This is a genomic window from Algibacter lectus, assembly GCF_900112395.1.
Lineage (GTDB): Bacteria > Bacteroidota > Bacteroidia > Flavobacteriales > Flavobacteriaceae > Algibacter > Algibacter lectus.
In genome coordinates this window covers 346,029-403,699 of record NZ_FOLN01000003.1, presented here as the reverse complement: position 1 = coordinate 403,699, position 57,671 = coordinate 346,029, and the positions used below count along the sequence as shown (strand labels likewise).

Sequence of the window (57,671 nt, the reverse complement as noted above, 5' to 3'; positions counted from 1 at the left end):
TAAAACAACTTTAAGGCTTCTAGACTGTCTTTTACCTTTTGGTAAATTTCATCGTATTCCTCAATATTAAACGTGTAGTATTCGTTGCTTTCTGCAAACTGTAAACTATCTACATTATGTTTTTTAAACACATAGGTTTCTAAATCGACACCATGGCTTTCCATAATACGCTTATTAGCCATATTGGCGGAACCTACTATTTTTGCATCAATTAAAATATCGACCATTTTTTCCTTAGAAATTAAATTCTTAGGCTTTTTAGGCGCTTTAAATTGATAACAAGCTGTTACCAATAGCATGATGCTTAAATATGTTGAAAATCGGTTTAAAATCATCTATCGAAAGTTAATCTTTTTGCTGCTTTTACCTCGTTAAACTTACCATTTTGGTACACTAAAGCTCCATTTAAAAAAGTATGGGTTATTCTAGATTTAAAGGTAGCGCCTTCAAAAGGAGACCATCCACATTTATATAAAATATTATCTTTTTTAACCGTCCATGGGTTATTTAAATCTACTAAAACTAAATCGGCAAAATAACCTTCCTTTACATAACCACGTTTTTCGACTTGAAATAAAATAGCCGGATTATGACACATTTTTTCGACAACCTTTTCAATAGAAATTTTTCCTTTATGGTACATTTCTAACATAGCAGGTATAGCGTGTTGCACTAATGGTCCGCCCGATGGTGCTTTTGTATAAACGTTATTTTTCTCTTCTATAGTATGTGGCGCATGGTCTGTTGCTATAACATCGATACGATCGTCTAGTAAAGCTTCCCAAAGTTGATCGCGATCTTCTTTAGTTTTTACCGCAGGATTCCATTTTATCAATGTTCCTTTTTTATCGTAATCTTCATCACTAAACCAAAGGTGATGTATACAAACTTCGGCTGTAATCTTTTTATCTTTTAAAGGAATTTTATTACTGAATAAGTTTGTTTCTTTACCTGTAGATAAGTGAAAAACATGCAGTCTAGCACCTGTTTTTTTAGCCAATTCTATAGCTCTAGAAGATGAAATATAACAAGCTTCTTCACTACGGATAATTGGATGATATTTTAATGGAATATCATCGCCAAATTTATCGATATGTTCTTGTAAATTCTTTTTTATGGTAGCCTCGTCTTCACAATGCACAGAAATTACCATATCGGTACTTTTAAAAATATTTTCTAAAACCGCTGGATCATCTACCAACATATTACCGGTAGAAGAACCTAAAAACAACTTTAAACCGGCAACCGATTTTGGATCAACTTTTAAAATTTCTTCTAAATTATCGTTAGTTCCACCAAACATAAACGAGTAATTAGCATAAGATGTTTTAGCTGCTATATCGAACTTTTCCTCTAACTTTTCTACAGTTGTAGTTTGCGGATTGGTATTTGGCATTTCGATAAACGATGTAATACCACCTGCAATAGCCGCTCTAGATTCGGTTTCAATATTTGCCTTTTGCGTTAAACCTGGTTCTCTAAAATGAACCTGATCGTCGATAGCTCCCGGTAAAACATATTTTCCTTCGGCATCTAATACATGCACATCGGCAGATTTTGCACTTATAGAATCGTTAATTTCTTTAATGTAATTACCCTCTATTAATATATCGCCTTTTATTGTTTTTCCATCGGTAACAATATGAGCGTTTTTAATAAGTGTCGTTCTTAATTTCATAATCTTTCCTATTTTTTAAATAGACTTTTTAGTTTCATTGTAATAACTCCAAAAATAGCTTCGGAAATAATGCCGCCGCTTAATTTAGAAACTCCTTTTGTTCTATCTGTAAAAATCACAGGGACTTCAATAATTTTAAATTGCTTTAAATAAGCTTTAAACTTCATTTCAATTTGAAAGGCATAACCAATAAACTTAATGGTGTTTAAATCTATAGCTTCTAGCACCTCGCGCTTGTAACACACAAAACCAGCAGTGGTATCATGAATTTGCATTCCGGTGATAATACGCACGTATTTAGATGCCCCGTAAGACATTAGCACACGATTCATGGGCCAATTTACGACATTTACACCTGTTTTATAGCGTGAACCTATAGATACTCCTGCTCCTTCTTCCGCGCAAGCGTTGTATAATTTTATTAAATCGGTTGGATTATGTGAAAAATCGGCATCCATTTCAAAAATATAGTCATATTTTTTATCGATAGCCCATCTAAAACCATGAATATAAGCGGTACCAAGGCCCGATTTCTCTTTTCTAACTTCCAAAAACAATCGATTAGCAAATACACCTTGCAGTTCCTTAACCTTTAAAGGTGTTAAATCTGGCGAATTATCATCAACAACGAGTACGTGAATGTCATCAGACTGAGCAAACACTGCTGTGATAATAGCTTCTATATTTTCTATTTCGTTATATGTTGGTATAATTACAACACTACCCTTCATCATTTTCCTTTTGAAAGCCTACAAATTTTTAGCAAATGTACATTTTTTAAAATACGGGTTCTTTAAAAATTCCTTAATATTTTAGCTGTTTTACTAATAATTATAATAATTTTATACCGTGATTAGAGCTATTCCATCAAACGAACTATTTACCATACTTTTAATAATAGGTATGGCGGTTATTGCTATAGCAAAACTTACTGCGCCTAAACGTTTTACGGACTTCACTTTTGTGGTAATAAACTCGAAGTATCTTAATATTTATGCTCGAGATCAGAAGTTTTTCGACAAGTTTGACGCTCTACTATTTGGAAACTTAATTCTATCGGCATCTGTGTTTAGTTACATTGTTTATAAACACACCTATAACATTACCGATGTCTCTATTAATTTAATGTTTAAAATAGCCGTTGGCATATCGGTTTTTATATTAATAAAAGTACTTTTAGAACGCCTTTTAGGTAGTATTTTTTCTATAGATGGACTTGTAGACCAGTATGTATTTCAAAAAATTAGTTACAAAAACTTTTTAGGTGTTATTTTACTCCCCATAAATGGCCTTTTACTTTTCACATTATCCCCAACAACACAAGTAATATACGGCTTTATTGGGCTACTTGTTTTAGTTAATTTAATCGGGCTAATAACCTCATTTAAAAGACATCAAAATTTAATAAAAAACAACTTGTTTTATTTTATTTTGTATCTTTGCGCACTTGAAATCGCACCTTATCTATTTTTATATAAGGTTTTGGCTTCAAAATAACAGAATAAAAACTGATTGCGCTTATGAAAGTGAAAACCATTTTAGTATCTCAACCAGAACCTAAAATAGAAAACTCACCTTACTTCGATTTAGAAGAAAAACAAAAGGTGAAAATAGATTTCCGTCCTTTTATTCATGTTGAAGGGGTTTCTGCCAAGGAGATTAGACATCAAAAAATAGATTTAGGCCAGTACACAGCCATTATATTAACAAGTAGAAATGCTGTAGATCACTTTTTTAGAGTGGCCGACGAAATGCGTTTTAAAGTTCCTGATAGTCTTAAATATTTCTGCCAATCGGAAGCTGTTGCTTATTATTTACAAAAATATGTGGTTTATAGAAAACGTAAAATTTATGTTGGAAAACGTACGTTTGCAGAACTTTCTCCACTTATTAAAAAATATAAAGACGAAAAATTCTTGTTACCAACTACAGATAAAGTTAAACCGGAAGTACCAGATACTTTAGATGCTTTAGGTGTGCAATGGAAACAAGCTACGTTTTACAAAACTGTGGTTAGTGATTTAACAGATTTAGCTGATGTACTTTACGATATACTTGTATTTTTCAGTCCATCGGGAATAGAGTCTTTATTTCAAAACTTTCCAGATTTTAAACAAAATGATACTCGTATCGCTGTATTTGGAAACACTACAATTAAAGCAGTAGAAGAAAAAGGTTTACGTGTAGATATTGCTGCGCCAACACCAGAAACACCTTCTATGACTATGGCTTTACAGAAATACATTGATAAAGTAAATAAAGGAAAATAAAAACACCTTTTTTTTTAGATGATAACAAAAACGCCCGATTTAATTAAATCGGGCGTTTTTAGTTTTATATAGTAATCTAAATAGTAGTTATTCCTTAACAGCTAAACCTTCATCACTCAGTTTAATCACCTCTTCTATCATGGTATCACTCTTGTTAAAGATTTCATCAAATGCGCCATCTCCAAATAATTGATCACCTAGAGTTGCTTTAATAAACTGTTTTATTTCTTTTTGATAAGCCACAAAGGTAATCGCGGTATCTGTTCTTAAGTTTAAATAATCTTGAAAGGCAAAAACCATATCGTCTCCTACTTCAAAAGACTCTATAAAATCACTACGCGAAATCTCATCATATTTATGACGGTCTTTCTCAAGCTCTTCAAACACAAAATACCCCATAAAACCACGACGCTGTAAAAACGTTAATGTTTCATTCTGCATACTTGTATCTATAGGCACAAAAACATCAGGAATAATACCACCACCACCGTAAACTACTTTTCCGCCAGGTGTTGTAAACTTTAAGGAGTCGGCTACTTGTATTTTTTCAGAATCTAAAAGCTCACCACTTTCAAGACGCTCAAAATAATCATCGTAATAATCTTTATTGCCATTTTTATAAGGTCTTTGTATAGAACGTCCCGTTGGTGTATAATAACGAGATACCGTTAAACGTACGGCACTACCATCACCCAATTCCATTTCACGTTGCACTAAACCTTTACCGTAAGAACGTCGCCCTACAATAGTTCCTTTATCGTTATCTTGAATAGCACCCGCAACAATTTCACTAGCCGAAGCAGAGTTCTCATCAATTAACACATAAATTTTACCATCTTCAAAATCACCTTCATCTGTGGCAAAGCTTTTATTTATTTGGCCACGTCTATTTTTAGTGAATAAAATAAGTTTATCTTCTTCCAAAAATTCATCTACAATTTTATTTGCAGTATCTAGAAAACCACCAGGGTTATCGCGTAAATCCAAAGCAATTTCAGTGGCTCCGGCTTCAATTAATTTATCTAAACCTGTTTTAAACTCATCATAAGTGGTTTCCGCGAAGCGATTCACCTTAATATAACCTAGTTTTTTAGTTAACATATAAGCCGCATCCACACTTTTTATTGGAATAAGATCACGCTTTACAGTAATATCCAAAAGTTCCGGCTCACCTTTTCTAAAAATCTTAAGTTTTACATCGGTATCAATACGGCCTTTTAATTTTTTAACCATATCGTTTTCACGAAGTTTACTTCCGTAAAGTGTATCGCCATCGGCCATCACAATTCTGTCTCCACCTCTGATACCGGCTTTTTCACTTGGCCCGCCTTCAATAGAACGAATAACGGCAATGGAATCTTTATACGGATAAAAACTAACGCCAATACCCACAAAATCACCTTTCATGTTCTCGGCAACACCCTCCATTTCTTCCTTAGGAATATACACCGAGTGCGGATCTAAATTTTCTAAAATTCCATTTACGGTAACATCAACAATACTATCGGTATTTATATCATCTACGTAATCGTAATCGATATAATCAATAAGTCTATTAAGTTTTTCCTTTTTACTGTTTTTCGTAAAAACCCGGTCCGACGACCCCGAAAAACTCAACTTCCCTCCAATAAAAATACCCGCAGCAATAGCTACGCCTAAAATCAATGGCAAATATTTTTTTTGATAGGTCATTCTGCTGTTAAATCAACTATTTGTTCGAGTTCAATTCCTGCTTTTTCAAGAAACCTTAAACCCGAATCATCTTTATAAGAATCGTGATAAACCACCTTTACAACACCCGCTTGGTGTATTAATTTACTACACTCCTTACACGGCGACATTGTGATATAAAGTGTTGCACCTTTGCAAGATTGCGTAGAAGCTGCAACCTTTAAAATAGCATTGGCCTCGGCATGCAAAACATACCATTTTGTGTATCCTTCATCATCTTCACAAAAATTCTCAAAACCAGACGGTGTTCCATTGTAACCATCCGAAATAATCATACGGTCCTTTACAATTATCGCCCCAACTTGTCGGCGTTTACAATACGATAATTTACCCCATTCTTTCGCAATGCGCAAATAGGCCTTATCATATTTTTGTTGTTTATTTTTTGGCATCAATTCGTTTTAATTATGGCGTTACCCTCATTTTAAATCTCAGGCATTAACCTAAATACAATAGGCTTATTCGGGTCGGGCTTTCCGCTATATCTTTTTCTATTAATACTACTGCTTTGGCAGTCGAATTCATAAAAAAAGGATGCCGCATCAATCCCTAACGCAAAACTGTCTGTTCGATTAAACGAATATAGTTCGATTGTATTTTAATTACAACCTCTGTAAGTTAAAGTTTTATCAAAAATTAAGATAAAAAGTCGCTATTTAGTATCATCGGAATCACTAAACCAACCACAATAGACGAAATAACCATAACCCAGTCACGCTTAGAAAATCTAAAAATAGTTTGCACTAAATAACCCAAGAACAACACAATAAATACAATAATTATTTGTGCTAATTCTATACCTAAGGCAAATTCTAAAAGCAATAAAATTTTATTATCGTTGCTCCCTAAAAGCATTTTAAATTCTCGTGCAAAACCTAAACCATGTATTAAACCAAAGAAAAGTGTGGTTAAAAACAAAATGCCAACTTTTTCCTTTTGCGCTCCTTTACCCGCTGTAAACACATTAAAAAGTGCCGCAACCATAATGGTAACAGGTATTAAAAACTCAACAATAGCACCATTTACAGTAATCACGCCATAAGCTGCCATTACTAAAGATAAGGTATGCCCTAAAGTAAACATTGTAACTAATAAAAGTACACGTTTCCAGTCCCTAAACAGGTACGGAACCGTTAGAACAATTAAAAATAAAACATGATCATAGGCATTTATATCAAGTACGTGATTAACACCATACTCCACGTTAAACCAAAAATTTTCTAACATATTAATTACAATTTAGGGATTTCACCAAGTTTAAGAAACGCTTTATTCTTTAAACACATTTGGCATTGCATCAAAGATACAATTAATTACAATTATTTTAAAAACACTTTATTTTTTTACAAATCAAGTGTTTATCGCTATTACCAAACTTAAATACAACAAAATATAGCACCATTTCGTTCTACTTACTACCAAACACATTGCGGATTAGTATATATTTGTAACCTATCTTTTTAATTGAATTATAATGACGTTTAAAATTTTAATTACTCTAAGTATTTTGCTTTCATTTTCGGCGTGTAAAAAAACACAAGACACTGAGGTTGAAACCGAAATTGAAGAAACCACCTCTCAAAACCTTTCAGAAAAAAGTATAGCGCAACTTAAATATGTGGAATACGCCTTAGATGTTAAAACAGAAAAAGCTATTGAAGATTGGGCAGAATATTTTCAATTAGAAACCCACATCAACAATGTAAAAAAAGGAGATTTAGGTTTTTTCTATGATAACGATAAAAATATAAAAACACTGTTACGCGATTTAAAAAAGGATATCCCAGAAGCCGTGAATAGCGATGCTACACTAGCTAGAATTTCGGCCTTAGAAACACATCTTTACAAACTAAAAAGCTTAGCTAACTTAGAATCTACAAGCAAAGACGAACTTCTTTTAACTATAAAAGATTTCTTAATATCGTTCTCTAACTTCAACTTTCAAATGAATCAAAAAATTGAAGCCGACGGTATTAACATAGCTAAACCATAAAACCTTCTTTTTAACCTCATTTTCATTTTTAAACAAATCTGCTTCTATAAAGTAGAATTTATATGTATTTTAGCGCATAAGATTACATCTTAACACTATAACTCACTATAAACCTAAAAATTGAAAATGAAACCTAATTACCTATCCCTATTAAGTGGGCTTGCTTTTCTTTCTGTTGTCGCTTGTAAAACCGACGAAAAAAAAGAAACTATAGCTCAAGTTGAAACTGTACCAGGAATTAACCTAGAATTCATGGATACTACAACCAAACCCAACGACGATTTCTTTAGATACGTTAACGGAAAATGGTTAGACAACAACGAAATTCCATCAGACAGAACACGCTGGGGAAGTTTTGACGAGCTTAGACAAAAAACAGACGACGATGCGCTTACTATTTTAAAAGCAGCATTATCGACAGATAAAGATTTAAAGAAAACGGAAATTGTTGCTGGTTCGGATCAAGATAAAGCGGTAAAATTATACCAAACCATAATGGATACTATTGCTAGAGATAAGCAAGGTATAGAACCATTAAAACCTTACTTAGCAAAAATTGATGCTATAGAAAACATCCAAGACTTACAAGATTACATTATAGAAATGGAATCTAAAAGTGGCTCTGGTTTTGTTGGTTTTTATGTGGGCGCTCACCCTAAAGACAGTAACAAAAATGTTGGTTATATAGGTGGCGGCAGCTTAGGTTTACCAGATCGTGATTACTACATTAACGACGATGAAAACTCGAAAGAAATTAGAGCTAAATATTTAGCACACATTTCTAAAATGTTACAACATTTAGGAGAAACGGAAGAAGAAGCAAGCTCTGAAGCTTTACAAATTTTAGATTTCGAAACACGTTTAGCACAATCAAAAATGGACAAAGTAGAGCGTCGTGATGCACGTAAACGCTTTAACCCAAGATCTATTGCCGATTTACAAAACATGGTGCCAGCTATAAACTGGGATGCTTATTTTAAAGGTATTGGTGTGAAATCTATCGATACTGTAATTGTTGGCGAAGTAAAGTATTTTGATGCCTTACAAGGTATTTTAAAAGAAAACAACGTAGCAGATTGGAAAGCTTATTTACGCTGGAACAGCTTTAATGATGCTGCTGGATTATTAAGCACAGATTTAGCTAAAGCAAACTGGGAATTCTATAGTAAAGAACTTCGTGGAGCTAAGGCTCAAAAACCTTTAAACGAACGTGCTTTAGGCACTGTAAACAACACTGTTGGTGAAGCGCTAGGTAAATTATATGTAGAGAACTACTTTCCGCCAGAAGCTAAAGCAAAGGCAGAACGCATGATTAAAAACGTAATTCTTGCTTTCCAAAATAGAATTTCGAATGTATCATGGATGACGGAAGAAACTAAGGAAAAAGCCATTGAAAAACTTCTAGCTCTAAAAGTAAAAATTGCTTACCCTGATCAATGGACAGATTACGCAGAATTGCAAATTGAAGGTCCAGAAGAAAACGGATCGTACTTACAAAACATACTTAACGTTAGAGCTTGGAATCATAAAAAAACCATTGAAGAGCTATCTAAACCTGTAGATAAAAGCGAATGGGGTATGGCTCCACAAGTAGTTAACGCTTACTTTAACCCACCTTACAACGAAATTGTTTTTCCTGCTGCTATTTTACAACCACCATTTTACAATTTCACTGCAGATGATGCTGTAAATTATGGAGGTATTGGTGCTGTAATTGGTCATGAAATTTCACACTGTTTTGATGATTCTGGATCTCGCTATGATAAAAACGGAAACTTAAACAACTGGTGGACCGATGAAGATTTAAAACAATTTGAAGCTTTAGGAAAAAATTTAGCCGATCAATATAGCGCTATTGAAGTTTTACCCGATGTACATATTAACGGTGCTTTTACACTTGGTGAAAACATTGGAGATTTAGGTGGTGTTAATGCTGCTTATGATGCTTTACAAATGGATTTAGAAGCTAACGGAAGACCAGAGCCTATTGATGGTTTTACACCAGAACAACGCTTTTTTATGAGTTGGGCAACCGTTTGGAGAAGCAAGATGAGAGACGATGCTTTAAAGACAAGAATAAAAACAGATCCGCATTCTCCTGGAATGAACAGAGCTGTACAACCTTTACTTAACATCGATGCATTTTATAGCGCTTTCGATATTAAAGCTGGAGACAACATGTATATTGAACCAGAAAATCGTGTAAAAATCTGGTAATAACATATAATTAATAAAAACAAAAAAGGCGTTTTCTATATTTAGAAAACGCCTTTTTTAATACTATACTATTCTTATTTTTTATCCTGAGCAGCCTGAGCTTGCATCACTTGCTTTTGCCTTAACAACTCTGTTTTAGTAAGCTGTACTAAATTAAAGTTAGGCGCTTCTTTTAAAATACTATCTAAAATATCTACAGCTGCATCTATATTTGCTTTTTTATCTTTATTGTAAGTTGCTAAAGCATTTAAATACATAAAAGCCGATTTTAATGGCACTTCATAAGGCGATTGTGTTTCGTAAAAAGCCTTTTTCATATCTGCTTCCGAATTGGCGATACCATAATCAATATGCTTTTGGGCCTCTGCTTGCATATTAGTTTGCATATTTAATTCTGCCAACTCATAAGCTACTAACGGGTTTTGTTCTCTTTTAAACATTTCGTTAAAATGCTCTATAGCTAACTTAGGGCGTTTTACTGCTTTTAAAGACACTGCTTTTACCTCAACTGCAATATCAGAATCGGTAGACATTTTTACAACACCTATTGTGTTTAAAGCCTGCACATATTTACCTTCACTCATATAAATGTAGGCCAATGTATCTTGGCGTGCTTCCGATGGAGACAAAACATTTAAATGCGTCATGGCATTTATAATACCTTGCACATCACCTTGTAGCCTCATTTGCTTATAATATCCTTCGTAATGTTTTAATAAATCTGAATTTGTTTGCGCTTGCATTTGAAAACCACATGCTACAACAACAAGTAATAAAATCTTTCTCATCTATCTATATTAATTTAAAAAGCTAAAACTATAAAAATTTAACATTTAAACTGTTAAAAGATTACCAATATTTTACTATTCGATAGTAATTGATTTTTTAAGAATAACAGCATCATTCAAAACAAAAGGTTTCGGAATCATATCATCAGCTCTTTTAGGAACATCAAAACCTTCATCTTCTAACAAATTAAAAGAGGTTTCGTAAATAACAAAAGTTGTTTTTTGTTCCTTCGGAAGTACTAATTGTATATCCAAAGGATCTTCATCTGAAATATAATAACTAAACAGTCTATTAGTTTTACGCTTATTAAACACCAAGCCTATTTTTTCGTTATCGCGAATAGCAACACCATTTAATTTGGCCGCATTAAAAACATTTGTCGAATCGGAAAACACCTCAATTCTGTTTGCTTTGCGTTGCGGCGTAATACAAAGTTCTACGTGCCTAAATTCGCCAATAATAGTATCATGCCCAATAACCATTTGCGGCGCTTTTAGTGATTTTACCGGTGCTTCTGTAGCATACGTAAAACTAGTGCCGTACTTACTTGCAATGGTATAATCTTTTATGGTTGTGGCCGCCATAGGATGCTCTCCTAAAAAAGGAATAGTCCAAGTATCCAAAACGTTATCATAAGTCGCCCAAACTGCTTTATTTTCATCGGCATCTAAAATATAGCACAAACTGTTAGGCTTTGGGTTTTCTGGAGAAAAGCCTGAATTAACATGAGCAGAAATTAAAAAGCAAACAGTTGCTAAAAGAAAACCATAAGACCATCTTTTTTTATGTTTGAAAGTAGAGAAAACAGGAATTAAAAGTCCGAATATTAAAACAACCAAAACCATGGAAGACACCATCATTTTAAGTCCTAAGCCCACAGGAAACATTTGCACAAAATTAGCCAGTAATAAAAGTACCGGCAAAGCTAAAATAGCATGACTAATAATACTTGGCTTCCTTTTTCGAATTAATATAAATAAACTCAACAAACCAAAAAACAAAGGCACGGTTAAAAAACTAGCACCCTCTAAAACAAAGGCAACGGCTACCGAAATACCCAACCAAAAAAATAATGGCGCAATAAGTAAACTTGCTGCATTTCCTGGCTTGTGGGTTTTACTGTAAACAAAGAAACAGATTGCTAAAGACAAACAGGTGAAAGCCGCAATATAAGTATGCCCATTACAACTAAACCCTTGAAGAATTTCCCCATATTGTGGATATATAAATTTTAAAGCCGGCCAAGCATACAAACCAACTACAGCCGAAACGATAAGCGATACAACAAATGCAAAAAAACCTTTACCAACATCGGCTCTTTTAAAAACACGTGCTCTACCTCCATAAATTAAAAGCCCAATAAACACGATAAATGCCAGAATAACCATAGGTATTATCCATGAAAATGGGTATTTAACCATTTTTAAAACAGGTACATTAAAATATACAAAGTCTTCATTACTTTTTAAAGCACTTAAATTAGCTTCACTAAAATATTTAAGCATTGGCATTAAATAAGAACCTTGATGTTCTAAGGTCTTTATATCTAACCGCTCGTAAGTATCCATAGCAGTATGATAATCGAAATGATCGTCTACAAAAGCAAAGTTAAAACCATCGATATCGGCATCTTCACGAAACCGCGTTAAATCGGTATCATTAGGTAGCATTTTATAAATACTATAAAACAACGAGTTACCAACAGGATATTGCGGATTAGCTTTTACAAAGCCTTCTATTAAACCCGCATTACCTTGGTTAGTTTCAACAAGCATAATACTTGGACCACCACTTCCGCGAGCTTCAAAATTTAAAACTAAACCTACATTTTTTGCCCATTCGTGATGATTAACAAAAATATCGGCACCATTTAAACCTAATTCTTCCGCATCGGAAATAAGAATGATAATATCATTTTTAGGCATTTCATTTTTACTTAAAAAAGCGCGAACACCTTCTAAAATAGTTACAACACCCGACCCCGCATCACTTGCACCAATTGAGGAATGTGGATTACTATCGTAATGTGTTAACAACAAAAGCGCCTTACCATTTTCACGTCCTTTAATTCGAGCAACTATATTTTTGGGTTTTGCTAAATTACCCCAATCACGAATGGAATAGGCTTCTTGAATTTGAGTTTCTAAACCTAATTTTTGTAATTGGGTTTCAATATAATTACGCACGTCTAGATGTACATCACTTCCTAAAAAATGAGGTTTTTTTGAAATTTCTTTAAGATGAACTAAAGCACGTTGTGTAGAGAAATTTTGGTTTACCTCATCTAAACTAGATATATTTTGAGGCAGTAGCGCCAAAAAACTCCAGTAAATTCCGCCAATAATAATGAGCAAAGCGACAGCCTTTTTTATCATAACAACACCTTATAAATTTATATATCTAAATATACAATTTTTATAAATGCCATTATTAGAGTTGATGTTCTTTTAGGAAAATCGGAATAAATTCCCTACATTTAGAATTACTTTAATTAAAACTAAACAACTATGGGGATAAAAAGTTTTCAAGGCGCGCGAAAGCAACAAGCTAACGTAGTCGATAGCACACCGCTAAAGGTAAGTGACTATATGACAACAGATTTAATAACATTTACGCCAAACCAAACCATAGAAAGCGTCATGCAAAAGTTAATTACGCACCGCATTTCTGGAGGACCTGTTGTTAATGAAAACAACGAATTGATTGGAGTAATTTCTGAAGGAGATTGTATTAAACAAATTAGCGAAAGTCGCTATTACAATATGCCTATGCAAGATAAAACTATTGAAAACCATATTACCATGAATGTGGATACTATTGATGGCAACATGAATATTTTTGATGCTGCCAACAAATTCTTATCTGCTAAACGCCGTAGATTCCCTATTGTTGAAAACGGCAAATTAGTGGGGCAAATTAGTCAAAAAGATGTTCTAAAAGCCGCAATGACTTTAAAGGGACAAAACTGGAAATAAACGTATTACAATACATTTACACGCAACAAAGCTTTTGGTTCATCTGTAACTAAAAGCTTTTGTTTTTTTGTACCTGTTAGTGTTAGTATTTTAGAGTATGAATACCCTTTTATAGGTTCCCTCAAACTTTCCCATTCCGCCATGCCTTTTACAGCAATATTCTCATCGATTTCAATAACTCCTTCTCTATAACGCATTTGTTTATTAACACCGAACAGCCCTGTACTTTTTTCTCTATGCTTTTTTAAATAAGCTTCTAAATTCGCTGGGGCATCTTTTCTAAATCCTGAGTTTTTGCTAAAATCTTTCACTAAATGAATGTATTTAGAATCTACTCTTAAGTTAGAAGTTTTTACAATGGCCATTTCACTTGCTGCGGAAATAAAAAAATCTTGACTTTCAACATCGTCAATAATTTTACGCCAACTCTTATTCCCCTTAACCTCAACCACAACATGATAATACACGCATTTTCTGCCGCTTAAAGGCGCAACTAAAGGCTCGCCAACATGCTTGGCCTTACCTATAATTTTTGCGTACTCGTTTCTTTTTATACTGTTTATACTTTTTTTACGGGTCTTTTTAAACTCCCGAAGCATTCTGTTTTTTTTACTGAAATAATACGACAACAAACCTATTAGGATGATAGTCGAAAACATAAAAACAGGAATTAAAAAGTGCTTATTCTCTTGAAAAAGCGATAAAACATTATCCATAATTTAATTAACTTTCTCGTTTTACTAATGCGTAATAATCACCTTCGAGTTCTAAATATCCTTGATCGTAAACAAAATAATATACCGTTTGTGCTTTAGTGGTATAAATACTAGTAAAGTAATTAAAATCGAAACCATGCTCGATTAATTTAGCACGTGAGGTTCTCGTTTTTTTATCCGGATTTAAGGTTTCTAAAATGCGATAATTTTTCCGAAGTCTATTGTTGGTGTTTCTAATTAAGTTTTTACTATCCTTATTTACCCGATTGTTATAGCCATTTCTACAACCATCGGAACAGAATTTTTTATCAATTCTGCCAACAATTTTATCGCCACACTCTGGACATTCCTTTTGCATAGTGGTTTGTGTTTATTCTTACTCCATACAGCCTTTTAGGTATCTAAATACTAAAACTGAGCTTATATTATTTTATTTTTTCGAATTCAAATTGAATTTTCATCTCACCTCCAGATACCATGGCATGCATATTATCTCCGTGTTTCCAATATTTTATTTTGTTAGGAAAATCGATTTTATTGTTTTCACATGTAAACTGATCTGCAGCATGAGCCACACCTTTAAACGTAACCGATTGTGTTTCTTCAGGAACTTTCACTACTAAATCCCATTGCTTACCAACTTTAACTAATCCTATATTTTCTTGCTTAATGGTATCTGCGTTTTGCATGGTAAAACCAATACCAGAGTATTCGGTTTTACTAATTTTTTCCCAGTGTTCAAAAGTTGCTTTCCCTTCCTCTTCGTTTAAGCGTTTCCATTTTCCTAATAACCAATCGAAATTCTCAGATGCTTCAATAGCAGTTGCTGGTTTTAAATTTACTTTTGAGCTTTCCTTTTTAGTTTCTTTACAAGACAGAAACAAAATTGAAACACATAAAACATATATTTTTCTTATCATCCTTGATTTCTTAAGGGTTATACTTCCTGAAAATTTATATTATTTTTTTAAAACACCTACTATCTTCAACTCCAGAATATTGTCCGTAATTAGGTATTGAATGATAGCCGTTTTTCGCATACAATGCAATAGCTTCTGGTTGTTTTATTCCTGTTTCTAGAACACATTGCTTAAACCCGAGTTCTTTGGCCCATTGCTCTAACTCTGCAAGCATCATTGAAGCAATACCTTTCCCTCTACTTTCCTCAGAGGTATACATGCGTTTAATTTCCATAGTGTCTTGGCTAAATTCTTTTATAGCACCGCAGCCAAGTGGTTTTTGATTTTCTAAGGCAAGAACCACATATTTAATACTATCTACCTTATTAAATTGAGCGTAAAAGGCGTGGTCTTCACCGTCTCTTATCGCTAAATCTTTATCTAGCAGTTTTACCAACTCAATAAAACCTGGGTTTTTAGAGTTTGTTCTTAGTATTTTCATTTTAAATTGAATTGCCTAGAGCACATGCGAAGCTTGTTTACTTGCCTAATTTAACAAATAAAATTTAAATTTCGATTCTCTACTAATAATCTTACTTTGAAGATGTTCTGTAAAACAATTATTTAGGCGCAATTCATGAAACCTCTATTTTTCCAATTGTAGTTCAGTTCTTTTAACTTCGTCGGACAACTTCTTTTGGCTCCAATATGGTTCTTGAATACTTTTTTTCAATCGTGCTTCCGTTACTAGCCCGTCTCCATTATCTTCAGTCCATGATAGTATTTTATACGGAAAGTTTTTCTCTACTTCAATAGAAACCTTTCTATCGTAACTTAGATAGGCAATGTTATAACGTATAGTACTGTCTTGTTCTGTTTTAGTAATTTCAGCCTTTGTCGCTTCTAAATCTTTATAAGCAAAACGACTGTATATCGTTGAAAAAATGATATCAACTTCCCCTAAAGGCAACTTACCTTTATTTAAACGAATACGCGTAATAAGCTCTTCTTCCAGCATTGCCGCAGGAATAGTTTTCTCTGTATCTCCATCGGCTTCAAAATAAGAAAACTGTTTAAAAGCGTAATTATTCCCATCTAAGTTAAGCTGCGTAAATGTATGTCCGCACCATTCCTGAATGCTTGTATTCAGCTTTAATGTATTTGGATGTTTTTGAAAATCTACAGGTGTAAAAGAAGAGGTTACAATAGAATAATCATAAATACCTGTAGTGAATTTTCGAACATGATTTAATTTCATAACCGGAACTAAATCTTCTCCAGCTTCTTTCGGGTTATCCAACTTCACTTGTTTACTTAGCGAAAAAGGCTCGGTTACAAAAACCAAAACAACTTCACCTTCACGAATTTCTCCATATCGCGACTGTTTTAATGTGTAACTATTTAACTCTGCCGTGCCACTATACCAATACTCATTAAACTCACTGCTTCGCTGCATGGTTTTCTGTTCCTTTACAAGGATAGTTTCAGTGGTCGACTTTTTATCGGATTGACAAGCCAAGCAAGAAGAAATTGTAAGGCAACAGATTACTTTTAATAGTGAGTTCATATTTTTTTTGAATTATAATAGTCCCTGTGTATGACGCTTTTTAATGAAATAAATTACAAGGAAAAGCTTTTAATTTACTGAACATCATCATTTACTTCAACCCAATATCCATTTGGGTCTTGAAAGTAAACCTGCCTGATTCCATCTTTTCGTATATAATCTTTATTTGGCGTATCGAGCCAATCGGAATACTCTATTTTCAACTCATCTAGATGCAATACAAATGCGTTAAAATTAGATGTTGCTAAAGCAAAATGAACAGCCTTATTTGTTTTTATTTCAGCATCTGGACGCGGAATAAGATGAAGCTGTTTCCCTTCGCCCATTGATAACCACCTTGTCTTAGAACCGGAGGCTGTATTCTCAATTTCTTTCAACTGAAACAACTTTTGATAAAACGCCGTAGATTGATCTACATCTTTTACAGAAAGCGCTATATGATTGAATAAAAAAGTACTCATTTATTTAATTTTATGACACTCAAATATCGGAATTATTATCATAACAATAAAAAAACAATCTAAATTTCAATTTAGACTAGACTCACTTTAAGGGCTTTAATAACTACTTCTGCTTTATTTGTAACAACATTGTTTTTGCATTTTCATTTTTCGGATTCAATTCAATGGATTTCTCATACGCCTCAATTGCTTCTACTTTTTTATCTGATTGCAATAAAGCCTCGCCATAACTATCATAAGCATTCCAACTATTTGGAAACAGCATGATATTCAATTTAAAAATCTGTAACGCCTTGTCTAACGCTCCACCTCTCAATAGCGAATATGCCCATTCATTTAAATCACCTTCCGAATGTTTATTCTCAGTTTCAACTTTTTTAGTTTGAATAGACAAATCGATAGCATTATCGAAAGCCTTTTTCAAAAACTCATTTTGTTTCTTCCCGTCTAAGGTTTCGGAGTATGCCTTTATAATTGTATTAATTATTACCCCTGGATTATCTTGAAAAACAGCATGACCACTTCCTTCGGCTAAAACATTTTCTACATTATCATTTTGGTCACCAAGTTCTTTGTGAAGTTTTAGCCATCGACCTGAAAGTATTTCAGGGTAACCTGGAAAAGAATTTTCAGGGAAAACATTTATAATTGATATGTTTTTTGGGAATTCCATATTTCGCACATAGCGCATTGTTTCATTGAAATTCACATTTAAATAATAATCACCCGAAGGCTTTTTTATAGTACTAATATCAACATTGCGATCTCTCATTGTTAACAATTCCTCATTCCAGAAATTACTAAGCGTAACATCGATTAAAACAATAGACCTCACTTTTTGAGGGTGTTTATTTGCGTACAATAAATTATAAAGCCCGCCATAAGAATGAGAAACTAGAATAATTTCTTGGTTATAACCCAACCTCGAAAGTCCTGCTTCTAGTTCTTTTACACCGTTTTCTATTCCAAAATCAGATTCGTTTTTTAAATTCGAATTTAACTCACTTGTTCCAAACCCAGACCTGTCATAAGTTATTAGTGTTGTACCTGTAACTTCATGAATATTTTCTAATATATCACTCCAAACAGAGGCATCATTCCCTCCACCTGCTTCAAAAAGAATTGGAGTTCCTTCTCCTTTCATTATTTTGAAATGCATTTTATAACCTCCAATATCCACAAGAGTATCTAAGGTTTGAGAATACATTGAGATTGATAACAATAAAAATATTACGAATTTAAAATAGAAACATTTCATGCAGTTTGTAGTTTACAATGTTTGGTTAGCGCTATGGTTTGCTCACTTGTATTTTCCGAAGAAAACCAAATGCAACACAAGAGATTTCTTGCTTTAATTACCTTGCCTTTTGCACCTCAAATTTCGTACCATTCCACTTTAACGATATATTGTAGTCCACACTTTTATCTTCAGTAAAATATTCGTGCTCTATCATCCATGTATCAAAGCGTGCTTTAATTGTTAATGTTTCCATATCTAAGTAATAATATACACGACTATTGTATTCTGATATTCCTTTAAATTGATTTTCCTTTAAGAAAAAATCTTTTGCTTGTATAGATGGCAATACATTAATTTTCTTTAGAATATTACTACCACTCTTTTCCCAAGTATCGATAGTAGATGTTTTTTCATTTTCTGTATGAAAAACAAGTATTAAAGTGCCATCAGTTTTGGTTAGAAAAAACAATGTTACTTGAGAAAACGGATGCTTACATGAAATTGTTAATCTTTCTTTATTTTGAAATGAAACTTTCCAATTTGTAGATTCTCCTTTTTTAACCAAATTATTTATTTCTCCAGATGAAATTCCTTCGGTAGTGTTATCAAAAAGAGAAATGGGAGCAACTGAAAGAAAATTAGTCAATGAGTTTTGCCCATAAGACAACAAGGTCATTAGAGTAATTAGGATAAAAGAAGTATTCTTAGTCATTATTTTTCTATGCATAACAGAAGTATTTATCAAATAGAAAATTCACAAGAGTTTTGGCGAGACCGACATACAACATCATCATCTATAATTATTGGTTGTTTTTCTTCATTCTCTCGAACAGTTCAATTTCAGAAGCATTCAATTTTGATTTCGGAATTGCTATTGCAAATGGTCTTGCTTGATTTAAAGTTAGCCATATACTTTCTTTGTTCAATTCAATATTCTTAATCCAATTCCAATCTTTCAATTCGGTTAAGTCTTTATTGTTATGATTAATTTTGATTTCAGTTTCATTAAATTCTACCGTGGCGTCAAAGTTTATTTTTTTTGCAAAATTTTTAGCACTTATGTATTGCAAAGGCCACAATATTAAATTGATTCCTGCAAAAAATATCAGCGCTGTTACTATTGAGCTTAATCCGTTTATTGGTTTCAAAAAACCAAGAATTAAAGACAATATCAAGTATTTCCAGATGGATTTCTTCATAAAAAAATGAACCTTCGCTTTAAGAATGTTCTCGAAGTTTGACACCAATCTTTGTTTTATCATTTTGTGCTTTTTAAATATTCTATCATACAACTATACTACCTAGCTATTTTCATCATTATTTCAATTCTTACATTGTTTTTTTTAAATAATTTTAATGTATAATAATTTTCCTGGAGTTCTTGCAACTCTTCATCACTTAAATTATAAACATTAGAATAAAACACATAAGTCTCATCTCCTGAATAACCTTCAAACGCCCTGATATCTCCATTAAGATCAATATTATCTATTGATGTGCTATTTGGAAAAAACGATGCTGTTTTTCCAATAGGGATTCCTTTTTCCTCCATATAATTTATAGCTTCTTTACGAATAGGCCAATATGATAAATGAGCCAAAGAGGCATCCCATCCTTGTGCAAATGTATCGGGATACACAATTAAGTTACCTAACAACAAACTAACCAACATACCTGAAAAAATAATTTTTTTCGCTCTATACTCCATAATAAGCATAAATGCTAATAGAGCCAACGCTACATATGAAATCACGAAATACCTATGCCCCATTGTATTTCTAATTATTAAACTAGTTGAATATATAACACTAGTTGAAAAAACGCTTATAATCAATAAATAATTATATTTTTTCCAATCTATTGTTTTTCTTTTAATGCAAAATGTACCAACTATAAATAATAATAAAACAATTCTTCCAAAATCAGTAAATTGATACCCCAATACGAGAATATTTCTTCCGAAATTTCTTAAAAAATCAAGAATCGAAGAAAACTCTAGTGCATTGCCCCACGTTTGTAGTGGATGGGAAATCAACCAACCCTTGGTAGCATATCTCCAAGCCACATACAGACAAGCTGGAGTGGCGGCAACTAAATATGTTAGAAGAACTTCCTTTGAAAAAAAATATTGAATTTTTTGTTTCTTAATTACTGTAAAAATTAATGCATCAATAAGAAAAACCCCAAAACAAAGCATCATCCCTCTAAACGTTACAATCCCCAATAAAGAAAGACCTAATATTTTGAAAAAAATATTATTCCGTAAAATTGAATTTAAAGCCAAAAAGAAGAAGAATAAATGAAATATTTCGGGACTTATTAGTACTAATTGAGATAACAATGTTGGATCGGCAAGCACTAAAATAAAAGCTGCTATTTTTAAATATTTTCCTTCTACAAAAAAACATACAAAATAATATAGTTGGTATAACAATCCGAAAATAAAAGGGAGCATCATCCAATGTGATATTGATAATGATTTACCAAACAACACCCAACCACTAGCTAATAGGGTTGCTAAAAAAGGAGGGTGTCCATTATCAATCGACACAGGAATAGAATCCCATCTAAATAGAGAATTTTGAATTAAGTGATTTCCTATTTTAGAGCCGTAAAGTACATTATCCCAAAACATCCCTACATCAAGACTAAGCAAAACGATTATAACACTTAAAACAAAGAAGCACCCTAATTCTCTATATTTCATTTTTCACCTAATAACACATAACAATCGTACAAACCATACAGTCCAACTCCTATAACGCTAACATACTCAAAAAAACTAAAACAGAAGCCATATTAAAATTCATTTTAGTTCTACATCAGTTAATTAGACACCTATTTCATACTTTATTTATTAAAAGGCTTATCCATTTACAAACGACTACAAACATTTACAAACGATTTTAAGCAATTAATTACCGAATAAAATTTGCAAGCTGTTAGATATTTGCAGTGTTGAAACCATTGAGGTTCAATAGTATTAACTGTTTAACGAGCTTACTATAGATGGTAAGCATTAAAAAATTTAAATTATGAATGCACTTAGAAACAAAGTACAGTTGATTGGTAGATTAGGGCAAGACCCAGAAATTGTAAATTTTACCGATGGTAATAAAATGGCGAAATTTTCGCTAGCTACCGACGATAGTTACAAAGACAAAAATGGCAACAAAGTAGAGCGTGCTTACTGGCACAATATTGTGGTTAGAGGCGGCCTTGTAAAGGTTGTTGAAAACTATGTTACAAAAGGAAAAGAAATTGCCATAGAAGGTAAATTAACAAACCGTAGTTACGATGATAAAGATGGCACTAAACGTTACGTAACCGAAATTGTTTGTAACGAACTCCTTATGCTAAGTAAATAATACTTAACCTAAATACGTTTTTTAAAAGCAGCATCTAATTGAGGGATTAGGTGCTGCTTTTTTCACATCATTACATTAAACCTATCAAACACGAAATTTATTTCAAAAAATATCGTATTGAAAGAATTTATACTCAAAAAATATATCGTTGAAATACATTTTTAAACGTTAAAACGCAATATTAATGTTAATAAAATTCAATTATAGACTTTTATTACTTATGTTTGACCTGTTTAATGCCTACCCCCTACATGAAACAGTTTTTAGCTTTAATCTACTTATTCAGTCTATGCCTGTACGCTCAAGATGACATCTATTTTCCAGAAAAGAGCAAAGGAGAGTTATATGAATATGCCCAATTTACCAACGCAGGCAGCTTAAACATAAGCCTTAATGATGTTACCCAAAGTCCACTACTCCATTTTGAAAACTTAGAATCGAACAACCAAAGTGTTGGTTTTACATCTGATAGTTATTGGATTCGTTTTAAACTCGAAAACAGTGGCACAGAATCTAAAACCTACTATTTAGAAACCGGACGCCCTGTAACCGATTATGCAGAACTTTATCAAATTTCGAAAGCCGAAACTAAAGTGTTTAAAAGTGGCGATCAAATAGATTTTAAAGACAAACAGGTAAACCACAGGTCTACAATTTTTAAAATCAATTTACCTCCAAATGAAACACAACAAATTTATATTCATCTAAAAAGTGATGGAGAAACCATAAACCTACCCTTAAATTTATACAGTGAAGCCTCTTTTTGGAAAACAAATTACTTCCAACAATTATTTTTAGGTCTTTTTTATGGACTACTCCTTTTAGCCGGTATTATTTACTTATTTTTTTATAGCACCATAAAAGAAAAAGCCTTTTTGTATTATGGTATCTATGTATTTTCAATTTGCTTTATGCAAGCAGCATTAGATGGTTTTATACACGAGTATATTTTTACAGATGCAAGCTTTCTTAATAGCCGAATAGTATTAATAACCGCCCTATTCTCTAACTTCTACCTGCTTAAATATTGCGAATACTTTTTACAAGTAGATACGCATTTAAAATCTTTTAAAACGGCATACTACGTGGCTTATGGCATTATAGCGTTCTTGTTTACATTGCTATTTGTAAACTCGAAATCTTTAGAAATTGCCTACCCAATAAGTAACTTAAATGGCTTATACAGCTTAATTTTAATTTTATCTAGTGTATTTACATTACGTTATAAACGCATTAAAATAGATCCTTATTTCTCTTTTGGTATTTTGTTTTTAGTAATTGGCTTATTAGGTTTTGTTATGAACAACCTAAGCCTGCTACCAAACAACTTTTTCACACTGAATAGCTCTAAATTCGGCTCTGGTTTAGAGGTGATTTTCCTATCGCTTTCCATGACGAACCTGATAAAATACATGCGCATTCAAAAAGAAAAATTACAAAAGGAGGCGTTAATAAAATCGGAAGAAATAGGTGAACTTAAAACCTATTTTATGTCTAACATGAGCCACGAACTTAGAACACCTATTAACGCCATTATGGGTATTGCTGAAATTGAATTAGGCCGACAAAAGAACAAAAAAACAAACGAATCTTTCGAAATTATAAAAAACGCATCGTTAAGCTTACTAAGTAACGTGAATGATATTATTGATTTTGAAAAAATTGAAAATGATAAATTACACCTCAGTCCTACCGTTTTCAATCCTGCCATTCAACTACAAGAGATTAGCGACAATTGGAAAATTGAAGCAGAGAAAAAAGGACTCGACTACAAGTTTGATTTAGATAACAGAATTCCTAAAAAAATACTAGCCGACTCCACACGCTTTGTACAAGTAATAAATAATGTGTTGGCTAACGCTTTGAAATTTACTGATAAAGGCAACATTTATTTTAAGCTGATTTGTAATGAAATAAATACCGACACCTGCCAGTTTTCTATTCAAATTTCGGACACAGGTATTGGCATAGACCAGAATTCCATAAACAATGTATTTGAAAGTTTCAGTCAAATGCGACTAAACCATAAACGTGAATTTGGTGGTATTGGCCTGGGCTTAACCATAGTTTACCATATTGTTAAACTATTTGATGGCGAAATAAAAATTAGTAGCAAAATAAACCAAGGTACAAATGTATTTATTAATTTAAACTTCCGTTACATCTCAGAAGAACAACCCGCAGTAAAAAGCATTATTAACTCCCACAAAGACAAACCTTTGAAGATTTTAATAGCAGAAGACAACAAGATAAACCAAATGGTTTTATCTAGAATTTTAAAAACCAAAAAAAACATTTCATTCACAGTTACCAACAACGGAAAAGAAGCCATAGAAATGCTTAAAACCGAAACTTTTGATATTATTTTGATGGATTTACAAATGCCAATTATGGATGGTTACGAAGCCACATCTATTATCAAAAGCGGTAGTTTAGGCTCTGTTATAGCGGGTATCCCAATTATAGCGATAACAGCAGATGCTATAGACGAAACTAGAGCACACGTTCTAAAACTAGGTATGTGTGATTACATTACCAAACCTTTAAATCAAGATTTATTATTCGAAAGAATATATACGCATTGTTTCCCAGATGATAATATTTTAAAAATTGCTTAGTTTAAAACTTCGTGTTAAACATTATCAATATTAAAATACCCACCTTTATTTTCCTTGCGCTCTATAGATTGGTTTACAATTAAATGAGCAACATTTAGCATGTTACGCAATTCACACAACGAGGTCGTTATTTTCGATTTTTTATAAAAAGCCTCTACCTCATCATAAATTAAATCTAAACGCTTAATAGCACTCTTAAGCCTATCATCACTACGCACAATACCAACATAATCACGCATTATAGCTTGTAGTTGTTTTAAATTATGCTGAATAATAACGTGCTCTTTAGCAATAGTTGTACCCTTATCATCCCAGTCAGGAATATCTAAATCAAAAGTTTCTAAAGTATTTTTACTATGAAATTTAAAAATATTATGTGCATAAACCATAGCCTCTAGCAAAGAGTTTGATGCCAACCTATTTGCGCCATGAAGTCCTGTTTTAGTACATTCTCCGCAAGAAAATAGATTTTTAATAGATGTTTTTCCATCCATATCTACATCAATACCACCGCACAAATAATGTGAAGCTGGCACCACAGGAATCCAATCTGTTTTTATATCAATATGGTTATCTAAACATTTTTGGTAAATATTAGGGAAATGTGCTTTAAAAGCATCAATATCTAAATGAGAACAATCTAAAAACACATGTGTTTCCCCCGATTTTTTAAGCTCACTATCAATACTTTGAGACACAATATCGCGCGACGCTAATTCGGCACGATCATCATAATCAGGCATAAAACGATGTCCATTTTTGTCGCGTAAATACGCTCCAAAACCACGTACAGCCTCAGATATTAAAAAAGAAGATTGATCGCCACGCACATCATACAAAGCTGTAGGATGAAACTGAACAAACTCCATATCGGAAATTTTAGTTTTGGCACGGTACGCCATAGCAATACCATCTCCTGTAGCAATAACCGGATTGGTAGTATGCCCGTAAACACGACCAATGCCGCCAGAAGCTAATAATGTACTCTTAGCTTTTATAGTAAAAATTTCACCCGATTTTTGATTTAAAACATAAGCACCATAACAGCCCTTTTCCAAAGGCTTAAGCTTTTTAATATGATGGTTTGTAATTAAATCGATAGCAAAATGATGCGGTAATAAAGTAATATTTGGTAATTGATGTACACGCTTTAATAAAGCCATTTCAATCTCAAAACCAGTAATATCTTTATGATGTACAATACGAAATTCTGAGTGACCACCTTCTTTACCTAAATCTAGGTTTCCACTAGCATCTTCATCAAAATTAGCGCCCCACTCTAGTAATTCTTTTAATCGATCTGGCCCTTCGTTTACAACCATTTCAACAACCTCCTTGCTACAAAGTCCGTCGCCCGCAATTAACGTATCGTCTACATGCTTTTTAAACGAATCTTTTTCGTGGTTTAAAACAATAGCCACACCACCTTGAGCATATTTAGTATTAGATTCTTCCTCGGAAGCTTTTGTTACAATAACAACATTTCTCTCGGGGAATTTCTCTGCAATTTTAACCGAAAATGTTAATCCTGCAATACCTGAACCAATTACTAAATAGTCTGCCTTTATCATATTATTTTGAAAGTTCTAACATACGCTCAATTGGCAATAATGCACGTTCACGAATTTTCTCGTCAACATCAATCTGTGGCGATTCGTTAAGCAAACAATCATATAATTTCTGCATGGTATTCATTTTCATGAAATGACATTCACTACAAGCACAAGTATTATCTTCCTTGGCTGGCGCCGGAATTAATTCTGTATCTGGCATTTCTTCTTGCATTTTGTGCAAAATTCCTGCTTCGGTAGCTACAATAAATTTCTCGTTAGCATGCTCTCTAACAAAGTTTATCATCCCAGAGGTAGAACCAATATAAGTAGCCGTATCTAAAATATGAGTTTCAGATTCTGGATGTGCTATAATTTTATGCTCTGGATATTTTTTATGTAATTCAATTAATTTATCGATTGAAAATGCTTCGTGCACAATACAACTACCATCCCAAAGTAGCATATCACGACCCGTTTCGTTTATTATATATTGTCCTAAATTTCTATCTGGAGCAAATATAATAGGTGTTTCTTTTGGTATAGATTGCACTATTTTTAATGCATTGGAAGATGTACAAACAATATCACTTAGCGCCTTAATTTCAGCCGAACAGTTTACATAAGTAATCACCACATGGTCTGGGTGTTTTTTAGTAAACGCAGCAAAATCTTCTGGAGGACAAGAATCGGCTAAAGAACAACCTGCATTCAAATCTGGTAAAACAACTGTTTTAGATGGGTTTAAAATCTTTGCAGTTTCCGCCATAAAATGCACACCTGCAAACACAATAATATCAGCATCGGTTTCAGCAGCTTTTTGAGACAAACCTAAACTATCACCAACATAATCGGCAATATCTTGTATTTCTGGCACTTGATAATAGTGCGCCAAAATAACGGCATTCTTCTCTTTTTTTAAGCGTTGTATTTCTTTCACCAAATCCATAGTAATCCTCATTTAACTGCAAATATCTTAATTAAAATGCGTATTAAATTCAGAATACCATAAAAAAAACATGAGAATAAAAAACCAGCATTCTTTTTATAAAATCATTAAATTATTGTTAAGTAAACTCTTAAATAAATGTCAAAATACAAAAAGCGTTTTGCGAAAAACCACAAAACGCTTTAAGTTTAAGCTTTAATAGTTAAGCTTTCTATTTCTAATTGAATCTCGTTTAACGTTAATTCTCCTTTAAAAAGCTCAGACAAAACAGATGCCTTAATATCTACAAATTCATTTTTTACATCATTAAAAAGCGATTGATAATACGCCACACCGGCTTTCATGTTCTTTGTAAAATTCAATAAGTATTTTTCTTCTTTTTTATTCATCGACACTCGAGCCTCAGCTAGTTTGTTTTTTAAGAAATCGATATAAATATCAAGCTCTTTAACAAACAAATTAGGTCTGTCTGTTCTAGAAACCATATTATCTCGCCCGTAAATATGATCGGTCATGTTTTTTAAACTCATTACCTTAGAATAATATGCCATATTAGGCCCCGGACAAACAGAAACACCTTCGCCTTCCGTTTTTGTATCTAACCCGTAAGCCAAAAGCGCAGAAGTACCCAAACCAACGCAAGTACAAGATTTTTCAATAATTTTATTGTATTGGTTTTGATAATCTTCCGGGGATAATTCTTGGTCTTTTAAAGCTTTTATTTTAAAATGTTGATATTCTCTAGATGCCGTACAAACACCTGTTTCCTTAAACTCTTTGTTCATGGCTACAAATTTCTTAGGGCACGAACTTCCTGGTCTACCTTTATCAATCCTAACCTGCTTTTCCGCATCTTTTGTATTATCTTTTAAATTATTAAAAGGCACACCTAACGGAGAAACACCACTTAAATACAAGTCGCCTTCTTCAGCTTTAGCTAATTTACTCAGCGTATCTTTATCTACAGTTGTAGCTTCTGGAACTAACAAAAACGGGCTACCCCAACCTACAGAATCTAAGTTGTAATGCTTCATTAAAAACTCATGCTCTTCAAAAGTTCCAACACCTCCTTGTGCTGTAATTTCAAAGTTTAATTCTTGTTTTGGTATGGCTTTATTTTGATTTAAAAGCTCCTGACTTAAAACACTATAAATTGTTTTTTGAAGTTCATCTCTATGCGCTTTAAACTCTGCCAAAACAGGCCCTAAAAGATACCCTTCTGTAGCAAAAGCATGACCGCCACAATTTAAACCAGACTCTATTCTATATTCCGAAACCCATAAGCCTTTTTTAGCTAAAAATTTTCCTTGAATTAAGGCCGATCTATAATCACTAACCTTTAAAATAATACGCTTTTTAAACGCACCGTTTTCATCTGGAAAGAAATCATTAAACTGAGACATATACGCATATAATCTCGGGTTCATACCAGCAGAAAGCACTACAGACGAGTTTAATTTACTGTTAGCAAAACCACGTAACGCCGCATGTGCATCGTTAAATTCTACAGGTAATTTTTCATCTTTTATATAGTTATCTTTATCAACTTTAGTCATGATATTAACGTCAATCGCGCCCATAGATAAATTGTTACTCACCCAGTTTTTAACCTTAGAGAAATCTAATTCTTTAGACGTTAGTTTTTCAAATTCAGCCTTCATTTTAGAACCATCGGGCAACATGCTGACATAATTAAAAAGTTCTTCGCTTTTTTCTGCGGAAACATTTTTTAATTCTTCAAATTTCTTGCCCGCTAAATCGCTAATTAAATTTAAATAAGAAGTAATTCTTTTTGCCCTAAAATCTTCTATTTTATCTGAAATTTCATGGTAAGGCACCTCAAACTTTTCGCTATACATTTTTCGTAATTTTTCAAGTAGAATATCATCTACCAAAGAAATCACAGAATCCATACCGTATTGAGCAACTTTTAAAGGAGTATCTATTGTAAATCCTATTCCCATAACAGGAATATGAAATGAATGTGTGTTTTTCATATTAATTGAATTAATCAACAAATGTAGACTAGGAATAGATTGATAAAAATGACATATATCATACTTTAATAACGTACAATGTTTTTATTTCTGAATCTTCTTGTAAAGAAAAGCTTAAAATTCTGCTATTTGCTATTATAAAGAATATGGCATTATCAACTTTTTTTTTAATTATTCATAATAAGGAATCTACAAACAACAAAAATTGACAAAACTTCAAACACCCTTCGTTCTTTAAGATTTCCTTTAGTACTTTTATGTTTTAATTTTAGAATAGAAAGAAAAAAATGTCTGTAGAGCCAAAATTAACACGATTTAATCAAAGTGTGTTGTCTAAATACCAAATTTACAATAGTATTTTTATGACACTTCCTTTTGATACTATTACAAAAACCGGTGTATTATTACCGTTGTTTCACGAAACTTGCGAAAAAGGATTCGCCCAAGGCGACAATCCAACAACCATTGTAGATACATTTTTCCAAAAATATCAAGGTCGTAGATCTGAAGAAAGCCAAATAAACCTATTATTCCGTTTTATCCAATACATAGAGCGCCAAGTAGTATTGTTTGATGCTATTGAAGATGCTGCTTTCCCTATTGTAAATAATATGGATGGTATTGGTACACTTAGACACCTTAAAGAAAAAGCAACTTCAGAAAACCAATTAGAAGCGCTTCAACAATACCTAGAAGAGTTTAAAGTACGTATTGTATTAACAGCTCACCCTACACAATTTTACCCAGGTTCAGTTTTAGGTATCATTACCGATTTATCGAAAGCGGTTAAAGAAAACAACCTAAATGGCATTAACGATTTGTTTGCACAATTAGGAAAAACACCTTTCTTTAAACGTGAAAAGCCAACACCTTATGATGAGGCAAAAAGCTTAATTTGGTATTTAGAAAACGTATTTTATAAATCGTTTGGAGATATTTACAACTATATCCAAACTAACATTTACGACGATACTCAAAAGCACAACGAAATAATTAACATTGGCTTCTGGCCAGGTGGTGATAGAGACGGAAACCCGTTTGTAAAACCAAACACAACAATAAAAGTTGCTAAAAAATTAAAACAAGCTATACTTAAAAAGTACTACGCCGATTTAAAAAACCTAAGACGTAAACTTACGTTTAGAGGTGTAGAAGAGCGCGTTATTAAGTTAGAAACAATTTTATACAACTTTAGTATAAACTTAAACACGGAAAAAACAATTACAGCCGATGAGCTGCTTAACGAATTATTAAGCATTAGAGACGTTATCGAAGCTGATCACCAATCGCTTTACATTAACGAAATTAACAGCTTAATTAATAAAATTAATCTTTTCGGTTTCAACTTTGCAACCTTAGACATTAGGCAAGATAGCCGTATTCACCACACCGTGTTTACTACAGTTATCGATAAATTAATAGAAAACAATCACCCATCGTTCCCTAAAAATTATCACGACTTATCCGATGATGAGCAAGTTAAAATTTTATCAGAAGTAAGTGGAGATAAAATTGATATCGATGTTTTTGAAGACGAAATGGTAAGCAACACGCTTAAAACCATTAAGGCTATCAAGAAAATACAGAAAACCAATGGTGAGCGCGGTGCAAACCGTTACATTATTAGCAACAACCAAACCGCATTAAACGTTATGCAACTTTTTGCAATGCTAAAATTAGTAGCATTCCAAGATGATTTAACGGTAGATGTTGGTCCACTTTTTGAAACCATTCCAGATTTAGAAAACGCGCCAGACGTTATGGAGCAACTTTACAGCAATCCTGCTTACCGTGCGCATTTAGAAAAAAGAGGAAACAAACAAACTATTATGCTAGGTTTCTCTGACGGAACAAAAGATGGTGGATATCTTATGGCAAACTGGGGTATTTACAAAGCCAAAGAGCGCCTAACAGCTATTTCTAGAAAATACGATATTACAGCTATTTTCTTTGATGGTCGTGGAGGACCTCCTGCGCGTGGTGGTGGAAAAACACACCAATTTTACTCTTCTTTAGGCCCAACAATCGAGGACAAAGAAGTACAATTAACCATACAAGGACAAACTATAAGTTCTAATTTCGGAACTCTAGACTCATCTCAATACAATCTAGAACAATTAATAAGTTCTGGTATTTCTAACCGCATTGGCAAAAACAACGAAGCCATGAGCGAAGAAGACAAAATTGTAATGAACGATCTAGCCGAAACAAGCTACACTGCTTATAAAGACTTTAAAGGTCACGCCATGTTTATACCATATTTGGAGCGCATGAGTACTTTAAAATACTATGCAAAAACAAATATTGGTTCTCGTCCATCAAAACGAGGCACATCAGATAAGTTAGTCTTTTCAGATTTAAGAGCCATTCCTTTTGTAGGCTCTTGGAGTCAGTTAAAACAAAACGTACCTGGATTCTTTGGCGTTGGCAAAGCATTAAAAGCCTACGAAGATCGTGGAGAATTCCATAAAGTTGAGCAACTATACAAAAACTCAAAATTCTTTAAGACCCTGTTAGAAAACAGTATGATGTCTTTAACTAAATCGTTTTTCGATTTAACAAAATACATGTCTAAAGACGAAGAGTTTGGCGCATTTTGGGATATTATTTATAACGAATACCTATCAACAAAATCGCTACTTTTAAAACTAACCGGTTATAAAGAACTTATGGAAAACGAGCCAGCAGGCCGTGCCTCTATTCAAGTTCGCGAATCTATTGTATTACCATTGTTAACCATACAACAATACGCGCTTAAAAAGATTCAAGAATTAGAAAAAGCCGAAGTTAGAGACGAAGAACAAATTAAAATATTTGAAAAAATTGTTACCCGTTCATTATTCGGAAACATTAATGCAAGTAGAAACTCTGCATAATAAAACATTCAAATTAAATACAAAAAGCCTCCAACTATGGGGGCTTTTTTACGTTAAAACATCTTCTATTATTTTTATTAGGGCGCAACCCAAAAGGGTCGGGCTATACGCTACAAGTCCGCGCCACCGCAATTACCATTGCGGCAGCTGTGGGCTTTTCACTACTATCCCTTGCGCACATATCGCAACGATAGTTTTAACCTTGCAAACACTATCCCTACACGCCAAATAAATAACCAAAAACACACTCAATAGCCAAACAATAACATCTAAAAAATCCCTCAAACAAAAAAGGTGTTTTGCATAAAGCAAAACACCTTTTTAAAATAATATAATTGATCAGTTAAATAGTTCTCTTCTAGTGATCGTTAGATCTAAAATCTGGATAAGCTTCCATGCCATGCTCATGAGCATCTAAACCTTCTAGCTCCTCTTTCTCAGAAACTCTAATACCAACAACCTTCTTCAAGGTAAATATAATAATAAAAGAGGTTACTAAACAAAAAACAGCGTAACAAGCTACACCAATTAATTGCGCTAAAAAGTTATGTTCTGGGTTTGTAGAAAAGATACCTACTGCTAAAGTTCCCCAAATACCACAAATTAAGTGTACCGCAATAGCACCTACAGGATCATCAAGTTTTAAAGCATCTACACAACTAACAGCTAAAACAATAAGTATACCTGCTACAGCACCAATAATAATAGCACTTGTAGGCGACATAACATCTGCCCCAGCAGTAATACCAACTAAACCACCTAAAATACCATTTAAAAACATGGTTAAATCTAGGTTTTTATATTTAATAAAAGTGAATAAAGCAGCAACTACTCCACCAGCTGCAGCAGCTAAACATGTTGTTACTAGAGTTAAAGATGTTAATTCTGGATTAGCAGAAAGCACAGACCCTCCGTTAAAACCAAACCATCCTAACCAAAGGATTAAAACACCTGCCGTTGCTAACGGTATATTATGACCAGGAATAGCCTGAGGTTCTCCATTTTTAAATTTACCAATACGCGGCCCCAATAAGAAAACAGCAACTACTGCTGCCCAACCACCTACAGAATGCACTAAGGTAGAACCTGCGAAATCGTAAAAACCTAATTGATCTAAAAATCCGCCACCCCATTTCCATGAACCAGCAATTGGATAAACCAACCCAACATAGATAATAGTAAAAATCATAAAAGGTCCAATTTTCATACGTTCGGCAACAGCTCCAGAAACAATAGTTGCAGCAGTTGCAGCAAACATACCTTGAAACAAGAAATCTGTCCAATACGTATAACCTTCATTATATGTTAAATCTAAAGCACCTTCCGCAGTTAACGGAGCCTCTAAACCAAAGCCTGCAAAACCAAAAATTCCAGCAGAACCTTCAGCAAAACCAGGGTACATTAAATTAAAACCTACTAAACAGTAAAGAAGTAAGCCGATAGTTATTATAAGAATATTTTTAAATAATATGTTTAATGTGTTTTTTTGTCTTGTTAGCCCAATTTCCAAAAATGCAAAACCAGTATGCATAAAGAAAACTAAGGCCGTACAGATCATCATCCATACATTATTTATTGTAAGTAATTCCATTTTGTTAGTTTAATTGTGTTATTTATTTTAATGTGTCACTACCTTTTTCTCCGGTTCTAATTCTGTAACACTCTTGTACATCTGATACAAATATTTTACCATCACCAACTTCTCCTGTTCCAGCAGAGTTAATAATTGTTTTTACGGTAACATCGGCAAAATCATCATTTACAACTATAGATAAATATCTACGTTGTATATCACTAGTACTATAACTAACACCACGATAAACATGCCCCTCTTTTTCGTTTCCAAGACCAGTTACGTCCCAGTAAGAGAAAAATATTACACCAACATCATGCAAAGCTTCTTTCACTACACGATATTTGGATTTCCGAATAATGGCTTCAATTTTTTTCATAATTTCATTTCTTAAATATGTTTAGTTTGTTAAGGTAAAAATTATTTGAATTCTATAAAACTAGAAGTTCAAAAGGTTTTTTTGAATTATCATAAACGCTTAAAAAGATGCCTTTTTGAGGCATCTTTTTAATCATTTATAGTAAATAATAGTTTTTATTCTTCGTCGATCTCTCTTTGTCTCTTACCATGGTAAGCGATAGATCCATGCTCTGTCCAGTCAAGACCAGCAATTTCTTCTTTCTCTGTAACTCTTAATCCAATAGTTTTCTTCATAATAAATAAGAAAACAAAAGATAAAACAATAGCCCAAGCTGCGTAAGCTAAAACTCCAATAGCTTGCGCTCCTAATTGAGCAGCGCCACCTCCATTAAAAATTCCAATTCCAGCATCACCATCGATACCCCAAAGACCTATAACTAAAGTTCCCCAAGCACCACAAATACCGTGTACTGAAATAGCACCTACAGCATCATCAATTTTTAATGTTTTTTCTACAAAACCAATTGAAAACACAACTAGAAGACCACCAACAAGACCAGCTAATACAGCTCCACCTTCGCTCATGTTTCCACAACCAGCAGTAATACTTACTAAACCAGCAAGTGCACCATTTAAAGTCATACTTAAGTTTGGTTTTCCATTTTTAATCCATGTTAAAAGTAAAGCACCCAAAGCACCAGCAGAAGCAGCTAAGTTTGTTACTAAAACAACTTGAGAAGCTGCAGTAGCATCATCACCACCCCAAGCTAATTGAGAACCACCATTAAAACCGAACCATCCTAACCAAAGAATAAATACACCTAAAGTAGCATACATTTGGTTGTGACCGTGCATTTCAACAGGCTTACCATCTAAGAATTTCCCAATTCTAGGACCTACCATCCAAGCAGCAACAAGTGCAGCCCATCCACCAACAGAGTGAACAATAGATGATCCAGCAAAATCGATAAATTCAGCAGGCATAATACCATCAGTGTTGTTTAACCAACCACCGTTCCATTCCCAACCACCAGCGATAGGGTAAATAAAAGCAGTTAAAACAATACTAAAAATAGCGTAAGTTGTATATTTTGTTCTTCCGGCTACAGCACCAGAAACAATAGTTGCAGCAGTTGCAGCAAATACAGTTTGGAAGAATAAATCGGCAGCTCCTTGAGAGAATGTAAAACCTCCCCAGTGGAAAAATCCACCACCTTGATCTGCTCCGTACATTAAAGAGTATCCTATAAACCAGAAGGCTAAAGAACCTACTGCAATATCTAGGAAGTTTTTCATGGCAATGTTTACAGCATTCTTAGAATCTGTCATTCCAGACTCAACTAAGAAAAAACCTGCTTGCATAAAGAATACCAGAATACCAGAGATTAGCATCCACATCATCCCCATATCGCCTTCAATAGCAGCGGTATCTTGAATTAATAAAGGTAAATTTAATATTGACATCATATTATATTTTTTTTGGTTAGTTAATAATAGCACTATTAAATCCCCGTTTTAAAAACGAGGATTTATAATATTTTAAACTTAGAAAGAGTAGATAGCAGCTAAAGTAAATGCAGCTAAGTTATCTGTTGCTGCAGCATCAGAATCTAAGTAAGGCATATCATTACTCCAAGAATCTAATCTTATTTCTGGCTTGATAGTTAAATTTTCTAAAGTATAACTACCTGTTAAAGTTGCAGCAAATACACTTGGTAAATCATCAACATCTTTAGCATGTAAACCAAAATACTCTCCTCTTAATCCTACTGTAAAAGATTCAGAAGCTGCAACCTGTGGATATAAAGCAGCTCCATAAAAGCCAGCATCATCACTAGTTTGGTAAGCAGCGTTTATTCCTAAGAAAAAGTCATCAGATAAATCGAATCCACCTGTATAGTCAATTTCAAAACCTAAAACAGTATCATTATCATAATAAAAGTTTAAGAATTGTCCAGCATACCCTAATTGAGCACCTAAAGCGTAATCCCCTGTCATGTTATCATAAACATCAGTAGCATTCATAACAGCTAACATTAAGCTAAAGTCATCAGATAAAGCAAAATCAGCTTTTAAACCTAAGTGAGAAAAAGGTCCGCTAGAGAACAAGTAAGATGTACTGTAGTTAAAGTTTCCTACTGGAGAAATAACTTCGTAACCCAAATACGTATTAAAACGTCCCATTGTTAAAGTTGTACCTTCAGACACATTCCAGTATGCATAAAGTTGATTAACGTAAAGATCATTATCTCCACCAGCAGCATCTACACCTCTTGGGCCAAATACTAAATCTGCAACCATACCTGTTTTTTCACCTTCATAAGAAGCAATAACGTTCGCCATACCAAGAGCAAATCCAGTTCTATTTGCGAAAGATGTCCCAAAACTTTGACCTAAATCATCAGAAGTAGTTAAGTTAGTTTGGTAATAAGCATCAATACTACCGCTTACAGATAATTTTGACTCCTCATCTTCTTGAGCAAAACCTATTGCAGCAACAAAAAGCATTGAAAGTGTGATAAATTTTTTCATAATTGTGTTTATTTTAAAGTTATAAGTTATTGGTTTATTCGTTAAGAACACCTCAAAACTATGGCAAAATATTTTAAACCCCTCAAAAAATAGGGGTAATTCGTTAACTTTTATCAATTACTCAATTTTATCCCTAATTTTTTAGGGGTATCTTCATAAATATTTTTATTTTTTGATTTTTCAACAAACACATTGTTTGAATTATTGTCAGTCTTTTACAAAAAATTATAGCATTCTTTCTATTAAAGCCATCAAACTTTACCATTAATTCATATATCTACAATATTGACTAAAAAAACCGAATTGAGTATTTATTAAAAAACAGAGATATTATTGATATATACCTATTTTAATCTTCGCTTCGCCTAAAAAATCGAAATAATGATTTGCGGTTATGGTATATTAAATAGGAGTACATATCTTTACAATTCAACTCAAGTTTTTAAACGATTATGCTGAAGAAACAAGGACTCTATTTACCGGAATTTGAACACGAAAACTGTGGCGCTGGTTTTATTTGTAATCTTAAAGGAGAAAAAACAAATCAAATCATTCACGACGCGTTAGAAATTCTAGTAAAATTAGAACACCGCGGTGGCGTTAGTGCCGACGGAAAAACTGGTGATGGTGCTGGTTTACTAATTGATATTCCACACGACTATTTTAAACGCGTATGCGATTTCAATATTCCAGAACAAAGAGAATATGCCGTTGGCATGGTATTTTTACCAAAGGTGGCCAACCAATATAATTTTTGTAAAACCACTTTCGAAAACGAAATAAAAACTCAAGGACTTTCTATTTTAGGATGGCGAGAAGTCCCTGTAGACTCATCTCAATTAGGACCTATTGCCTTAGCATCCGAACCTAATATTGAGCAGTTATTTGTTGGCAAAACAGAAGATATTACAGATGCTGATTTTAGAGCTAAATTATATGCTGCTAGAAAGATAACAGAGCATACTATTAGCCAGTCTAAAATCTCTGAAAGCAACTACTTCTACGTACCAAGTTTCTCTACTAGCACGTTAATATATAAAGGTATTATTATGCCTGAAGATATTGGACCATACTATACAGATTTACAACAAATAGATTTAGTAACTCGTTTAGCGCTAGTTCACCAACGTTTCTCAACGAATACTATGCCAACTTGGGAGTTAGCACAACCGTTTAGATACATGTGCCAGAATGGTGAAATTAACACCCTTCGTGGAAATGTAAGTAGAATGCGTGTTCGTGAAGAAATCATGAAATCTGATGTTTTCGGACCGCAAATAGATAAATTATTCCCAATTATCCTTCCAGGAAAATCCGATTCGGCTTCTATGGATATGGTGGTTGAATTATTAACACACACAGGACGATCGTTACCAGAAATCATGATGATGATGATTCCTGAAGCATGGGAGAAACACGCTACCATGTCTGAAGAGCGTAAAGCTTTTTACGAATATAACGCTTGTATCATGGAACCTTGGGATGGTCCGGCATCTGTACCTTTTACAGACGGTGATTATGTTGGGGCTTTATTAGACAGAAATGGTTTAAGACCATCTCGATATACCGTAACTAAAAGCGGTAAATTAATCATGTCATCAGAAATTGGTGTGGTTGATATTGCCCCTGAAGATGTTGAAAGACACGGACGTTTAGAGCCAGGAAAAATGTTCTTGGTAGATATGAACAAAGGCCGTATTATCGAAGATGAAGAAATAAAAAGTAAAATTGTTTCAGAAAGACCATATAAAGAATGGTTAGACAAAACACGCTTACATTTAAAAGATGTTCCTTACAACAACGAAACTTGCCCAATAGAAACTATTGATATCAAAACAAGACAACGTTTATTTAACTATACGTTTGAAGATATTCAAGAAGTTATTACACCAATGGCAATTGTTGGAAAAGAAGCTTTAGGCTCTATGGGTATCGATACACCATTAGCGGTTTTATCGGATAGACCTCAACTTATTTCAAACTACTTTAAGCAATTATTCGCGCAAGTAACAAACCCTCCTTTAGATGGTATTCGTGAAGAGATTGTAACAGACATTAGTTTAAATCTTGGAAAGGACAGAAACATTTTCAGCATTACAGATAGACAATGTAGAAAATTAAGAATTCAAAATCCGGTAATTTCTAACGCCGATTTAGAAAAGATAAGAAACATTTCAATAGAAGCTTTTAAAGCTGAAACTATTCAAATTTTATATCCAAAAGCACAAGGTCTTAACGGTCTAGAAGATGCTTTGGAGGCTATTGTAGTACAAGTTGAAAAGGCATTAGACCGCAAAACAAACATCATTATTCTTTCGGACAGAGGTGTTAATCAAGAGTTTGCTCCAATACCTTGTTTACTAGCTTGTTCTTACATAAACCACCAATTAAACCGTTTACGTAAGCGCTCTTACTTCGATATTATTATCGAATCTGCAGAACCACGTGAACCACACCATTTTGCTACTTTATTTGGTTATGGCGCATCTGCTGTAAATCCATATATGGTAAACGAAATTATTAGAATGCAAGTTAAAGAAGGCTTCATTACTGATATGGACGAGCAAAAAGCAGTTGACAACTTCAACAAAGCGATTGGAAAAGGTATTTTAAAAGTAATGAACAAAATTGGAATCTCAACATTACACTCATATAGAGGTTCTCAAATTTTCGAAATTGTTGGTTTCAACTCTCAATTTGTTGAAAAATATTTCCCATACACCGCTTCTAGAATTGAAGGTATTGGTTTATATGAAATTGAAAAAGAAATTAACGAGCGCTATAAACAAGCCTACCCAGATAATACTATTGATAAAAACTTAGGTTTAAATATTGGTGGCGATTACCGTTGGAGAAGAAATGGCGAACGTCACTTATTCAACCCAACAACAGTTGCTAAACTTCAACAAGCCGTTCGTTTAAGCGACCAGGCTAGTTATGATGTTTACGCAAAGGCAATAAACGAACAGTCGGAAAATTTAATGACCATTCGTGGTTTGTTTGAATTCGACAACTTAGATCCAATTCCTTTAGATGAAGTAGAACCATGGACTGAAATCGTTAAACGATTCAAAACAGGTGCTATGTCTTATGGGTCTATTTCTCGTGAAGCACACGAAAACTTAGCCATTGCCATGAACCGTATTGGAGGTAAATCTAATTCTGGTGAAGGTGGAGAAGATCGTAGACGTTTCCAAAAAGATAGTAATGGCGACAGTAGAAACTCTGCTATTAAGCAAGTAGCTTCTGGTCGTTTTGGAGTAACTTCTCATTATTTAACAAGTGCGAAGGAGATTCAAATAAAGATGGCTCAAGGTGCAAAACCTGGAGAAGGTGGACAGTTACCAGGACATAAAGTATTGCCTTGGATTGCTGAAACAAGAAACTCAACACCTTTTGTTGGTTTAATTTCACCACCACCACATCACGATATTTATTCTATTGAAGATTTAGCGCAGCTTATCTACGATTTAAAAAATGCAAACCGTGAAGCTAGAATTAATGTAAAATTAGTTTCAGAAGTTGGTGTAGGTACTATTGCAGCTGGTGTTTCTAAAGCAAAAGCAGATGTAGTTCTTATTTCTGGTTATGATGGAGGAACAGGAGCATCTCCTCTTACCTCTTTAAAACACGCTGGTTTACCTTGGGAACTTGGTTTAGCCGAAGCACAACAAACATTAGTTTTAAACAACCTTAGAAGCCGTATTGTTGTAGAATGTGATGGCCAATTAAAAACAGGTCGTGATGTTGCAATTGCAGCTTTATTAGGAGCTGAAGAATTTGGATTTGCAACTGCACCATTAGTAGCATCTGGATGTATCATGATGCGTAAATGTCATTTAAATACATGCCCTGTTGGTATCGCAACTCAAGATAAAGAGTTGCGTAAAAACTTTAAAGGCACACCAGAACACGTTATTAACTTCTTCTACTATATCGCAGAAGAATTAAGAGGTATTATGGCGCAATTAGGTTTTAGAACTTTAGGAGAAATGGTTGGGCAAACGCACAAAATCAATTCAAACAAAGCTATAAACCACTACAAAGCAAAAGGTTTAGATTTATCGGCTATTTTACACAGACCAGAGGCATACAAGTCAATGTCTGTTAAAAACACCGAGCAACAAGATCATAATTTAGATAATGTTATTGATTTCAGAATTCTTAAAGATTCGCATCGCGCACTTTACAGAAAAGAAAAAATGAACTTATCATACCCAATAAAAAACACAGACCGCTCTGTTGGAGCCATTGTAAGTAACGAAATTTCTAAAATTTACGGACACCTTGGTTTACCAGAAGACACTTTAAACATTAAGTTTACAGGTTCTGCCGGACAAAGCTTTGGAGCTTTTGGCGCACACGGTTTAACATTTATGGTCGACGGAAATACCAACGATTACTTAGGTAAAGGTTTATCTGGAGCTAAATTAATTGTAAAGAAACCTGCTAAAGCAGACTTCCTAGCCGAAAATAACATTATAGTTGGTAACGTGTGTTTATTTGGAGCCGTACAAGGTGAAGCATACATTAACGGTATTGCTGGAGAACGTTTTGCAGTAAGAAACTCTGGAGCAACTACAGTTGTAGAAGGTGTAGGTGATCACTGTTGTGAATACATGACAGGTGGTAAAGTTGTTGTTCTTGGATCTACAGGAAGAAACTTTGCAGCTGGTATGAGTGGTGGTATTGCTTATGTTTACGATCCAGAAAACAAATTTGTAAACGGACTTTGTAATACTGAAACCATCGAGTTTGAAGATATTACAGGAAACGATGCAGAAGATTTAAAAGCAACAATTCAAAAACATGTAACATATACCGACAGTAAATTAGGTAAACGATTACTAGAAGATTGGGATACAAGCTTAAAGAATTTTGTTCGCGTTATGCCAACAGAATACAAAAGCGCTTTAATACGCTTAGCAACTGAAGAACCAATGGTAGAAGAATTAACAATAGGATAGGAAATGGGAAAAGTAACAGGATTTAAAGAATTTGAAAGACAAGATGAAACTTACACGCCCGTAGCAGATCGTGTTAAGGATTATAAAGAATTTACCGTTCCGTTAAAAGAAGAAGAGATTACCAAACAAGGTTCTCGCTGTATGGATTGTGGTATTCCTTTTTGCCATAGTGGTTGCCCACTTGGTAATTTAATACCAGATTTTAACCATATGGTACACCAAGGTGAGTGGCAAAAAGCCTCTTGGCTATTACACTCTACTAACAATTTCCCGGAGTTTACAGGTCGTTTATGTCCTGCTCCATGTGAAAAATCGTGTGTATTAGGTATTATTGAAGATCCCGTTTCTATCGAGAATATTGAAAAAAATATTGTAGAGCGTGCTTTTAAAGAAGGCTGGATTAAACCACAACCACCAAAAACTAGAACAGGAAAAACTGTAGCCGTTGTAGGCTCTGGCCCTGCTGGTTTAGCTGCAGCTCAACAATTAAATAGAGCTGGACACACCGTTACTGTTTTTGAACGTGACGATGAAGTTGGTGGATTATTACGCTACGGAATTCCTAATTTCAAAATGGAAAAAGGAATTATCGATCGTCGTGTAAAAATATTAGAAGCTGAAGGTATCACATTTAAAACCAATGTAAACGTTGGTGTAAACTACGATGTTAAAGATTTAAAAGCTTTTGATTCTATAGTATTATGTGGTGGAGCAACCGAGAGAAGAGGTTTACCAACACCTGGTGCAGATGCAGATGGCGTAGTACAAGCTATGGATTTCTTAACACAACAAACTAAAGTGGTGCTAGGTAAAGAAGTAAAAGACCAAGTATTAGCAACCGACAAAAACGTCATTGTTATTGGTGGTGGTGATACCGGGTCGGATTGTGTTGGAACATCTAACCGTCATGGCGCAAAATCGGTAGTTAACTTTGAAATTATGCCGAAACCACCAGGACACCGTTCGCCTACAACGCCTTGGCCATTTTGGCCACTGCAGTTAAAAACATCTTCTTCTCACGAGGAAGGCGTTGAGCGTAACTGGTTAATCAACACCAAAGAATTCATAAAAGACGAAAGCGGCAAACTAACAGCTTTAAAAACAGTAAATGTTGAATGGAAAATGGTTCCTGGTGAGCGTCCACAACTTATTGAAATTGCAGGTACCGAAAAAACTTGGCCTTGTGATTTAGCGTTATTAGCTTTAGGTTTTACAGGGCCAGAAAGTACATTAGCAGATAAATTAGGTATTAAAAAAGATGCCCGTTCTAACTACAAAGCAGAATACGGTAAATACCAAACCAATGTGCCAAAAGTATTTGCTGCTGGAGATATGCGCCGTGGGCAATCTTTAATTGTTTGGGCTATTTCTGAAGGTCGTGAGGCTGCAAGACAAGTAGATATTTATTTAATGGGCAAATCTAACTTACCTTCTAAAGATATTACTGGAGATTTAGTAGCTATGTAATATTGATAATAATAATAATAATAATAATAATATAGTGTATTAAAAATGCGAGCCTTAGAGCTCGCATTTTTTATGCCTTAGCATGCATGATTTTTATACTGCTATAAATATCATTCATCTTCTTCATGAAATCACGAAATCAAGGACTTAGAGTTCCTTAATTCTATTTTCGTATTACTATTTATTATCATCAAAAAAAACTAGTTCCATAGACATACTAGTACGGTCTTTTCCTTTAACAAAGAATATAGCTATGAATTCATTAGACGTACTTAAATAGGCGTCTGAAAACTCTTGAACAGAATCTATATCTGTAAAATATTCAATCACTGATGTTAAACCCATACCGTGGTTAGAGAAAAAGATATAATGCCTACTATTATTTGGACCATTAAAACCTGAAGCTATCGCATATTCCCCCTCACTATCTCTAGAGTTTATCTTTATTATTTTATTTTCCCCTTCTTCATTCGTATAATTAAATGAATAGTGGTTAGATTCTTCTTTTTTCACTTCTAAACTAATGTTGTACGAAAAATCATTGAATAATTCATTAAATGAGCTTTGTGTAAAAAGAGGCCCTGCATAAATGGTATTGCGATCCTTAATAGATCTTGTTTTAAAATTAGAGATAGGTCTTATAGAGAAATCATAATTGTTCTTAGTGAAAAATTGAGTAAATGGCTTTATGTTAAATGCGTTCTCAAAAACAATATAACTAAATTCACTAGGTATAAGAGATTCAAACCGCTCTGGGTTCTTTTTAGTATGTTCTAAAAAAGCTTCAACCGAATTAATTTTAGAATCTCTGTGCCAACCAGTATTGTTAAAAATAGTAGAGCCTGAATACCCAAATACATCTCCTAAATAAAGTGTTGTCTCAAACCCATTATCAAACATAGGTTTCCAGACTTTATTGCTTGGTTTTAATAAAAAAAAGGCAACAGCAGTAAAAACTACAAACGAAAAAATAAACCCTATAATCTTTTTTCTTTTACGACTATTATTTTTCTTTTCCTCTCTAGCAGAAAAAGTAGTATTGTATTGCCCTGGTTTAATTGAAATAACAATAGGATCATATACTCCTTCTTCTTCATAATAACGTTTTAAACGTTTTCTAAGGTGAGATATATTTACTCTTATATTTACATCACTTTTTTTAGGATCATATCTTTTTCCAAATAATTCAAGACCTACTGTATAAGCAGTTATTGTATGTCCTTCCATCGTAGATTCAACTAAGAGCTTCAGCAAAACATTAGTGGTCGTAGATTTACTAAATGTTTTACTTTCTAATACTTTAGTTAAAGCATTAATTATTTCACTTTGGTTGAACATGTGCCTTTTTAACTCTAAATTAAATCGTATTTAATTAAATCAAAGGTAGTAAATATCAAAGACCAACCAAATAAGCTAAAATATCTCACACAAACAAAAAACACTAAACCACCTATAAAAAAGGGTTCACGAGAACTTTTTACCGTAAAAACAAGCGTAAAACAACATCAACATAAAACTTATACGATTACTATAAGTTAAATTTACATCAATTCTAAAATTCAATACTCATATAAATGAAACACTTCAGCATTTTTATTATTTATATAACTATCTATACAGCTGTAAGTGCTCAAACAAGCTATCATAAATACCCTTCAATTAGCACTATTCCATTTTCAGTCATAGATGCACATACTTATGAAGAAAACAATATAAAAAGCACTATTAGAAAAGTTGCAGAATATCAAATAGAAAAATATGGAGAAGATATTCCAACAAAAAACTGGTTAGCCGGAACATTTTTCTCATCGTTCGTTGCAGCTTACAACGTAACAGGTGATAATTGGTATTTAGATAAGGCCTATGCCTGGGGAGAAAAATCGGAATGGGATATCCACAGACCCATAAACGCAGATGATGTTTGTCCTGCTCAAACCTACTTAGACATTTATTTTGTAAAAAAAGACCCTAAGATTTTTAAAACCTTACATGAAAAAATTTCTGTATACTTCAACCGAAAAGAAATCTTTCCAGGAGAAAAAAATAGTAATCAAAAAACGAATCTTCCTTTAACAGGCCGTAATACTTGGAGTTGGTGTGATGCTTTATACATGGCACCACCGGTATATGCTCGTCTAGGAAAAGCAACTGGAGATAAGCGTTATTACGAAATGCTACATCGTTTATATTGGGATTCTGTTGATTTTCTTTATGCTCCGGATCAAAAACTATTCCATAGAAACGATAAAATAAAAACAGAAAAGGATCGTACTCCCAATGGCAAAAAAATATATTGGGCCCGTGGTAATGGATGGGTATTTGCTGGTTTAGCTCGCTTAATTGAATATTTACCTGATAACGACCCAATAAAAGAAAAATATATTAAGTTGTTTCAAGACATGGCGTATAGCCTAGCAAAATACCAAATGGAAGACGGTCTTTGGCGTTCAAGCTTAAACGACCCTGAATGGATAACAACTAAAGAAACAAGCGGGTCTGCCTTTTATATATACGGTATGACCAAAGGCATAAAAGAAGGATGGCTACCTAAAGAATATTTTATATCTACAGTTTTAAAAGGTTGGACGGGACTAATGTCTTGTGTAACCCCATATGGAAAACTAGGTTATAGTCAAATCGTAGCAGGATCACCTCATGAAGTCCGACCACATGATAATGTTGATTATGCTGCAGGAGCATTTATACTAGCAGGTACCGAAATACTGAAAATCAACGCAATGTCTGAAATGAATCTACTTATAGACAATACTTTTATTCCTCGCGTAGTAGTACGGGACGGGTTTTGGCCTACATATAATAAGAATTCAGTTATTACACATCGTAATTGTTTTTTCACATCATATATTAAACACGATGGCACTGGAGCTTTAACAGCTTTTAATTTTAATAAACATCCAAATGTAAGTGCATATGCTCGTAAAGAACTAAAGTTATTTTCTAAAGAAAATGGTTTTCCAGAATTTACCCCTTCTATATTTCCTTTGCACAAAGATACTATACAGGTGACTTATGCAAAAGCTAAAAACAACTATACGTTATTGTCTCAAAATATTTATTTACCAATATGGAAGCCAATGGAAAAGAAAAGCTTAAAAGAATCAAATACTATTAATAAAAATGCTGATTGTTTACAAAATTGGCGAAATTGTTTTGAGAACAATGATATTTCGCTAATTAACTTACTTTCAAATAACTACACACTCTTTACTGTAAAAAAACAAAAGAAAAACATTCAAGTAGCATATACATCGATTGAGGGAAATAAACATAATTATTACCTAGCAAGTTTAAAACAGAACAAATGGAAAAAAGAATTATTATGCTCTTTTTCAAATGATAAAAAAAGTGACAACAATATAAAGGGAAGTATAACATTACATCCAAATAAACAGGAAGTAATAATATCAAGTGCCTTTCATCCTAAAACTAAACAGCCGCTGCCAAATGGTTTATACCAACTTTTTAGTGGTGAAAAAATAAATAAAATTTGGCAATGGAAACAATTAACTTTTAACCCGGTCCACAATCAGTTTCACCCAATTATAACTGACGGACAAAACCATGCTTTATTCTGGATGTCTGGACAGAAAATAAATGAAAAGGAATACCATACTGATATAATGATGAGTTCAAAATTTTAGAATTAAAAAAAATGAAAAACAGATTAATATTATTAGCTTTATTATTACTTACACAATTAGTAAGTAACTCACAAAGTGCATATCCTAAAATGGATGAAGAGATTAAAACATTCATGAAAGACGGTGGATGGTGTTGGTATGAATCTCCTAGAGCAATAATTCATAACGGAAAATTGATTATAGGAGCTATTAGTGGTGTAAGTGGAGATATACGTGTTGGAGTTTTTGACTTAAAAACAAATAAAAACCTTGGAGTTAGCATTTTAGATAAAAACTTTGAAATTGATGACCATAACTCACCCGTTTTTCATGTTAGACCTGACGGAAGTTTAGTTGCTGTATGGGCAAAACACGGTCATGAACAGTATCATTACTACAGTATTTCTGAGCCTAATAACTATTTAAAATGGGGAGAAAAGCAGGTTTTTGATCATGGTTTTGAAATTCCTGAAGGCAACAGATGGATGGGTGTTACTTACATGAATTTATATTCCATCAAAAAGAAAAAGTTGCTTTATAATTTTTTTAGAGATGGACACAATCGAAATCCTACTTTCATTACCTCCACTAATGAAGGTGATACTTGGGGAAACCGTACACATTTTATTGAAGATGAAGTCCCAGGAAGGAATAGACCTTATGTACGATATATGCAGAAAAACAAGGATTTAATAGGTGTTTCCTTTACTGATGCTCACCCAGCAAATTATGGTAATAGCATTTATTATGCTGATTTTGATGGGACCTCTTTTTATAATGCTAATGGAAAGAAGATTAAAGATTTATCGGAAGGTCCATTAAAAACATCTGAAGCAGATAAAATATATACTGGTAGTGAAACCAAAGAAAAATCCAAAGACTCTGGAAGTGTACCTAATGCGGCTTGGACATGTGATTTAGGAAAAGATAAAAAAGAAAGACCTTTTATTGGGTATACACTGTATGTAAAAGAAAACGATATTCGTTTTCGTTTGGCTAATTGGAATGGCAAAAAATGGATAGATAGAGAAATTGCATATGCTGGCCCTGGCTTATACCCAGGTCAAAGTAGTTATTCTGGTTTAATGGCTCTAGATAATGATAATCCAAAAAATGTATTTATTTCTTCTGCCGTAGACCCTAATACGGGTAAGGTCAAAAATAAAAAACATGAAATTTATTTTGGAAAGGTGAAAAACAAAGATGAAACTTCAAAAATTAAATGGGAGCAAATCACCTATGATTCGAAGCATAAAAACATCCGTCCAATTATTATAACTGGTGAAGGCTATAAAGTGCTACTTTGGCTAGCAGGTCCCTGGCATAGTTTTCTGAATTACCGAAGTGATATTATTGGTTATGTACTAGAAAAGCCTAAAACAATTAAATAAAACAGATTTGTTTTTAACCTAATTTATTGAACAAAAAAAATGCGAACCAAAAGGCTCGCATTTTTCATTATAAAATTATTAACTATTATTTAGCGTTCTTCATAAACTCTTCACACTTTAATACCATATTCTTACTTCCACAAATAAATGGCACGCGCTGGTGAAGCTCCGTTGGATCTACATCCATTGTCCTAGTAAACCCATCACTCGCAAAACCATTAGCTTGTTCAGCTAAAAATGCCATCGGGTTACATTCATAAAGTAAACGTAATTTCCCATCAGGGTTTTTAGAACTTTGTGGGTAAAGATAAATACCACCTTTTATCATATTTCTATGAAAATCCGACACCAAAGATCCAATATATCGAGAAGTATAAGGTCTATCTCCTTCTTCTTGTTGACAATATTTAATATAATTTTTCACACCTTGAGGAAAGTGAATATAGTTTCCTTCGTTTACAGAATAAATAGTTCCATCTTCTGGAAATTGCATATCAGGATGCGATAAGTAGAACGATCCAATCGCTGGGTTTAAAGTAAAACCATTAACACCATCTCCTGTTGTGTAAACTAGCATAGTCGATGTACCATAAACCACATAACCAGCTGCTACTTGTTCGCTTCCTTTTTGTAAAAAATCGTCTAAAGTTACAGGTGTTCCTACTGGCGTAACACGTCTATAAATAGAAAAAATTGTTCCTACAGAAACATTAACATCAATGTTAGACGAACCATCTAAAGGATCAATTAAAACAATATACTTATTTTGATGGTTTTCATCTTGACTATTTATCGCAATAAAATCATCTTCTTCTTCACTTGCAATCCCACAAACAATATTTCTTTTAGTTAGCGTTTGTATAAACTTATCGTTTGCATAAACATCTAGTTTTTGTTGATCTTCGCCCTGAATATTAGTATCACCGGCAGCACCAATAATATCCACCAATCCGGCTTTGTTTACTTCATGGTTTACAACTTTTGCCGCTAATCGAATAGAATTCAAAAGGCTAGACAATTCGCCCGAGGAATATTTAAACGACGACTGATTTTCAATAATAAACTCTCCTAAAGTTTGTTTTTTGTGAGACATAAAAGTGTTTTGTTTTGTTTGTGCAAATATCTATAAAAAATAAGAAACTACAACGTTTTCGTTAAAGTTATGTACCCAAACATATTTAACTTTAAAGTATATTTGAAAAAATTTAATTTTCATTATGGATTTTACAATAAGAAACGCCAAAAAAGAGGATATGCCACAAGTTCTCCATCTAATCAACGAGTTAGCTGTTTTCGAAAAAGAACCCGATGCGGTTGAAGTTACCTTAGCAGACTTAGAAAATGATGGCTTTGGAACCCAACCCGCTTTTCATTGTTTTGTTGCTGAAGCGGATAAAAAAGTAGAAGGCATTGCACTGGTTTACAACCGCTACTCTACATGGAAAGGTAAAATAATTCATTTAGAAGATTTAATTGTAAGTCAGAAAATGAGAGGTTCGGGTATGGGCACAGCACTTTTAGACGAGGTTGTAAAATACGGACACAATAAAGGCGTTAAACGTATAAACTGGGAAGTTATTGACTGGAACGAACCAGCTATTGCTTTCTATGAGAAAAAAGGCGCAAATGTAATGCGAGATTGGGATGTAGTTCAATTAGATGAAGCAGGCATAAAAACGTATATTGAAAAATTGAATATCTAAAATCCTTTAAATAAAACAAGTAAACATGCAAGTCTATAAATTTGGTGGAGCCTCGGTAAAAGATGCAAATGGTGTAAAAAACATAGCATCTGTTTTACAAAAAGTAGGTTATAAAAACACGCTAATAGTTGTTTCCGCTATGGGCAAAACCACCAATGCTCTAGAACTTGTTATTAAAAATTACTTTGAAAACAAGTCAGAATTACAAAGTGCCATACAAGAAATTAAAAAGTTTCATAATGAAATTATACTAGATTTATTCCCAAATGAAGACCATATAGTTTTTAAAAAAGTGAATACTTTTTTTAGTGAACTCAACCAGTTTTTAACTAGTAATAAATCGCCCGACTACAGTTTTGTTTACGACCAAGTTATAGGTTTTGGCGAACTTGTTTCAACAACTATAATTAGCGAATATTTAAATCAAATAAACATCGCTAATAATTGGATTGATGTTCGCACACATATAAAAACCGACAACTATTACCGCAGAGCCAACGTAAACTGGAGCGCCACACAGCAATTAATTTCGAGCACATTTAATCGGTCTGTTTTAAACATTACACAAGGTTTTCTAGGTAGCGATGCCAATAATTTCACCACAACATTGGGCAGAGAAGGCAGTGACTATACTGCAGCTATTTACGCCTATTGCTTAAATGCAGAAAGTGTAACCATTTGGAAAGATGTTCCGGGTGTTTTAAATGCCGATCCGCGTTACTTTGAAAACGCTCAACTATTAAACAATATATCGTATCGCGAAGCTATAGAATTGGCTTTTTACGGTGCATCAGTCATTCACCCAAAAACCTTACAACCTCTACAAGGCAAAGAAATTTCGCTGTATGTAAAATCATTTTTAAATCCGGAAGCTAACGGTACTAAAATTGGTAAAAACACCACTTTAGACCCCATGATTCCGTGTTTTATTGTGAAGAAGAATCAGGTTTTAATTTCACTTTCATCCTTAGATTTTTCATATATTGTTGAAGAAAACATTAGCGAAATATTCAGCCTTTTACATCAATACAAGATGAAGGTCGATGTTATTCAAAATTCAGCTATAAGTTTTTCTGTTTGTATCGAAAATAATTACAACAATCTCGATTCATTATTACATCATTTAAAATCAAAATTTAAGGTTGTTTGTCACCAAAACGCCTCGCTTTACACCATTCGCCATTATAACGATTTGGCAATTAATAAAATTGAAACAGACAAAACCGTGTTATTAAAACAGTTAACCCCAGAAACCGTGCAAATAGTTACTGTTTAATTAAAACGTATATTTTAGTACATTTACAGCCATGACCAACTCAACGAACATAGGCTTAGTTACCCCAAAAGAAGTAGCTAAAGCGATAAAACTAGATAAATATGGTTTTATTGGCACTTTTATTGGCTGGCTCCTTATGAAAGTGCTTAAAATATCAACCATAGATAAGTTTTATAAGCGTAATAATCACCTCGAAGGCATCGAGTTTTTAGATAAAATTTTAGAAGAATTTCAAATTAAATTCGAAATACCAGAGGAAGATTTAAAACGTCTACCTAAAGATGGTGCTTATATCACGGTTTCAAACCATCCACTCGGTGGTATCGATGGTGTTTTACTTTTAAAATTAATGCTAGAACAGCGCGACGATTTTAAAATAATAGCTAATTTCTTGCTACACCGCATACAACCTATGCAACCTTATATTATGCCAGTAAACCCTTTTGAAGGGAGAAAAGATGCCAAATCGAGCATTGCTGGTTTTAAAAACTCTATTCTACACTTACGCGCCGGGCATCCGCTAGGTTTGTTTCCTGCCGGAGAAGTTTCAACTTACAGAGACGGGAAATTAGTAATCGATAAACCTTGGGAAGAATCTGCACTAAAATTAATAAAACGTGCCGAAGTACCGGTGGTACCAATATACTTTCATGCTAAAAACAGTAAGTTATTTTACAGGCTTTCTAAAATTAGCGACACCTTTAGAACAGCTAAACTTCCATCGGAGGTTTTAAGTCAAAAACGACGAATTATAAAAGTAAGAATCGGGAAACCTATTTCGGTTGCCGACCAAAAAGAACATGTTTCCTTAGATGATTTTTCTAATTTTTTAAGAAAGAAAACATACATGTTGGCTAATGCTTTTGAAAAGAAATCGAAAATACTAGATAGCATTTCATCTACATTAAAAAACCCCAAACCACCTAAAAACATTGTAACACCGGTAGACGCTGTTATTATGAAAAAAGAAGTTGAAGCGCTTAGAGCAAGCGACTCTAGACTTCTAGAAAGTAAAAATTACGAGGTGTTTTTAGCTCAAGCTAAAGATGCACCAAACATATTACGTGAAATTGGCCGCTTACGCGAAATCACTTTCCGTGAAGTTGGAGAAGGCACTAATGAAGCTATAGATTTAGATGCCTTTGATCAATATTATCACCACATGTTTTTATGGGATCGCGAGCGCAACATACTTGCTGGCGCTTACCGTATGGGCTTAGGCTCTCAAATATTTGAAAAATATGGCATAGACGGCTTCTACCTTCAAGATTTATTTAGATTCGAGCCTGAACTGTATAAAATGATGAGCCAATCTATAGAAATGGGTCGGGCTTTCATTATTAAAGAATACCAACAAAAACCAATGCCTTTATTTTTACTTTGGAAAGGTATAGTACATATTACCTTGCGTTTCCCAGAGCATAAATTTCTAATTGGTGGGGTGAGTATAAGTAATCAGTTTTCTAATTTCTCAAAATCGTTAATGATTGAGTTTATGAAATCGCATTACTATGATCCTTATATTGCGCAATACGTACACCCTAAAAAGGAATTTAAAGTGAAGCTGAAAGATGCCGATAAAGATTTTGTTTTCGATGAAACGGAAGCAGATTTAAATAAATTCGATAAGCTTATTGACGAAATAGAACCAGGTGCATTGCGCCTGCCTGTATTACTTAAAAAGTACATAAAACAAAATGCTCGCTTAGTAGCATTTAACGTAGACCCGCTATTTAATAACGCCGTAGACGGCTTAATGTATATTAAAATAGCCGACTTACCAGAAAGTACAGTTCGCCCAGTAATGGAAGAGTTTCAAGCAGAATTAGAACGTAAGTTTACAGGAAACACAAATACTGAATCTTAACACTTATTCTTAGTTACATAAAATGAAAAAAGCTGAAACCATAAGGTTTCAGCTTTTTTTATATCTTGAAAAAATTGAGGGTTAGAACCAACCTTTCTTTCCAACTTGATATGTATTATAAAATTCTTCATCAGATTTAGTTAAATAGATGATTCCTTCTATAAATGGAATAATACCTGCTATACCACAAGTAACAAAAGTAGCTACTATTTGAATAATACCTTCTTTAGTATATCCTAAAATAAATTTATGGATTCCTAAACTACCAATTAAAATAGCTACAACACCTGCAACTAATTTTTTATTTTCTGCGTCTAGCACTTCGCTTGCGCCTTTTGAGAATTCTGAAGCTGATTGCTTAGCTTCACCAGCTGCTTTTTTTGCACCATCTTTAGCATCGCCTAACATATCGTTAAGATCGTCGCCTAAATTTTTTTCGTCTGACATTGTTATAAGTTAAAATTTATTAGATGTTAAAGGTAATAAAAAAAATATTCTACAAAACTATTAAAACCTAACGAAATAACATTATAAGCCCGCCAATAGCAGTAGATGTAAGAATAAAATTACGATAATTAACATTTGATATGCGTTTTACTAAATAAGCACCTGTAAAAAAACCTATAATCACAACTGGAATTAAAGTAAAATTTAAAACTAAGGTCTGTTTTGTTACCGTACCCCAAACAAAAATATGAAAAGGGAGTTTAAACACATTAATTATAAAAAACAACCAAGCAGCTGTGCCAATAAATTCGTTTTTTGGAAAACGCATGGCAAGAAAATAAATATTTGAAACCGGTCCGGCCAAATTTCCGATCATAGTTGTGAAACCCGCTAAAAACCCTGCTGTTTTAGAAAACCATTTATTGGTAGGAATAGTATCTGATTTTTTACGCTCGGTATAAATCATGACTAAAACCGAACCTATTATAATGATAGCCATAAGCCGTTTAAAAACCAATTCGGAAATATCGTTACCAACCCATACACCAACTAGCACACCAACAATCATCCATGGAATTAGCTTTTTAATAATATCCCATTGTGCATGCCGATTATAATAAATTACAGCAAAAATATCGGCACAAATAAGCATGGGCAACAAAACACCAGTCGATGCTTTTTCGCCAAAAACAAAGGCTAACATAACCACAATAATAATGCCGATGCCTTTTATTCCAGATTTAGACATCCCAAGTAAAAACACAGCAAAACCAATGGCTAACCATTGTAATGTAGATAAACTATAATCCTGAATAATTTCGAGGTAAGTCAATTAAATTGAAGTTGTATTATTGCGCTGGTAATTTACAAAAAAGCACTATCGTTAGGCTCCCAAAGCTCAATTTTATTACCATCGTTATCTAAAATCCAGCCGAACTTTCCGTACTCGTATTCTTCAACTTCACCAACAATGGTAACGCCTTCTTCTTTTAAAACTTTAAGTAACTCATGTAAATTTTCTACACGATAATTAAACATAAAATCTTTTTTAGAAGGCTCGTAGTATTTTGTGTCTTCGGAAAACGGACTCCATTGTGTAGAACAATCTTTACCTTCTTTATCTTTCCACCAAAACGTGCTACCATAATCGTCGGTATTAAAACCTAAATGTTTTTTGTACCAATTTTTTGTTGCTTTTGGATCTTTTGTTTTAAAAAACAAACCACCTATCCCTGTTACTCTTTTCATAGCCTTATTTTTTTTCTTAGGAAGAAAGCATTATTATTTTTTTATTGAATTCTCGTAAATTTCAATCCACTCTTGGACCGTAACTTTTGCTGTTAACTCACCAATTAGCTCAAATGGAATATCCTCCATTTTTTTGAAACGCACACAGCTTTTACCCATATCGAGTTTATACTTACAGCGTTTTGAATACTCGGTAACAAACCAATCCATAAGATCGGGCTTGGCGTAAAGTAACATACTATATACGGCTATAAAGTTTTTCTGATTTGCCAAATTCATGAATGGCAGGGGTAATTTATTATCACAATGATAACCGCTAGGATAAACCGTATGCGGAATTACATACCCCAACATGCCGTAACTTATGTGCTCTACAACGCCTTTTGGTAAATTATCTAGTATTTGCTCGCGCAACTTATTTACGGCTACTTTCCGATCTTCGGGTAACGCATTTAAGTAATCAGTAACGGTTGTAGCTTTAGTTGGCATACTTTTTATTTTGAAAACATAAAGTTAACAAAATTTAGCTAGAACCTTATCTACTATAGTTTGTGCTAGTTTTTCTTTACTTTCTATAGTCCAGCCAGCAACATGCGGTGTTAAGAGCACGTTTTCCGAATCTATTAAATATTGAAAAGCTTCGGGCATGCTACTTGTAAATAAATTCTCGAAAGATGCTTTTTCGTATTCTAAAACATCGAGTCCGGCACCTAGAATTTTTTCAGATTTTAAAGCGTTCATTAAATCGGTAGTCACTACACTTTTTCCGCGTGCTGTATTTATTAGCCAGAATGGTTTTTTAACAGCATTGATAAACTCAGCATTTATCATGTTTACCGTTAGTGGCGTTTGTGGTGTATGCAAGCTTATTACATCTACTTTTTCTTGAAACTCGGCTAATGTTACTTGTTTTGCGTTTACATCGCCTACATTGGCTTTTATATCGTAGCATAACACCTCTACATCGAAACCTCTAAGCTTTTTAGCAAAGGCCTTACCCATGTTTCCGTAACCTATTAAACCAACCGTTTTTCCGTCGAGCTCGATACCTCTATTGGCTTCGCGAAGCCATTTGCCTTCGCGTACTTCGGCATCGGCTTTGTTTAGTTTATTAAACAATGATAAAAGCATACCTAAACTATGCTCGCCTACGGCATTACGGTTTCCTTCGGGTGCGGAAACTAAATACACACCTTTTTGTTCGGCATAATCGCAATCTATATTTTCTAAGCCTGCACCTACTCTACCTATAAACTTAAGGTTTGTTGCTGCATCTAAAAATTGCTTATCGATGGTGAAACGGCTACGCAAAACAATACCATCATATTCACCAATTTTAGCTTCTATTTCAGGTTTTGTAGAAGTATAATCTTCGTGATTTGTGAAGCCTGCTTGGGCTAATTGCTCAATTAATAATTCGTGATTGGTATCGAGGTGTAAAATTTTCATGAGATAAATTTATAATATTTTAACGACTAAACTTTAAGGTTTAGCCGAATTTGCGTTAGGGATTGAACGGCTTGTTTGAGCTCTTTTTGTGTTGTTGCACCTATTGCAACACAAAAAAGCGAGTAGTGAAAGCCCGACCCTTGGGTAACGCCCAAACTATGGTTTTAAAATCCGATTCCTTTTATTTTTTTGTATTCTAAAATGGCTTTACTATCGGACAGCAAAGACACGTAATAACACACGCTAGATAGGCGCTTATATAGACTTGTGCTGGTGGTATTGATGTTTTTTGGCAAGCTTTTTAGTATAAGTTTGTCGTAATTTGATGCCGTGTTGTTAAAGCCGTTGTTTACTGCTGTGGCGTAGGTATTTAGCAGAGTGTTTATAACGCCGTAACCTGCAATTTCTTTATCGACGACTTCGGTAGATTGGTAAACGTTATCGATACTTATTTTTATAATATCGTTTATTTGGGCTTCGTATTGACTTTTATCGAGCAATCCGGTATCGAAAGTGCCATTTAAAATAGCTTCTTCGTTATCCATAAAAATATCTACAGCTTCGTTTATTAGCGAGCCAATAGAGAGTGCACGTAGGTAACCTATACGGTCTTCTTTGGTAGAAAGCGCATAATAACTTTCGGGTCTAATATTATGACGAATAATTTTTGAAAGGTATTCTAACGCATATTCTTCTTGAATAAGTCCAAGGTTGATACCATCTTCAAAATCGATTATGGTGTAGCAAATATCATCGGCGGCCTCTACCAAAAATGCTAATGGGTGGCGTGAGTAGCTAATATCGCTTTCACTCCGTTTTATTAAACCAAGTTCGTTCGCAACATCTTGAAAAGCTTCTTTTTCACTTTGAAAAAAACCGTATTTTTTATCGGCTATATGTTTTGTTGGCTTTTTAGGCAAGGACTCTTTTGGGTATTTCATGAAAGCACCTAGTGTGGCGTAACACAACCTTAATCCACCAGGGCGTCCTGCACGATCTTCGGTTAAAATTTTGAATCCGTTAGCATTACCTTCAAAATCGCAAAGATCTTGATATTCTTTATCTGTCAACTGGCTTCGGAAATTTTTTCCCGCTCCTGTTATAAAAAATTCACCTATTGCTTTTTCTCCTGAATGTCCAAATGGTGGATTACCAATATCGTGCGCTAAAGCTGCTGCGGCTACAATGGCTCCAAAATCGTTAGCTTGATACCCCAATGAACTTTGTAAATGCGGGTGTTTTTCTAGTAGTTTTTTACCAACCAAACGGCCAAGCGATCTACCCACAACACTAACCTCTAAACTGTGGGTTAATCTGGTGTGTACAAAATCGGTTTCAGATAATGGAATGACTTGAGTTTTATCTTGTAAACTTCTAAATTCTGATGAAAAAATAACACGATCGTAATCGACCTCGAAGCCTAAACGGGTTTCGTCTTGCTCTTTTCTAATACGTTTATTGGTGTCGCCAAAGCGCTTTAAGGATAGTAATTGCTCCCAGTTCATGGTAAAAATTTATGTGCAGGCAAGATAACATTTCCTATTAAAACATAAATAAAAATTCGCTTAACATCAGGGTAACGTTTTAATTACTGTTGTTTAATAATTACGTAACCTTAAAATTACGTTTATGCCTTTATTTTGCAGAGCAAAATATTTTTATCTAAAAATTAATGAAACATATTTTTTTAATATTCGCTTTTTTATCATCGGCCATTATGTTTGCTCAAGATGGTGCAACTATTAAAGGTAACGTGCTAGACTTAGAGGCTAACAATACACCTCTAGAAATGGCTCATGTATCTATTAAAGAAACTGGAGATAAAACAATATCAGATCAAGAAGGTAATTTTACAC

General features: G+C 33.7%; 49 protein-coding genes (2 of these 49 cut by a window edge). 16 read left to right on the top strand and 33 right to left on the bottom strand.

All coding sequences use genetic code 11. The annotated features are described in order from the left end of the window. The 3 genes in view from BM246_RS07510 to BM246_RS07500 are tightly spaced (at most 8 nt apart) and all read right to left on the bottom strand, a layout consistent with a single transcriptional unit that may run on beyond the window. Nucleotides 1–335, bottom strand: partial view of a DUF4296 domain-containing protein gene (locus tag BM246_RS07510; RefSeq protein ID WP_081958597.1) — the 5' portion only. It extends 316 nt beyond the left edge of the window; only the first 335 of its 651 coding nucleotides appear in the window; its start codon is at nt 333–335; its stop codon lies beyond the left edge, outside the window. Then, nucleotides 332–1,678 carry a dihydroorotase gene (locus tag BM246_RS07505; RefSeq protein ID WP_074936870.1) on the bottom strand — a complete coding sequence of 449 codons (1,347 nt, stop codon included), beginning with the start codon at nt 1,676–1,678 and terminating at the stop codon, nt 332–334. Before BM246_RS07505 ends, BM246_RS07510 begins: the two co-directional genes overlap by 4 nt. Nucleotides 1,679–1,686: 8 nt before the next feature. After that, complete coding sequence (locus tag BM246_RS07500; protein WP_042496458.1) at nt 1,687–2,409, bottom strand: polyprenol monophosphomannose synthase; 723 nt, start codon at nt 2,407–2,409, stop codon at nt 1,687–1,689. Between the two features lie 118 nt (nt 2,410–2,527). Here BM246_RS07500 and BM246_RS07495 point away from each other — a divergent pair, with 118 nt between their 5' ends. Both BM246_RS07495 and BM246_RS07490 read left to right on the top strand, forming a co-directional pair. Then, nucleotides 2,528–3,175 (top strand): DUF4271 domain-containing protein, encoded by a 648-nt coding sequence (locus BM246_RS07495; protein WP_042496456.1) that lies wholly within the window; start codon nt 2,528–2,530, stop codon nt 3,173–3,175. Nucleotides 3,176–3,198: 23 nt separating this feature from the next. Beyond that, a complete protein-coding gene (locus BM246_RS07490) occupies nt 3,199–3,948 on the top strand; it encodes a uroporphyrinogen-III synthase (protein ID WP_042496453.1) in 750 nt (249 codons plus the stop codon). Between the two features lie 87 nt (nt 3,949–4,035). Here BM246_RS07490 and BM246_RS07485 read toward each other — a convergent pair whose 3' ends face one another. The 3 genes from BM246_RS07485 to BM246_RS07475 all read right to left on the bottom strand — a co-directional run bounded on the left by BM246_RS07485 (nt 4,036) and on the right by BM246_RS07475 (nt 6,906). After that, nucleotides 4,036–5,640 (bottom strand): S41 family peptidase, encoded by a 1,605-nt coding sequence (locus BM246_RS07485; RefSeq protein ID WP_074936868.1) that lies wholly within the window; start codon nt 5,638–5,640, stop codon nt 4,036–4,038. Beyond that, nucleotides 5,637–6,071, bottom strand: a complete 435-nt coding sequence (locus BM246_RS07480; protein WP_042496452.1) for a deoxycytidylate deaminase — start codon at nt 6,069–6,071, stop codon at nt 5,637–5,639. The genes BM246_RS07485 and BM246_RS07480 overlap by 4 nt, the downstream gene beginning before the upstream one ends. 244 nt (nt 6,072–6,315) lie before the next feature. After that, the gene (locus tag BM246_RS07475) at nt 6,316–6,906 is read right to left on the bottom strand and encodes a HupE/UreJ family protein (RefSeq protein ID WP_042496450.1); all 591 of its coding nucleotides are present in this window, start codon (nt 6,904–6,906) and stop codon (nt 6,316–6,318) included. 247 nt (nt 6,907–7,153) lie between these two features. Between BM246_RS07475 and BM246_RS07470 the strand changes: the two genes are divergently transcribed. Together BM246_RS07470 and BM246_RS07465 are read left to right on the top strand one after the other, a co-directional pair. After that, complete coding sequence (locus tag BM246_RS07470) at nt 7,154–7,672, top strand: hypothetical protein (protein WP_042496447.1); 519 nt, start codon at nt 7,154–7,156, stop codon at nt 7,670–7,672. Nucleotides 7,673–7,798: 126 nt separating this feature from the next. Then, nucleotides 7,799–9,889, top strand: coding sequence for a M13 family metallopeptidase (locus BM246_RS07465; protein WP_042502496.1), 2,091 nt, complete (start codon nt 7,799–7,801; stop codon nt 9,887–9,889). 74 nt (nt 9,890–9,963) lie between these two features. On the opposite strand, the gene BM246_RS07460 is transcribed toward BM246_RS07465, so the two are convergent. After that, nucleotides 9,964–10,677: a hypothetical protein gene (locus BM246_RS07460; protein WP_074936865.1), complete on the bottom strand. Its 714-nt coding sequence runs from the start codon at nt 10,675–10,677 to the stop codon at nt 9,964–9,966. Between the two features lie 75 nt (nt 10,678–10,752). After that, nucleotides 10,753–13,053 carry a M28 family peptidase gene (locus BM246_RS07455; protein ID WP_074936863.1) on the bottom strand — a complete coding sequence of 767 codons (2,301 nt, stop codon included), beginning with the start codon at nt 13,051–13,053 and terminating at the stop codon, nt 10,753–10,755. 132 nt (nt 13,054–13,185) lie between these two features. Here BM246_RS07455 and BM246_RS07450 point away from each other — a divergent pair, with 132 nt between their 5' ends. Beyond that, a complete protein-coding gene (locus BM246_RS07450) occupies nt 13,186–13,653 on the top strand; it encodes a CBS domain-containing protein (RefSeq protein ID WP_042502489.1) in 468 nt (155 codons plus the stop codon). Nucleotides 13,654–13,658: 5 nt separating this feature from the next. Here BM246_RS07450 and BM246_RS07445 read toward each other — a convergent pair whose 3' ends face one another. From BM246_RS07445 to BM246_RS07400, 10 genes are all read right to left on the bottom strand, one after another. After that, the gene (locus BM246_RS07445; protein ID WP_042502487.1) at nt 13,659–14,369 is read right to left on the bottom strand and encodes a hypothetical protein; all 711 of its coding nucleotides are present in this window, start codon (nt 14,367–14,369) and stop codon (nt 13,659–13,661) included. A 7-nt stretch (nt 14,370–14,376) separates the two neighbouring features. Then, nucleotides 14,377–14,727 carry a hypothetical protein gene (locus BM246_RS07440; RefSeq protein ID WP_042496435.1) on the bottom strand — a complete coding sequence of 117 codons (351 nt, stop codon included), beginning with the start codon at nt 14,725–14,727 and terminating at the stop codon, nt 14,377–14,379. Nucleotides 14,728–14,794: 67 nt separating this feature from the next. Continuing rightward, a complete protein-coding gene (locus BM246_RS07435) occupies nt 14,795–15,289 on the bottom strand; it encodes a hypothetical protein (protein WP_194235714.1) in 495 nt (164 codons plus the stop codon). A 34-nt stretch (nt 15,290–15,323) separates the two neighbouring features. Then, complete coding sequence (locus tag BM246_RS07430; protein WP_074936861.1) at nt 15,324–15,770, bottom strand: GNAT family N-acetyltransferase; 447 nt, start codon at nt 15,768–15,770, stop codon at nt 15,324–15,326. 144 nt (nt 15,771–15,914) lie between these two features. Next, nucleotides 15,915–16,835: a hypothetical protein gene (locus BM246_RS07425; RefSeq protein WP_074936859.1), complete on the bottom strand. Its 921-nt coding sequence runs from the start codon at nt 16,833–16,835 to the stop codon at nt 15,915–15,917. Between the two features lie 74 nt (nt 16,836–16,909). Beyond that, nucleotides 16,910–17,296, bottom strand: coding sequence for a VOC family protein (locus tag BM246_RS07420; RefSeq protein WP_074936857.1), 387 nt, complete (start codon nt 17,294–17,296; stop codon nt 16,910–16,912). 103 nt (nt 17,297–17,399) lie between these two features. Next, nucleotides 17,400–18,503 (bottom strand): alpha/beta fold hydrolase, encoded by a 1,104-nt coding sequence (locus tag BM246_RS07415; protein ID WP_074936855.1) that lies wholly within the window; start codon nt 18,501–18,503, stop codon nt 17,400–17,402. 148 nt (nt 18,504–18,651) lie between these two features. Then, nucleotides 18,652–19,248, bottom strand: a complete 597-nt coding sequence (locus BM246_RS07410) for a hypothetical protein (protein WP_139221866.1) — start codon at nt 19,246–19,248, stop codon at nt 18,652–18,654. Nucleotides 19,249–19,336: 88 nt separating this feature from the next. Further along, entirely contained in the window at nt 19,337–19,798 is a 462-nt protein-coding gene (locus BM246_RS07405) for a hypothetical protein (protein ID WP_042502481.1), read from the bottom strand. Nucleotides 19,799–19,833: 35 nt separating this feature from the next. Beyond that, the gene (locus tag BM246_RS07400) at nt 19,834–21,243 is read right to left on the bottom strand and encodes a DUF1444 domain-containing protein (protein ID WP_042502479.1); all 1,410 of its coding nucleotides are present in this window, start codon (nt 21,241–21,243) and stop codon (nt 19,834–19,836) included. A 328-nt stretch (nt 21,244–21,571) separates the two neighbouring features. On the opposite strand from BM246_RS07400, the gene BM246_RS07395 reads away from it, so the two are divergent. Next, a complete protein-coding gene (locus BM246_RS07395; protein WP_042496414.1) occupies nt 21,572–21,904 on the top strand; it encodes a single-stranded DNA-binding protein in 333 nt (110 codons plus the stop codon). 251 nt (nt 21,905–22,155) lie between these two features. Continuing rightward, on the top strand, nt 22,156–24,522 hold the full coding sequence (locus BM246_RS07390) for a hybrid sensor histidine kinase/response regulator (protein WP_052415193.1): 2,367 nt from the start codon (nt 22,156–22,158) through the stop codon (nt 24,520–24,522). 14 nt (nt 24,523–24,536) lie between these two features. Here the strand turns inward: BM246_RS07390 and nadB are convergent, their stop codons facing one another. The 3 genes from nadB to BM246_RS07375 form a co-directional block, all read right to left on the bottom strand. After that, the gene (gene nadB, locus BM246_RS07385; RefSeq protein ID WP_074936848.1) at nt 24,537–26,093 is read right to left on the bottom strand and encodes an L-aspartate oxidase; all 1,557 of its coding nucleotides are present in this window, start codon (nt 26,091–26,093) and stop codon (nt 24,537–24,539) included. A gap of 1 nt (nt 26,094) precedes the next feature. Next, nucleotides 26,095–27,033, bottom strand: coding sequence for a quinolinate synthase NadA (nadA, locus tag BM246_RS07380; protein ID WP_394345340.1), 939 nt, complete (start codon nt 27,031–27,033; stop codon nt 26,095–26,097). Nucleotides 27,034–27,209: 176 nt separating this feature from the next. Beyond that, nucleotides 27,210–29,018 (bottom strand): hypothetical protein, encoded by a 1,809-nt coding sequence (locus BM246_RS07375; RefSeq protein ID WP_074936844.1) that lies wholly within the window; start codon nt 29,016–29,018, stop codon nt 27,210–27,212. Between the two features lie 287 nt (nt 29,019–29,305). Here BM246_RS07375 and BM246_RS07370 point away from each other — a divergent pair, with 287 nt between their 5' ends. After that, complete coding sequence (locus BM246_RS07370) at nt 29,306–31,894, top strand: phosphoenolpyruvate carboxylase (protein ID WP_074936841.1); 2,589 nt, start codon at nt 29,306–29,308, stop codon at nt 31,892–31,894. Nucleotides 31,895–32,252: 358 nt separating this feature from the next. Here BM246_RS07370 and BM246_RS07365 read toward each other — a convergent pair whose 3' ends face one another. The 4 genes from BM246_RS07365 to BM246_RS07350 all read right to left on the bottom strand — a co-directional run bounded on the left by BM246_RS07365 (nt 32,253) and on the right by BM246_RS07350 (nt 36,359). Then, on the bottom strand, nt 32,253–33,485 hold the full coding sequence (locus BM246_RS07365; protein ID WP_074936839.1) for an ammonium transporter: 1,233 nt from the start codon (nt 33,483–33,485) through the stop codon (nt 32,253–32,255). Between the two features lie 22 nt (nt 33,486–33,507). Further along, entirely contained in the window at nt 33,508–33,846 is a 339-nt protein-coding gene (locus BM246_RS07360; protein WP_042502472.1) for a P-II family nitrogen regulator, read from the bottom strand. A 155-nt stretch (nt 33,847–34,001) separates the two neighbouring features. Next, nucleotides 34,002–35,291, bottom strand: a complete 1,290-nt coding sequence (locus tag BM246_RS07355; protein ID WP_042502734.1) for an ammonium transporter — start codon at nt 35,289–35,291, stop codon at nt 34,002–34,004. Between the two features lie 81 nt (nt 35,292–35,372). After that, a complete protein-coding gene (locus tag BM246_RS07350; RefSeq protein ID WP_042496780.1) occupies nt 35,373–36,359 on the bottom strand; it encodes an outer membrane beta-barrel protein in 987 nt (328 codons plus the stop codon). Nucleotides 36,360–36,811: 452 nt separating this feature from the next. Here BM246_RS07350 and gltB point away from each other — a divergent pair, with 452 nt between their 5' ends. Continuing rightward, nucleotides 36,812–41,326 (top strand): glutamate synthase large subunit, encoded by a 4,515-nt coding sequence (gene gltB / locus BM246_RS07345; RefSeq protein ID WP_231961830.1) that lies wholly within the window; start codon nt 36,812–36,814, stop codon nt 41,324–41,326. Nucleotides 41,327–41,329: 3 nt separating this feature from the next. Continuing rightward, nucleotides 41,330–42,793, top strand: coding sequence for a glutamate synthase subunit beta (locus BM246_RS07340; RefSeq protein WP_074936837.1), 1,464 nt, complete (start codon nt 41,330–41,332; stop codon nt 42,791–42,793). A 177-nt stretch (nt 42,794–42,970) separates the two neighbouring features. On the opposite strand, the gene BM246_RS07335 is transcribed toward BM246_RS07340, so the two are convergent. Then, complete coding sequence (locus BM246_RS07335) at nt 42,971–44,131, bottom strand: hypothetical protein (protein WP_074936835.1); 1,161 nt, start codon at nt 44,129–44,131, stop codon at nt 42,971–42,973. A 236-nt stretch (nt 44,132–44,367) separates the two neighbouring features. Here BM246_RS07335 and BM246_RS07330 point away from each other — a divergent pair, with 236 nt between their 5' ends. Beyond that, nucleotides 44,368–46,455 carry a glycoside hydrolase family 88/105 protein gene (locus tag BM246_RS07330; RefSeq protein WP_074936833.1) on the top strand — a complete coding sequence of 696 codons (2,088 nt, stop codon included), beginning with the start codon at nt 44,368–44,370 and terminating at the stop codon, nt 46,453–46,455. Between the two features lie 11 nt (nt 46,456–46,466). Further along, nucleotides 46,467–47,825: a BNR-4 repeat-containing protein gene (locus tag BM246_RS07325; protein WP_083415730.1), complete on the top strand. Its 1,359-nt coding sequence runs from the start codon at nt 46,467–46,469 to the stop codon at nt 47,823–47,825. Nucleotides 47,826–47,910: 85 nt separating this feature from the next. Here the strand turns inward: BM246_RS07325 and fbp are convergent, their stop codons facing one another. Next, entirely contained in the window at nt 47,911–48,918 is a 1,008-nt protein-coding gene (gene fbp / locus BM246_RS07320; RefSeq protein ID WP_074936831.1) for a class 1 fructose-bisphosphatase, read from the bottom strand. A gap of 124 nt (nt 48,919–49,042) precedes the next feature. Here fbp and BM246_RS07315 point away from each other — a divergent pair, with 124 nt between their 5' ends. The 3 genes from BM246_RS07315 to BM246_RS07305 are packed head-to-tail and all read left to right on the top strand — an operon-like array spanning nt 49,043 to nt 52,671. Then, a complete protein-coding gene (locus BM246_RS07315; protein WP_042502467.1) occupies nt 49,043–49,528 on the top strand; it encodes a GNAT family N-acetyltransferase in 486 nt (161 codons plus the stop codon). 25 nt (nt 49,529–49,553) lie between these two features. Next, nucleotides 49,554–50,804 (top strand): aspartate kinase, encoded by a 1,251-nt coding sequence (locus BM246_RS07310; RefSeq protein WP_074936830.1) that lies wholly within the window; start codon nt 49,554–49,556, stop codon nt 50,802–50,804. Nucleotides 50,805–50,835: 31 nt separating this feature from the next. Continuing rightward, on the top strand, nt 50,836–52,671 hold the full coding sequence (locus BM246_RS07305) for a GNAT family N-acyltransferase (protein ID WP_074936828.1): 1,836 nt from the start codon (nt 50,836–50,838) through the stop codon (nt 52,669–52,671). 81 nt (nt 52,672–52,752) lie between these two features. On the opposite strand, the gene BM246_RS07300 is transcribed toward BM246_RS07305, so the two are convergent. From BM246_RS07300 to dgt, 6 genes are all read right to left on the bottom strand, one after another. Next, entirely contained in the window at nt 52,753–53,118 is a 366-nt protein-coding gene (locus BM246_RS07300) for a TM2 domain-containing protein (protein WP_081958594.1), read from the bottom strand. A gap of 67 nt (nt 53,119–53,185) precedes the next feature. After that, nucleotides 53,186–53,950, bottom strand: coding sequence for a sulfite exporter TauE/SafE family protein (locus BM246_RS07295; RefSeq protein WP_083415729.1), 765 nt, complete (start codon nt 53,948–53,950; stop codon nt 53,186–53,188). 32 nt (nt 53,951–53,982) lie between these two features. Then, complete coding sequence (locus BM246_RS07290) at nt 53,983–54,366, bottom strand: VOC family protein (protein ID WP_042502462.1); 384 nt, start codon at nt 54,364–54,366, stop codon at nt 53,983–53,985. A 33-nt stretch (nt 54,367–54,399) separates the two neighbouring features. Beyond that, a complete protein-coding gene (locus BM246_RS07285) occupies nt 54,400–54,855 on the bottom strand; it encodes a DUF1801 domain-containing protein (RefSeq protein ID WP_042502461.1) in 456 nt (151 codons plus the stop codon). 24 nt (nt 54,856–54,879) lie between these two features. Further along, on the bottom strand, nt 54,880–55,815 hold the full coding sequence (locus BM246_RS07280; protein WP_074936826.1) for a 2-hydroxyacid dehydrogenase: 936 nt from the start codon (nt 55,813–55,815) through the stop codon (nt 54,880–54,882). A 164-nt stretch (nt 55,816–55,979) separates the two neighbouring features. Further along, nucleotides 55,980–57,320 carry a dGTP triphosphohydrolase gene (gene dgt / locus BM246_RS07275; RefSeq protein WP_074936824.1) on the bottom strand — a complete coding sequence of 447 codons (1,341 nt, stop codon included), beginning with the start codon at nt 57,318–57,320 and terminating at the stop codon, nt 55,980–55,982. A 167-nt stretch (nt 57,321–57,487) separates the two neighbouring features. Here dgt and BM246_RS07270 point away from each other — a divergent pair, with 167 nt between their 5' ends. Next, on the top strand, nt 57,488–57,671 hold the 5' portion of the coding sequence (locus BM246_RS07270) for a carboxypeptidase-like regulatory domain-containing protein (RefSeq protein ID WP_074936822.1). It continues 209 nt past the right edge of the window; 184 of the gene's 393 nt are visible here — the first part of the coding sequence; its start codon is at nt 57,488–57,490; its stop codon lies beyond the right edge, outside the window.

Excerpts from the sequence above, each read along its gene's own strand:
- BM246_RS07330 (WP_074936833.1), top strand. The coding sequence starts at position 44,368 with ATGAAACACTTCAGCATTTTTATTATTTATATAACTATCTATACAGCT.
- BM246_RS07360 (WP_042502472.1), bottom strand. The coding sequence starts at position 33,846 with ATGAAAAAAATTGAAGCCATTATTCGGAAATCCAAATATCGTGTAGTG.
- BM246_RS07470 (WP_042496447.1), top strand. The coding sequence starts at position 7,154 with ATGACGTTTAAAATTTTAATTACTCTAAGTATTTTGCTTTCATTTTCG.
- BM246_RS07430 (WP_074936861.1), bottom strand. The coding sequence starts at position 15,770 with ATGAAAATACTAAGAACAAACTCTAAAAACCCAGGTTTTATTGAGTTG.
- BM246_RS07450 (WP_042502489.1), top strand. The coding sequence starts at position 13,186 with ATGGGGATAAAAAGTTTTCAAGGCGCGCGAAAGCAACAAGCTAACGTA.
- dgt (WP_074936824.1), bottom strand. The coding sequence starts at position 57,320 with ATGAACTGGGAGCAATTACTATCCTTAAAGCGCTTTGGCGACACCAAT.
- BM246_RS07415 (WP_074936855.1), bottom strand. The coding sequence starts at position 18,503 with ATGTATTCTCAAACCTTAGATACTCTTGTGGATATTGGAGGTTATAAA.
- BM246_RS07340 (WP_074936837.1), top strand. The coding sequence starts at position 41,330 with ATGGGAAAAGTAACAGGATTTAAAGAATTTGAAAGACAAGATGAAACT.
- BM246_RS07445 (WP_042502487.1), bottom strand. The coding sequence starts at position 14,369 with ATGGATAATGTTTTATCGCTTTTTCAAGAGAATAAGCACTTTTTAATT.
- BM246_RS07375 (WP_074936844.1), bottom strand. The coding sequence starts at position 29,018 with ATGAAAAACACACATTCATTTCATATTCCTGTTATGGGAATAGGATTT.
- BM246_RS07455 (WP_074936863.1), bottom strand. The coding sequence starts at position 13,053 with ATGATAAAAAAGGCTGTCGCTTTGCTCATTATTATTGGCGGAATTTAC.
- BM246_RS07410 (WP_139221866.1), bottom strand. The coding sequence starts at position 19,248 with ATGACTAAGAATACTTCTTTTATCCTAATTACTCTAATGACCTTGTTG.
- BM246_RS07480 (WP_042496452.1), bottom strand. The coding sequence starts at position 6,071 with ATGCCAAAAAATAAACAACAAAAATATGATAAGGCCTATTTGCGCATT.
- BM246_RS07310 (WP_074936830.1), top strand. The coding sequence starts at position 49,554 with ATGCAAGTCTATAAATTTGGTGGAGCCTCGGTAAAAGATGCAAATGGT.
- BM246_RS07290 (WP_042502462.1), bottom strand. The coding sequence starts at position 54,366 with ATGAAAAGAGTAACAGGGATAGGTGGTTTGTTTTTTAAAACAAAAGAT.
- BM246_RS07315 (WP_042502467.1), top strand. The coding sequence starts at position 49,043 with ATGGATTTTACAATAAGAAACGCCAAAAAAGAGGATATGCCACAAGTT.
- BM246_RS07465 (WP_042502496.1), top strand. The coding sequence starts at position 7,799 with ATGAAACCTAATTACCTATCCCTATTAAGTGGGCTTGCTTTTCTTTCT.
- BM246_RS07505 (WP_074936870.1), bottom strand. The coding sequence starts at position 1,678 with ATGAAATTAAGAACGACACTTATTAAAAACGCTCATATTGTTACCGAT.
- BM246_RS07325 (WP_083415730.1), top strand. The coding sequence starts at position 46,467 with ATGAAAAACAGATTAATATTATTAGCTTTATTATTACTTACACAATTA.
- BM246_RS07405 (WP_042502481.1), bottom strand. The coding sequence starts at position 19,798 with ATGATAAAACAAAGATTGGTGTCAAACTTCGAGAACATTCTTAAAGCG.
- BM246_RS07420 (WP_074936857.1), bottom strand. The coding sequence starts at position 17,296 with ATGAGTACTTTTTTATTCAATCATATAGCGCTTTCTGTAAAAGATGTA.
- BM246_RS07485 (WP_074936868.1), bottom strand. The coding sequence starts at position 5,640 with ATGACCTATCAAAAAAAATATTTGCCATTGATTTTAGGCGTAGCTATT.
- BM246_RS07355 (WP_042502734.1), bottom strand. The coding sequence starts at position 35,291 with ATGTCAATATTAAATTTACCTTTATTAATTCAAGATACCGCTGCTATT.
- BM246_RS07500 (WP_042496458.1), bottom strand. The coding sequence starts at position 2,409 with ATGAAGGGTAGTGTTGTAATTATACCAACATATAACGAAATAGAAAAT.
- BM246_RS07395 (WP_042496414.1), top strand. The coding sequence starts at position 21,572 with ATGAATGCACTTAGAAACAAAGTACAGTTGATTGGTAGATTAGGGCAA.
- BM246_RS07285 (WP_042502461.1), bottom strand. The coding sequence starts at position 54,855 with ATGCCAACTAAAGCTACAACCGTTACTGATTACTTAAATGCGTTACCC.
- BM246_RS07490 (WP_042496453.1), top strand. The coding sequence starts at position 3,199 with ATGAAAGTGAAAACCATTTTAGTATCTCAACCAGAACCTAAAATAGAA.
- BM246_RS07365 (WP_074936839.1), bottom strand. The coding sequence starts at position 33,485 with ATGGAATTACTTACAATAAATAATGTATGGATGATGATCTGTACGGCC.
- BM246_RS07440 (WP_042496435.1), bottom strand. The coding sequence starts at position 14,727 with ATGCAAAAGGAATGTCCAGAGTGTGGCGATAAAATTGTTGGCAGAATT.
- BM246_RS07280 (WP_074936826.1), bottom strand. The coding sequence starts at position 55,815 with ATGAAAATTTTACACCTCGATACCAATCACGAATTATTAATTGAGCAA.
- BM246_RS07475 (WP_042496450.1), bottom strand. The coding sequence starts at position 6,906 with ATGTTAGAAAATTTTTGGTTTAACGTGGAGTATGGTGTTAATCACGTA.
- nadA (WP_394345340.1), bottom strand. The coding sequence starts at position 27,033 with ATGAGGATTACTATGGATTTGGTGAAAGAAATACAACGCTTAAAAAAA.
- BM246_RS07350 (WP_042496780.1), bottom strand. The coding sequence starts at position 36,359 with ATGAAAAAATTTATCACACTTTCAATGCTTTTTGTTGCTGCAATAGGT.
- gltB (WP_231961830.1), top strand. The coding sequence starts at position 36,812 with ATGCTGAAGAAACAAGGACTCTATTTACCGGAATTTGAACACGAAAAC.
- BM246_RS07425 (WP_074936859.1), bottom strand. The coding sequence starts at position 16,835 with ATGAACTCACTATTAAAAGTAATCTGTTGCCTTACAATTTCTTCTTGC.
- nadB (WP_074936848.1), bottom strand. The coding sequence starts at position 26,093 with ATGATAAAGGCAGACTATTTAGTAATTGGTTCAGGTATTGCAGGATTA.
- BM246_RS07400 (WP_042502479.1), bottom strand. The coding sequence starts at position 21,243 with ATGAAATATAGAGAATTAGGGTGCTTCTTTGTTTTAAGTGTTATAATC.
- BM246_RS07305 (WP_074936828.1), top strand. The coding sequence starts at position 50,836 with ATGACCAACTCAACGAACATAGGCTTAGTTACCCCAAAAGAAGTAGCT.
- BM246_RS07390 (WP_052415193.1), top strand. The coding sequence starts at position 22,156 with ATGAAACAGTTTTTAGCTTTAATCTACTTATTCAGTCTATGCCTGTAC.
- BM246_RS07370 (WP_074936841.1), top strand. The coding sequence starts at position 29,306 with ATGTCTGTAGAGCCAAAATTAACACGATTTAATCAAAGTGTGTTGTCT.
- BM246_RS07335 (WP_074936835.1), bottom strand. The coding sequence starts at position 44,131 with ATGTTCAACCAAAGTGAAATAATTAATGCTTTAACTAAAGTATTAGAA.
- BM246_RS07435 (WP_194235714.1), bottom strand. The coding sequence starts at position 15,289 with ATGATAAGAAAAATATATGTTTTATGTGTTTCAATTTTGTTTCTGTCT.
- BM246_RS07460 (WP_074936865.1), bottom strand. The coding sequence starts at position 10,677 with ATGAGAAAGATTTTATTACTTGTTGTTGTAGCATGTGGTTTTCAAATG.
- fbp (WP_074936831.1), bottom strand. The coding sequence starts at position 48,918 with ATGTCTCACAAAAAACAAACTTTAGGAGAGTTTATTATTGAAAATCAG.
- BM246_RS07300 (WP_081958594.1), bottom strand. The coding sequence starts at position 53,118 with ATGTCAGACGAAAAAAATTTAGGCGACGATCTTAACGATATGTTAGGC.